58 protein-coding genes, 2 tRNA genes and 1 pseudogene (2 of these 61 only partly in view) are annotated in these 55,444 nt (G+C 59.6%); 28 read left to right on the top strand and 33 right to left on the bottom strand.

The window, feature by feature from the left end:
* Together HX783_RS08750 and HX783_RS08745 are read left to right on the top strand one after the other, a co-directional pair.
* On the top strand, positions 1-248 hold the end of the coding sequence (locus HX783_RS08750) for an efflux RND transporter periplasmic adaptor subunit (RefSeq protein ID WP_177016619.1). 859 nt of this gene lie to the left of the window's left edge; 248 of the gene's 1,107 nt are visible here — the last part of the coding sequence; its start codon lies off the left edge, out of view; it ends in the stop codon at positions 246-248.
* Between the two features lie 18 nt (positions 249-266).
* The gene (locus tag HX783_RS08745) at positions 267-3,401 is read left to right on the top strand and encodes a CusA/CzcA family heavy metal efflux RND transporter (protein WP_159954028.1); all 3,135 of its coding nucleotides are present in this window, start codon (positions 267-269) and stop codon (positions 3,399-3,401) included.
* A gap of 815 nt (positions 3,402-4,216) precedes the next feature.
* On the opposite strand, the gene HX783_RS08740 is transcribed toward HX783_RS08745, so the two are convergent.
* From HX783_RS08740 to HX783_RS08730, 3 genes are all read right to left on the bottom strand, one after another.
* Entirely contained in the window at positions 4,217-5,608 is a 1,392-nt protein-coding gene (locus HX783_RS08740; RefSeq protein ID WP_159954029.1) for a heavy metal sensor histidine kinase, read from the bottom strand.
* Entirely contained in the window at positions 5,605-6,279 is a 675-nt protein-coding gene (locus tag HX783_RS08735; RefSeq protein ID WP_159954030.1) for a heavy metal response regulator transcription factor, read from the bottom strand. Before HX783_RS08735 ends, HX783_RS08740 begins: the two co-directional genes overlap by 4 nt.
* Positions 6,280-6,637: 358 nt before the next feature.
* Positions 6,638-7,957: an OprD family porin gene (locus HX783_RS08730; protein WP_177016618.1), complete on the bottom strand. Its 1,320-nt coding sequence runs from the start codon at positions 7,955-7,957 to the stop codon at positions 6,638-6,640.
* Positions 7,958-8,182: 225 nt separating this feature from the next.
* Here HX783_RS08730 and HX783_RS08725 point away from each other — a divergent pair, with 225 nt between their 5' ends.
* The 4 genes and pseudogenes from HX783_RS08725 (at position 8,183) to HX783_RS08715 (ending at position 10,572) form a co-directional block, all read left to right on the top strand.
* Positions 8,183-8,515 carry a DUF2790 domain-containing protein gene (locus HX783_RS08725; RefSeq protein WP_159954032.1) on the top strand — a complete coding sequence of 111 codons (333 nt, stop codon included), beginning with the start codon at positions 8,183-8,185 and terminating at the stop codon, positions 8,513-8,515.
* Positions 8,515-9,396 (top strand): annotated as a pseudogene (locus tag HX783_RS30235) (PAS domain-containing protein); the annotation flags it as partial. The gene HX783_RS08725 and the pseudogene HX783_RS30235, both read left to right, overlap by 1 nt.
* A gap of 108 nt (positions 9,397-9,504) precedes the next feature.
* A complete protein-coding gene (locus HX783_RS30230; RefSeq protein ID WP_371317668.1) occupies positions 9,505-9,936 on the top strand; it encodes a methyl-accepting chemotaxis protein in 432 nt (143 codons plus the stop codon).
* Positions 9,937-9,996: 60 nt separating this feature from the next.
* Positions 9,997-10,572 (top strand): flavin reductase family protein, encoded by a 576-nt coding sequence (locus HX783_RS08715; RefSeq protein ID WP_177016616.1) that lies wholly within the window; start codon positions 9,997-9,999, stop codon positions 10,570-10,572.
* 3 nt (positions 10,573-10,575) lie between these two features.
* Here the strand turns inward: HX783_RS08715 and HX783_RS08710 are convergent, their stop codons facing one another.
* On the bottom strand, positions 10,576-11,460 hold the full coding sequence (locus tag HX783_RS08710) for a LysR family transcriptional regulator (RefSeq protein WP_177016615.1): 885 nt from the start codon (positions 11,458-11,460) through the stop codon (positions 10,576-10,578).
* Between the two features lie 123 nt (positions 11,461-11,583).
* Here HX783_RS08710 and HX783_RS08705 point away from each other — a divergent pair, with 123 nt between their 5' ends.
* The gene (locus HX783_RS08705) at positions 11,584-12,927 is read left to right on the top strand and encodes an MFS transporter (RefSeq protein ID WP_371317667.1); all 1,344 of its coding nucleotides are present in this window, start codon (positions 11,584-11,586) and stop codon (positions 12,925-12,927) included.
* A 122-nt stretch (positions 12,928-13,049) separates the two neighbouring features.
* On the opposite strand, the gene HX783_RS08700 is transcribed toward HX783_RS08705, so the two are convergent.
* Positions 13,050-13,859, bottom strand: a complete 810-nt coding sequence (locus tag HX783_RS08700) for an AraC family transcriptional regulator (protein ID WP_177016613.1) — start codon at positions 13,857-13,859, stop codon at positions 13,050-13,052.
* A gap of 194 nt (positions 13,860-14,053) precedes the next feature.
* On the opposite strand from HX783_RS08700, the gene HX783_RS08695 reads away from it, so the two are divergent.
* Genes HX783_RS08695 through ddlA form a run of 4 tightly spaced genes read left to right on the top strand, consistent with a single transcriptional unit; the run spans position 14,054 to position 16,651 of the window.
* The gene (locus tag HX783_RS08695; RefSeq protein ID WP_177016612.1) at positions 14,054-14,617 is read left to right on the top strand and encodes a DUF2975 domain-containing protein; all 564 of its coding nucleotides are present in this window, start codon (positions 14,054-14,056) and stop codon (positions 14,615-14,617) included.
* 7 nt (positions 14,618-14,624) lie between these two features.
* A complete protein-coding gene (locus HX783_RS08690; RefSeq protein WP_083360283.1) occupies positions 14,625-14,843 on the top strand; it encodes a helix-turn-helix transcriptional regulator in 219 nt (72 codons plus the stop codon).
* A 30-nt stretch (positions 14,844-14,873) separates the two neighbouring features.
* Entirely contained in the window at positions 14,874-15,512 is a 639-nt protein-coding gene (locus HX783_RS08685) for a LysE family transporter (RefSeq protein WP_177016611.1), read from the top strand.
* 44 nt (positions 15,513-15,556) lie between these two features.
* On the top strand, positions 15,557-16,651 hold the full coding sequence (ddlA, locus tag HX783_RS08680; protein WP_177016610.1) for a D-alanine--D-alanine ligase: 1,095 nt from the start codon (positions 15,557-15,559) through the stop codon (positions 16,649-16,651).
* Between the two features lie 191 nt (positions 16,652-16,842).
* On the opposite strand, the gene pgeF is transcribed toward ddlA, so the two are convergent.
* From pgeF to HX783_RS08650, 6 genes are all read right to left on the bottom strand, one after another.
* A complete protein-coding gene (gene pgeF, locus HX783_RS08675; protein ID WP_177016609.1) occupies positions 16,843-17,544 on the bottom strand; it encodes a peptidoglycan editing factor PgeF in 702 nt (233 codons plus the stop codon).
* 23 nt (positions 17,545-17,567) lie between these two features.
* Positions 17,568-19,397, bottom strand: a complete 1,830-nt coding sequence (gene ggt / locus HX783_RS08670; protein WP_177016608.1) for a gamma-glutamyltransferase — start codon at positions 19,395-19,397, stop codon at positions 17,568-17,570.
* 37 nt (positions 19,398-19,434) lie between these two features.
* Complete coding sequence (locus tag HX783_RS08665) at positions 19,435-20,214, bottom strand: PhzF family phenazine biosynthesis protein (RefSeq protein ID WP_177016607.1); 780 nt, start codon at positions 20,212-20,214, stop codon at positions 19,435-19,437.
* 101 nt (positions 20,215-20,315) lie between these two features.
* Entirely contained in the window at positions 20,316-21,149 is an 834-nt protein-coding gene (locus HX783_RS08660) for an EamA family transporter (protein WP_177016606.1), read from the bottom strand.
* Between the two features lie 111 nt (positions 21,150-21,260).
* Positions 21,261-21,337 (bottom strand) — tRNA-Met (locus HX783_RS08655).
* A gap of 374 nt (positions 21,338-21,711) precedes the next feature.
* Positions 21,712-22,263 carry an RNA polymerase sigma factor gene (locus tag HX783_RS08650; protein WP_159954057.1) on the bottom strand — a complete coding sequence of 184 codons (552 nt, stop codon included), beginning with the start codon at positions 22,261-22,263 and terminating at the stop codon, positions 21,712-21,714.
* Between the two features lie 261 nt (positions 22,264-22,524).
* Between HX783_RS08650 and HX783_RS08645 the strand changes: the two genes are divergently transcribed.
* From HX783_RS08645 to sctU, 11 genes are read left to right on the top strand one after another with little or no spacing between them, the layout of a single operon-like run.
* Positions 22,525-23,580, top strand: a complete 1,056-nt coding sequence (locus tag HX783_RS08645; protein WP_177016605.1) for a TyeA family type III secretion system gatekeeper subunit — start codon at positions 22,525-22,527, stop codon at positions 23,578-23,580.
* Complete coding sequence (gene sctV / locus HX783_RS08640; protein WP_177016604.1) at positions 23,577-25,670, top strand: type III secretion system export apparatus subunit SctV; 2,094 nt, start codon at positions 23,577-23,579, stop codon at positions 25,668-25,670. Before HX783_RS08645 ends, sctV begins: the two co-directional genes overlap by 4 nt.
* Positions 25,671-25,707: 37 nt before the next feature.
* On the top strand, positions 25,708-26,601 hold the full coding sequence (locus HX783_RS08635) for an FHA domain-containing protein (RefSeq protein ID WP_177016603.1): 894 nt from the start codon (positions 25,708-25,710) through the stop codon (positions 26,599-26,601).
* Positions 26,598-27,956, top strand: a complete 1,359-nt coding sequence (locus tag HX783_RS08630) for a FliI/YscN family ATPase (RefSeq protein ID WP_177016602.1) — start codon at positions 26,598-26,600, stop codon at positions 27,954-27,956. Before HX783_RS08635 ends, HX783_RS08630 begins: the two co-directional genes overlap by 4 nt.
* Positions 27,943-28,380 (top strand): YscO family type III secretion system apparatus protein, encoded by a 438-nt coding sequence (locus HX783_RS08625; protein WP_177016601.1) that lies wholly within the window; start codon positions 27,943-27,945, stop codon positions 28,378-28,380. The genes HX783_RS08630 and HX783_RS08625 overlap by 14 nt, the downstream gene beginning before the upstream one ends.
* Positions 28,352-28,810, top strand: coding sequence for a type III secretion system HrpP C-terminal domain-containing protein (locus HX783_RS08620; RefSeq protein ID WP_177016600.1), 459 nt, complete (start codon positions 28,352-28,354; stop codon positions 28,808-28,810). Before HX783_RS08625 ends, HX783_RS08620 begins: the two co-directional genes overlap by 29 nt.
* Complete coding sequence (locus tag HX783_RS08615; RefSeq protein WP_177016599.1) at positions 28,807-29,820, top strand: FliM/FliN family flagellar motor switch protein; 1,014 nt, start codon at positions 28,807-28,809, stop codon at positions 29,818-29,820. Before HX783_RS08620 ends, HX783_RS08615 begins: the two co-directional genes overlap by 4 nt.
* On the top strand, positions 29,817-30,470 hold the full coding sequence (sctR, locus tag HX783_RS08610; protein ID WP_177016598.1) for a type III secretion system export apparatus subunit SctR: 654 nt from the start codon (positions 29,817-29,819) through the stop codon (positions 30,468-30,470). The genes HX783_RS08615 and sctR overlap by 4 nt, the downstream gene beginning before the upstream one ends.
* 7 nt (positions 30,471-30,477) lie before the next feature.
* On the top strand, positions 30,478-30,741 hold the full coding sequence (gene sctS, locus HX783_RS08605; protein WP_177016597.1) for a type III secretion system export apparatus subunit SctS: 264 nt from the start codon (positions 30,478-30,480) through the stop codon (positions 30,739-30,741).
* Positions 30,742-30,751: 10 nt separating this feature from the next.
* Positions 30,752-31,540: a type III secretion system export apparatus subunit SctT gene (sctT, locus tag HX783_RS08600; protein WP_177016660.1), complete on the top strand. Its 789-nt coding sequence runs from the start codon at positions 30,752-30,754 to the stop codon at positions 31,538-31,540.
* Positions 31,537-32,634, top strand: a complete 1,098-nt coding sequence (gene sctU, locus HX783_RS08595) for a type III secretion system export apparatus subunit SctU (protein WP_177016596.1) — start codon at positions 31,537-31,539, stop codon at positions 32,632-32,634. Before sctT ends, sctU begins: the two co-directional genes overlap by 4 nt.
* A gap of 70 nt (positions 32,635-32,704) precedes the next feature.
* Here sctU and hrpT read toward each other — a convergent pair whose 3' ends face one another.
* The 17 genes from hrpT to HX783_RS08510 all read right to left on the bottom strand — a co-directional run bounded on the left by hrpT (position 32,705) and on the right by HX783_RS08510 (position 46,586).
* Positions 32,705-32,908: an HrpT family type III secretion system protein gene (gene hrpT, locus HX783_RS08590; RefSeq protein ID WP_177016595.1), complete on the bottom strand. Its 204-nt coding sequence runs from the start codon at positions 32,906-32,908 to the stop codon at positions 32,705-32,707.
* A complete protein-coding gene (gene sctC / locus HX783_RS08585; protein ID WP_177016594.1) occupies positions 32,905-35,040 on the bottom strand; it encodes a type III secretion system outer membrane ring subunit SctC in 2,136 nt (711 codons plus the stop codon). Before sctC ends, hrpT begins: the two co-directional genes overlap by 4 nt.
* A gap of 203 nt (positions 35,041-35,243) precedes the next feature.
* Positions 35,244-35,480, bottom strand: coding sequence for a hypothetical protein (locus HX783_RS08580; protein ID WP_177016593.1), 237 nt, complete (start codon positions 35,478-35,480; stop codon positions 35,244-35,246).
* A gap of 107 nt (positions 35,481-35,587) precedes the next feature.
* On the bottom strand, positions 35,588-36,172 hold the full coding sequence (gene sctL / locus HX783_RS08575) for a type III secretion system stator protein SctL (protein ID WP_177016592.1): 585 nt from the start codon (positions 36,170-36,172) through the stop codon (positions 35,588-35,590).
* Positions 36,150-36,731 carry a type III secretion protein gene (locus HX783_RS29930; RefSeq protein WP_256347122.1) on the bottom strand — a complete coding sequence of 194 codons (582 nt, stop codon included), beginning with the start codon at positions 36,729-36,731 and terminating at the stop codon, positions 36,150-36,152. Before HX783_RS29930 ends, sctL begins: the two co-directional genes overlap by 23 nt.
* Complete coding sequence (gene sctJ, locus HX783_RS08565; protein WP_177016591.1) at positions 36,724-37,509, bottom strand: type III secretion system inner membrane ring lipoprotein SctJ; 786 nt, start codon at positions 37,507-37,509, stop codon at positions 36,724-36,726. The genes HX783_RS29930 and sctJ overlap by 8 nt, the downstream gene beginning before the upstream one ends.
* Before the next feature lie 4 nt (positions 37,510-37,513).
* The gene (locus HX783_RS08560; protein ID WP_177016590.1) at positions 37,514-37,879 is read right to left on the bottom strand and encodes a hypothetical protein; all 366 of its coding nucleotides are present in this window, start codon (positions 37,877-37,879) and stop codon (positions 37,514-37,516) included.
* Positions 37,880-37,966: 87 nt separating this feature from the next.
* Positions 37,967-38,137 (bottom strand): hypothetical protein, encoded by a 171-nt coding sequence (locus HX783_RS08555; protein ID WP_177016589.1) that lies wholly within the window; start codon positions 38,135-38,137, stop codon positions 37,967-37,969.
* 320 nt (positions 38,138-38,457) lie between these two features.
* A complete protein-coding gene (locus HX783_RS08550; protein ID WP_177016588.1) occupies positions 38,458-39,372 on the bottom strand; it encodes a sigma 54-interacting transcriptional regulator in 915 nt (304 codons plus the stop codon).
* Positions 39,373-39,674: 302 nt separating this feature from the next.
* On the bottom strand, positions 39,675-40,775 hold the full coding sequence (gene ychF, locus HX783_RS08545) for a redox-regulated ATPase YchF (protein WP_159954064.1): 1,101 nt from the start codon (positions 40,773-40,775) through the stop codon (positions 39,675-39,677).
* 21 nt (positions 40,776-40,796) lie between these two features.
* Positions 40,797-41,381, bottom strand: coding sequence for an aminoacyl-tRNA hydrolase (gene pth, locus HX783_RS08540; RefSeq protein ID WP_159954065.1), 585 nt, complete (start codon positions 41,379-41,381; stop codon positions 40,797-40,799).
* Positions 41,382-41,549: 168 nt separating this feature from the next.
* The gene (locus HX783_RS08535; RefSeq protein ID WP_177016587.1) at positions 41,550-42,149 is read right to left on the bottom strand and encodes a 50S ribosomal protein L25/general stress protein Ctc; all 600 of its coding nucleotides are present in this window, start codon (positions 42,147-42,149) and stop codon (positions 41,550-41,552) included.
* A gap of 139 nt (positions 42,150-42,288) precedes the next feature.
* Entirely contained in the window at positions 42,289-43,230 is a 942-nt protein-coding gene (locus HX783_RS08530) for a ribose-phosphate pyrophosphokinase (protein WP_003208392.1), read from the bottom strand.
* Between the two features lie 46 nt (positions 43,231-43,276).
* Positions 43,277-43,351: transfer RNA gene (locus HX783_RS08525), tRNA-Gln, on the bottom strand.
* Positions 43,352-43,388: 37 nt separating this feature from the next.
* Positions 43,389-44,192 carry a 4-(cytidine 5'-diphospho)-2-C-methyl-D-erythritol kinase gene (gene ispE, locus HX783_RS08520; RefSeq protein WP_218175182.1) on the bottom strand — a complete coding sequence of 268 codons (804 nt, stop codon included), beginning with the start codon at positions 44,190-44,192 and terminating at the stop codon, positions 43,389-43,391.
* A gap of 47 nt (positions 44,193-44,239) precedes the next feature.
* A complete protein-coding gene (gene lolB, locus HX783_RS08515) occupies positions 44,240-44,857 on the bottom strand; it encodes a lipoprotein insertase outer membrane protein LolB (RefSeq protein ID WP_177016585.1) in 618 nt (205 codons plus the stop codon).
* A gap of 4 nt (positions 44,858-44,861) precedes the next feature.
* Entirely contained in the window at positions 44,862-46,586 is a 1,725-nt protein-coding gene (locus HX783_RS08510; protein WP_159954069.1) for a tetratricopeptide repeat protein, read from the bottom strand.
* Between the two features lie 182 nt (positions 46,587-46,768).
* On the opposite strand from HX783_RS08510, the gene hemA reads away from it, so the two are divergent.
* The 6 genes from hemA (at position 46,769) to HX783_RS08480 (ending at position 52,134) form a co-directional block, all read left to right on the top strand.
* Positions 46,769-48,058 carry a glutamyl-tRNA reductase gene (gene hemA, locus HX783_RS08505; protein ID WP_177016584.1) on the top strand — a complete coding sequence of 430 codons (1,290 nt, stop codon included), beginning with the start codon at positions 46,769-46,771 and terminating at the stop codon, positions 48,056-48,058.
* Positions 48,055-49,137: a peptide chain release factor 1 gene (prfA, locus tag HX783_RS08500; protein WP_159954071.1), complete on the top strand. Its 1,083-nt coding sequence runs from the start codon at positions 48,055-48,057 to the stop codon at positions 49,135-49,137. The genes hemA and prfA overlap by 4 nt, the downstream gene beginning before the upstream one ends.
* The gene (prmC, locus tag HX783_RS08495) at positions 49,138-49,968 is read left to right on the top strand and encodes a peptide chain release factor N(5)-glutamine methyltransferase (RefSeq protein ID WP_177016583.1); all 831 of its coding nucleotides are present in this window, start codon (positions 49,138-49,140) and stop codon (positions 49,966-49,968) included.
* Positions 49,962-50,717: a molybdopterin-synthase adenylyltransferase MoeB gene (gene moeB, locus HX783_RS08490; RefSeq protein WP_177016582.1), complete on the top strand. Its 756-nt coding sequence runs from the start codon at positions 49,962-49,964 to the stop codon at positions 50,715-50,717. The genes prmC and moeB overlap by 7 nt, the downstream gene beginning before the upstream one ends.
* A complete protein-coding gene (gene murI / locus HX783_RS08485; protein ID WP_177016581.1) occupies positions 50,710-51,504 on the top strand; it encodes a glutamate racemase in 795 nt (264 codons plus the stop codon). Before moeB ends, murI begins: the two co-directional genes overlap by 8 nt.
* 111 nt (positions 51,505-51,615) lie before the next feature.
* Positions 51,616-52,134: an acyloxyacyl hydrolase gene (locus HX783_RS08480; protein WP_159954075.1), complete on the top strand. Its 519-nt coding sequence runs from the start codon at positions 51,616-51,618 to the stop codon at positions 52,132-52,134.
* 153 nt (positions 52,135-52,287) lie between these two features.
* Here HX783_RS08480 and HX783_RS08475 read toward each other — a convergent pair whose 3' ends face one another.
* The 5 genes in view from HX783_RS08475 to HX783_RS08455 are tightly spaced (at most 54 nt apart) and all read right to left on the bottom strand, a layout consistent with a single transcriptional unit that may run on beyond the window.
* Positions 52,288-52,593: a YkgJ family cysteine cluster protein gene (locus HX783_RS08475; RefSeq protein WP_016977069.1), complete on the bottom strand. Its 306-nt coding sequence runs from the start codon at positions 52,591-52,593 to the stop codon at positions 52,288-52,290.
* A 54-nt stretch (positions 52,594-52,647) separates the two neighbouring features.
* Positions 52,648-53,139: a DUF2878 domain-containing protein gene (locus HX783_RS08470; protein WP_177016580.1), complete on the bottom strand. Its 492-nt coding sequence runs from the start codon at positions 53,137-53,139 to the stop codon at positions 52,648-52,650.
* Positions 53,132-54,403 (bottom strand): cyclopropane-fatty-acyl-phospholipid synthase family protein, encoded by a 1,272-nt coding sequence (locus HX783_RS08465; protein WP_177016579.1) that lies wholly within the window; start codon positions 54,401-54,403, stop codon positions 53,132-53,134. Before HX783_RS08465 ends, HX783_RS08470 begins: the two co-directional genes overlap by 8 nt.
* A complete protein-coding gene (locus HX783_RS08460; protein WP_177016578.1) occupies positions 54,390-55,199 on the bottom strand; it encodes a DUF1365 domain-containing protein in 810 nt (269 codons plus the stop codon). The genes HX783_RS08465 and HX783_RS08460 overlap by 14 nt, the downstream gene beginning before the upstream one ends.
* Positions 55,196-55,444 carry the end of an FAD-dependent oxidoreductase gene (locus tag HX783_RS08455; protein ID WP_177016577.1) on the bottom strand. Its footprint extends 999 nt past the window's final position, so the window shows 249 of its 1,248 coding nt (coding positions 1,000-1,248); the start codon falls outside the window, past its right edge; it ends in the stop codon at positions 55,196-55,198. The genes HX783_RS08460 and HX783_RS08455 overlap by 4 nt, the downstream gene beginning before the upstream one ends.

Here is a 55,444-nt window from a genome sequence, read left to right as displayed (position 1 = left end):
TGGCCACCGACACCTACCAGGCCAAGGTCACCGTCCCGCAAACCGCGATCCAGACCGTCGAGGACAAACCCTCGGTGTTCGTACGCACAGCGGACGGTTTCATCACCCGCCATCTCGAACTGGGTGTGAGTGAAAACGGCTACGTCGAGGTGCGCAAAGGTCTCGACGCCGGGGCACAAGTGGCGACCGAAGGCAGCTTCATCCTCAAGTCCGAACTGGGTAAAGGCTCGGCCGAGCACGCCCATTGATCCTGCGAGTGATTCCCCATGTTTGAGCGCCTTATCCAATTCGCCATCGAGCAGCGCATCATCGTGCTGCTGGCGGTGCTGTTGATGGCCGGTGTCGGCATCGCCAGCTATCAGAAGTTGCCCATCGACGCGGTGCCTGACATCACCAACGTGCAGGTGCAGATCAACTCGGCGGCGGCCGGGTTTTCGCCGCTGGAAACGGAACAGCGCATTACCTTTCCGATAGAAACGGCCATGGCTGGCTTGCCGGGTTTGCAGCAGACGCGTTCGTTGTCGCGCTCCGGTTTGTCCCAGGTGACGGTGATCTTCAAAGACGGCACCGACCTGTTCTTCGCCCGCCAGTTGGTCAACGAGCGCCTGCAAGTGGCCCGCGAGCAGTTGCCTACGGGTATCGAAACCGCGATGGGGCCGATTTCCACCGGCCTCGGGGAAATTTTCCTATGGACTGTCGAGGCGGAAGACGGCGCACTCAAGGACGACGGCACGCCTTACACACCGACGGACCTGCGCGTCATTCAGGATTGGATCATCAAGCCGCAACTGCGCAACGTGCCGGGCGTGGCCGAGATCAACACCATTGGCGGCTTTGCCAAGGAATACCAGATCGCCCCGGACCCAAAACGCCTGGCGGCCTACAACCTGACGTTGACCGATTTAGTCACGGCGCTTGAGCGCAACAACGCCAACGTCGGTGCCGGTTATATCGAGCGCAGCGGCGAGCAACTGTTGATTCGCGCACCAGGGCAAGTGGCATCGATAGATGACATCGCCAACATCGTAATCACCACCTCAGGCGGCACACCCATCCGCGTGCGCAACGTGGCGCAGGTCGAGATCGGCCGTGAGTTGCGCACCGGCGCCGCCACCGAAAATGGCCGCGAAGTGGTGCTGGGCACGGTGTTCATGTTGATTGGTGAAAACAGCCGAACTGTGTCCCTGGCGGTGGCGAAAAAACTTGAAGAGATCAACCGCTCGTTGCCTGAAGGCGTGGTGGCCGTCACCGTCTACGACCGCACCAACCTGGTGGAAAAAGCCATCGCCACGGTGAAGAAAAACCTCTTCGAAGGCGCGTTGCTGGTGGTCGCGGTGCTGTTCCTGTTCCTGGGCAATATCCGCGCGGCGTTGATCACGGCGATGGTGATTCCCCTGGCAATGTTGTTCACCTTCACCGGGATGTTCACCAACAAAGTCAGCGCCAACCTGATGAGCCTGGGCGCGTTGGACTTCGGGATTATTGTCGACGGCGCGGTGGTGATCGTCGAAAACGCCATTCGCCGCCTGGCCCATGCGCAGCAACGCCATGGCCGCCTGCTGACGCGCAGCGAGCGCCTGCACGAAGTGTTCGCCGCCGCCAAGGAAGCGCGGCGCGCGTTGATTTACGGGCAATTGATCATCATGGTGGTGTACCTGCCGATCTTCGCCCTCACCGGTGTGGCTGGGAAGATGTTCCACCCCATGGCGTTCACCGTGGTCATCGCCTTGCTCGGCGCGATGATTCTGTCGGTGACGTTCGTGCCGGCCGCGATCGCGCTGTTCGTCACCGGCAAGGTCAAGGAAGAAGAAAACCTGGTAATGCGCACCGCACGCCGCACCTATGCGCCGGTGCTGGATTGGGTGATGACGCGCCGTCCACTGGTGTTCGGCCTTGCGGTGCTGACCATTGTCGCTTCTGGGGCAGTGGCCAGTCGTATGGGCAGCGAATTTATCCCCAGCCTCAGCGAAGGTGACTTTGCCCAACAGGCCTTGCGAGTGCCCGGCACCAGCCTGACGCAATCGGTGCAGATGCAACAGCAGTTGGAAAAAACTTTGATGGCCCAGGTGCCGGAAATCGAGCGGGTCTTCGCACGGACCGGCACTGCGGAAATCGCTTCCGACCCGATGCCGCCGAATATTTCCGACAGCTATGTGATGCTTAAACCGAAGGACCAATGGCCGGATCCGAAAAAGTCCCGCGAGGCTTTGATCGAAGATATCCAGCGTGCCAGTGCGATTGTGCCGGGCAGTGCGTATGAACTGTCGCAACCGATCCAGCTGCGTTTCAACGAGCTGATTTCCGGGGTGCGCAGTGACGTGGCAGTGAAGGTATTTGGCGACGACATGGCGGTGCTCAACAAGACCGCCGGAGAAATCGCCGAGACCCTGCAAAAGCTTGAGGGCGCTTCGGAAGTGAAGGTCGAGCAGACCTCCGGGCTGCCGGTGCTGACCATCAATATCGACCGCGACAAGGCCGCGCGTTTTGGCCTGAATGTGGGCGATGTGCAAGACACCATTGCCGTCGCGGTCGGTGGGCGCCAGGCCGGTACGTTGTACGAAGGTGACCGGCGCTTTGATATGGTCGTGCGGTTGTCCGACGCGCTGCGCACTGATATTGACGGGTTGTCGCGGTTGTTGATTCCGGTGCCGGCGCTGGCCAGTAGCGCGTCGGGGCAGTTGGGCTTTATTGCCTTGTCCCAGGTCGCCAGTCTGGATCTGGTGCTTGGCCCCAACCAGATCAGCCGCGAGAACGGTAAGCGCTTGGTCATCGTCAGCGCCAACGTACGCGGGCGAGATATCGGTTCGTTCGTTGACGAAGCCGAGGCGGCCATCAGCACCCAGGTGAAGGTGCCGGCGGGTTATTGGACGACATGGGGCGGCCAGTTCGAACAGCTGAAGGAAGCCTCCGAGCGTTTGCGCATTGTGGTGCCGGTGGCGTTGCTGCTGGTGTTCGGGCTGCTGTTCATGATGTTCAACAACCTCAAGGACGGCCTGCTGGTGTTTACCGGGATTCCCTTCGCGTTGACCGGTGGGATCATGGCGCTGTGGCTGCGGGATATTCCGCTGTCGATCTCGGCGGGCGTGGGCTTTATCGCGCTGTCCGGCGTGGCGGTGCTGAACGGCCTGGTGATGATTGCCTTTATCCGCAACCTGCGTGAGGAAGGGCGCCTGTTGTCGGTGGCCGTCAACGAAGGCGCACTCACGCGTTTGCGCCCGGTATTGATGACCGCATTGGTGGCATCGCTGGGGTTTATCCCCATGGCGTTGGCCACCGGCACCGGTGCCGAGGTGCAGCGGCCGTTGGCGACGGTGGTGATCGGCGGGATTATTTCTTCTACGTTGCTCACGTTGCTGGTACTGCCGGCGCTGTATCAATGGGCGCATCGCAAGGAGGAATAAGGCGGGCGCGGTACTGAAATCCCAGAGATCAACTGTGGGAGCTGTCGAGCTTTAGCGAGGCTGCGAAAGCGGTGGTTCAGGCGACACTTCTATTGGCTGTGCCGCCGCCTTCGCGGCCTCGCTGAAGATCGACGGCTCCCACATGGATCTGCTTGAGTTTGAAGTACCTGGCAGGCTGCACACATCACACAGTGGGCGCATCGCAAGGAGGAATGAGGCGGGCGCGGTACTGAAATCCCAGGGATCAACTGTGGGAGCTGTCGAGCTATAGCGAGGCTGCGAAAGCGGTGGTTCAGGCGATACTTCTATTGGCTGTGCCGCCGCCTTCGCGGCCTCGCTGAAGCTCGACGGCTCCCACATTGATCTGCTTGAGTTTGAAGTACCTGGCAGGCTGCACACATCACACAGTGGGCGCATCGCAAGGAGGAATGAGGCGGGCGCGGTACTGAAATCCCAGAGATCAACTGTGGGAGCTGTCGAGCCTTAGCGAGGCTGCGAAAGCGGTGGTTCAGGCGATACTTCTATTGGCTGTGCCGCCGCCTTCGCGGCCTCGCTGAAGCTCGACGGCTCCCACATGGATCTGCTTGAGTTTGAAGTACCTGGCAGGCTGCGCACATCACACAGTGGGCGCATCGCAAGGAGGAATGAGGCGGGCGCTGTACTGAAATCCCAGGGATCAACTGTGGGAGCTGTCGAGCTATAGCGAGGCTGCGAAAGCGGGGGTTCAGGCGATACTTCTATTGGCTGTGCCACCGCCTTCGCGGCCTCGCTGAAGCTCGACGGCTCCCACATGGATCTGCTTGAGTTTGAAGTACCTAGGCAGCGACTTGAGGAAACACCAGGCGAAACAAGGTGAAACCACCTGGCAGGCTGCGCACATCGGCCTGCCCCTGGTGCAGGGTCATGATCGACCGCACGATGGCCAGGCCCAGCCCGGTGCCGCCCTCGGTGCGGGCGCGGCTGCTGTCTACGCGGTAGAAACGTTCGAACAGGTGCGGCAGGTGTTGCGCTTCGATTCCTGGCCCGGGGTTGCTGACGGACAACGACACGTGGTTGCCGTAGGCCTCTACCAACAGCGAAATATGCGAACCCGCAGGGCTATGGCGGATCGCGTTGGACAGCAGGTTCGACAGCGCACGTTGAATCATCAGGCGATCACCGTGCACCTGTGCATCGCCGCTGAGGGTCAGGGTCAGTTGTTTGTCTTCGGCGCTCAGTGCGAACAGGTCCATCACCCGGTTAGCTTCCTCCATTAACGACACGGCGACGAACGACGCCCGTGCTGCCGGGTGGCTGACCTGGGCCAGAAACAGCATGTCGGAAACGATGCGCGCCAGGCGCTCCAGCTCTTCGGTGTTGGATTCCAACACCGCTTTGTATGCTTCTGGCGGACGCTGGCGCGACAGCGTCACTTGGGCCTTGCCCATCAGGTTGGTCAGCGGCGCGCGCAGTTCGTGGGCGAGGTCGTCGGAAAATTGCGACAGCTGCTGTACGCCCGCATCCAGGCGGTCGAGCATCACGTTGAAGCCGTGCGCCAACTCGCCCAGTTCCTTGGGCAGGTTGTCGACGGACAAGCGATGGGTCAGGTCCTGGGTGGTGACTTTGGCCGCCACACCGCTGAACTGTTTCAACGGCGCCAGCCCGCGCTGCACCAGCCACCAGGCGCCCATGCCGATCAATATCAAGAGCATGGGCAACGCGATGACTGTGGCGCGAAGATAGGCACTGAGCAGTGCCTGGTCGTCCATCCGGTCCAGGGACAGCAGCACGCGTACGCGTTCGCCGCTGGCCAGGCGCATCAGGCTGGAAGCGCTGAGTACTTGGTTACCATTGCTGTCGGCCCAGTTGAGGTAACCGAGGGTTTCGCGCGGTGTGAAGTCTGTCAGCAGCGGTTCCTGCGGTTTGGCCCCGGCGCTGAGTAACACGCTGTCATCGGGGGCTGTGCCGACGATGGTCAGGTAGAAGTTGTCATGGCCGATCACCAAGTCCATCAGCGCGTGCGGGCGAGCTCGGATAGCGCTGGCATCCAAGCCCTGTGACAGGCTGTGCTGGATCTGTTCCATCTTGCTCTCCAGGCCCTTGCGCGCGAGTTTTTCCAGCTCGTGGGTCAGCGCCAGGTAGGCCAGGGTGGCCAGCAACAGCACCAGGCCTGCGCCCATCACGCTGACCGTCAGCCCCAGGCGCATCGACAAACTGCTGGCTTTCATTGACGCGCCTCCAGCACATATCCCACACCGCGAATGGTGTGGATCAGCTTGACCTCACTCTGGTCATCCACCTTGGCGCGCAGGCGGCTGATAGACACTTCCACCACGTTGGTGTCGCAGTCGAAATTCATGTCCCACACCAGCGAAATAATTTGCGTACGGGTCAGCACTTCACCGGTCTGGCGCATCAGCACCTGCAGCAGCGCGAATTCCTTGGTGGTCAGGTCGATACGCCGGGTACCGCGGTACGCGCGATGGCGGCGTGGGTCCAGCTCCAGGTCCTGCACGCGGAATACGTCCGGCTGTGGGATATGTTCGCTGCGACGCAACAGCGTGCGAACCCGCGCGAGCAGCTCGGGAAATTCGAAGGGTTTGACCAGGTAATCATCGGCGCCCATGTCCAGGCCCTTGATCTTGTCGGCCAGCCGGCCGCGGGCAGTCAGCATCATCACGCGTTGGCTGCCATTGCGGCGCAATTGCTCCAGCACTTCCCAGCCATCCTTGCCTGGCAGGTTGACGTCGAGGATGACCAGCTCATAGGCGTGCTGCCCGGCCAGGTGCAGGCCGTCGATACCGTTGGACGCACAGTCGACCACATAACCACTTTCATTCAGGCCTTGCTGCAGGTAGTCGGCGGTTTTTTGCTCGTCCTCAACTACAAGGATACGCATGGGGATTTACCTTTTTCGGGTGAGAGAAGGGCGCCATTTCCTTATGGAATAGGGTGTCTTGGGAGTAGGAAAAGTCTGAAGTGTGAAGTAGCTTCAGGGTCAACTGCGACCATTGGTCGCGATTAAGCCGGCGCGCAAAAAAAACGCCCCAGAGGGGCGTTAAAAAATCATCTCTTTCCAAAGGAGCTCCGAAAAAGCTTCAGAGATGAATGTTGCTCGGTGTAAAAAAGTTTGAGCGAGTATAGGAAGCTCAACTTAACGGGAAGCTGGGGCTAATATTACAGTTTTGATAGTTATCACTTTGTGAGCAAATGTTAGTTAAGGGCGAACGAATGTAAACGTTCCCGGCAATGATTATTCAGAGTGCCACCAGTGGGTATTCGGCAATCAGGCGAACTTCCTCCAGGTCCGATTCGAAAGCACTCGAGCGAACGGTTGCCTGGCGCAACCGCAACGACAAATCTTTCAGGTTGCCACTTTGCACCACGTACTTGGCCTCGAAGTTTCGCTCCCAGCGGCGTTGATCCGTCAGCGGGTTACCCGCCGAGTCGCGGCGCATGTACACAGCGTTCGCGTTGCTGTAGTCGGCGCCGGTGCCTTTTGCGTAACGGGTCATGAATGACAGGCCGGGAACACCGAAGGCTTGCATGTCCAAGTCATAGCGCGCCATCCACGAGCGTTCCTTGGGCGAGTTGAAGTCGCTGTACTGGATGGAGTTGTTGAGGAAAATCGAGTCCGATTGACGCAGGTAATCGAAGTCGTCATCGCCGTTGTTACGCTGGTGCGACACGGCCAGGCTGTGGGCGCCGACCTTGACCCCAAGCCGCGCGCTCCAGATGGTGTTATCGAATTGCCCCAGCAGCTTTTTGCCCTCGTCCACGGCCTTGTAATAGTTGAAGTCGCCGAACAACGACACGTCGTCATTCAGCGGGTAACTGGCGGCACTGCCGAAATAGTACTGGTCCCAGGCGTCCTTCAGGCGGCTGCTGTACAGGCTGACACTGAGGTGTTTATTGACGCTGTATTCACCGCCGAAATAGCCGGCCCAGGGCGAATCGACCTTGCCCGCATAGAAGGTCGCAAAGCCTTTGTTCATGCCGCTTTCGCTGGGCTGGCTCATGCCGCTCAGGCGTCCGCCCTGAAGGCGCAAGCGATCAATGCTGGTGTTCTGTGCGGTGACGCCGCGAAAACTTTCCGGCAATAAACGCGAGTCACCGGCGGCCACCACCGGCGTGGCCGGGAACACGTCGCCGGCCTTGATGACGGTGTCCAATACACGCAATTTCGCGGCGCCGCCGAACTTGCTGTAGCCACTTTCAGGGTTATTGTCGCTGTCTACCGGCAATACGCCAAACGAGCCCTTGCCGCCGCTGCGGCCGGTGCCCGAGTCGAGTTTGAGGCCGTACATGGCAAACGCATCCAGGCCAAATCCCACGGTGCCTTGAGTAAACCCGGATTCGAATTTACCGATCAAACCCTGCGCCCAGGCTTCCGAATAGCCATTGCCGGTAGGGCTGGACTGGCCCTTGCGGTCGTCGCGGTTGAAGTAAAAGTTGCGCGCCAGCACGTTCACGCTGCTGCCTTCGATAAAGCCTTCAGGTTTGTCTTCCACGGCGACGGCTGCCAGTGGCAGTGCGGCAATCAGTGAAAAGGGAAGGGTGTAGTAAACAATATTCATGTTTCGCTCCTGGGGGTTGGCAGTTTTCAGCTTCTTATAGGATGGGCGTTCTTATTGATCTGGCCCGGGCTGATAGTTGCAAACGGCGGATAACGGTTAGGTGGCGTCAACATTACAATTCTGGAAACTCACGCCCACCTAACAGATAAGTAATGTTTTAGTGAACATTGCGACAGGGTCGGTTGATTAGTCTCGTTACTGAACTTTTCAATCGAGGAAACTGTTATGAACGCTTTTAAAATCGGCTTGGGTGTATTAGCGGCAGTCTTGTCATTCGGTGCTTTGGCAGAAGGCGGCGGGGATCGCACCTTTGCCCTGATGATGGAGCGCAATGAAAAAGCCATGGCGGCCTACGCCGAAAGAAAGGGCAAACCGATGCCTGAGGTTCAGGCCTACCGCTACGGCATGAAGCTGGACATTGCCAAAGTCGTCAACGTGACGCCGCCGATCCGTTCGTGCAATCCGGTGCCGTCGCGCATGACTTATGAAGACTCCAGCGGCAAGCTCAATACCCTTGAGTATCAAGTGATGGGCGTGTGCAAAAATAACGGTGGTTAATGGATCCAAGAAAACAGTTGGCCCGGCGTGAAAAAACGCTTCAGAAAACGCCGACAGCGCCGATGCAGGTCAGATCCACCTCCCCAAATGACCATCGGTGCCCAATGTTCAACACCCGTTTGAAGCAGGAGCTGTCGGCTCTTCGCGAAGAGTTGTCCAGCTTGCAACAGGTCAAGGAGAGCCTGGAAAGCGAAATGCTGTGCCTGACGCTGGACGCCGATGGCCGGGTGGAGTGGGCGAACGCCAACTTCCTGCAAGAACTGTCGTACCAGGCCAGCAATATTCTGGGGCGTCACATTGATGACCTGGTGCCGGCACACCTGCGCCAGGACGCGTTTCAACTGCGCTTCAAGAATGCCCTGGTGCGCGGCGAACACTTCGCCGGCACCGTGCGGCTGATGCGCGGCAACGGCAAGGAGGCGTGGCTGCGCTCGATCCTGCAACCGGTGCGCACTTCGAATGGGCGCATCAAGCATTTTTCGATCTACTCCAGCGACCTCACTCGCACCATCGAGGCGTCGCGCGAGCATGAAAACCTGATCACCGCGCTGGTGCGTTCCACGGCGGTCATCGAGTTCGACCTTGGCGGGCATGTGTTGACCGCCAATGACCGCTTCCTCGGTGGCATGGGTTACAGCCTGGCGCAGATTCAGGGCAAACATCACCGCATGTTCTGCGAGCCGGAGGAATACAACAGCGCCGAGTACCAGCAGTTCTGGAAGCGTTTGAACGCCGGTGAATTTGTTGCGGCGCGCTTCAAGCGGGTCGATAGCCATGGCCGCGTGGTGTGGCTCGAGGCGACCTACAACCCGGTGCTGGATGCCAACGATCGGCTGTACAAAGTGGTCAAGTTCGCCACCGTGATCACCGACCAGGTCAATCAGGAACAGGCCGTGGCCGAAGCCGCCAACATCGCCTACAGCACCTCGCTGCACACCGACAACAGTGCCCAGCGCGGCACCACTGTGGTGACGCAGGCGGTGGATGTCATGCGTGACCTGGCCAAGCACATGCAGCAGGCCGGCGACGGCATCGAGGCGCTGAACGCCCAGTCTCAAGTGATTGGCACCATCGTCAAGACCATCAGCGGCATCGCCGAGCAGACCAACTTGCTGGCGCTTAACGCGGCCATTGAGGCCGCGCGTGCGGGTGAGCAAGGTCGTGGCTTTGCCGTGGTGGCCGATGAGGTGCGCCAGTTGGCATCGCGTACCAGCAAGGCCACCGAGGAAATTGTCGGTGTGGTGCGTCAGAACCAGGACATGGCCCGTGATGCGGTGAGCTTGATGACCGAGGGCCGCCTGCAAGCCGAGCATGGTTTGGCGCTGGCCGCCGAGGCGGGCACGGTGATCGTGGAGATCCAGGACGGTGCGCAAAAAGTGGTCAGCGCGGTCGGGCAGTTCGCCAATCAGCTGTCGAGCTGACCCGTCGGGCTTGTGCTTGAGGTATCGTAGGTTTTTTCTTGCTTGAAGAGCCGTCCCTCCATGAGCCCGACCCACCGTCGCCCCGTTCCGCTGTCCAAGGCCTACCGCTTGCTTAACCACGGGCCGACCGTGCTGGTGAGCGCGGCCTACGACGGCAAGCGCAATATCATGGCCGCTGCCTGGGCCATGCCGCTGGATTTCGAACCGCCGAAAGTCGCCGTGGTGCTGGACAAGGCCACCTGGACCCGCCAACTGCTGGAAGGCGCCGGCACCTTCGTGCTGCAAGTGCCTTGCGTGGCCCAGGCCGACCTGGTGCAGACGGTCGGCAACACCAGCGGCGCAGACACCGACAAGTTCGCCGCCTACGGCCTGCAGACATTTAACGGTGAACACACCGAAGCGCCGTTGCTGGAAGGTTGCGTGGCGTGGCTGGAATGCCGTCTGTTACCCGAACCTCATAACCAGCAGACCTACGATTTATTCCTCGGCGAAGTGGTCGCGGCCTATGCCGACGAACGCGTGTTCAGCGACGGGCACTGGCACTTCGAAGGCCACGATTCATTGCGCACCTTGCACCATATCGCCGGTGGGAATTTCCTCACCATCGGCGAGCCGGTGGTCGGGCGTCAGCTGTAGGTTTTACCAGCGTGCGTTTGCCAGCGCTTCGGCAAACGCCATCAGCTTCGGCGAATATTGTCGGGACGGCGGATAGACCAGCGAAATCGCCCGACTGCGCCCTGCAACGTCCTCCAGCAGCGGCACCAATCGGCCCGCAGCCAAGTCATCGCGCACGGCAAAATCCATCACTTGGGCGATGCCGAATCCCCCCACCGCGCCGTCTACCAGCGCATCGCCAATATCAAAAATCAGCCGCCCTTCGACGCTGACGTCCTGCACGTTGCCATCAATCATGAACTGCCAATCCACCATGCGCCCGCTGCGCAAATTGCGCACGGTAAGGCAGTTGTGGTCCTTGAGTTCATCGATACTGTGCGGCGTGCCGAAACGCGCCAGGTAGGCCGGGGAAGCCACCGTGACCCAGCGCAATGGCGGCAGGGCACGGGCGATCAAGCGTTGGTCCTGGATTTCGCCGGTGCGCAACAGCGCGTCGAAGCCTTCGTCGACGATATCCACCAGGCGGTCGGTCATCACCGCTTCGATACGCAAGTCGGGGTAGCGCAAGGTCAATTCGCCGATCACCGGCATCACCACCTTGCGCCCGAACAGCGACGGCGTGCTGATCTTCAACAGGCCGGACGGAGTGCTGCGGCGGTCGAGCATCAGTTTTTCGGTTTCGGCCAATTCCGCCAACAACGGCGCGCTGCGCTCATAGAGCATCTGCCCGTCGGGCGTGAGGCTGACGCTGCGGGTATTGCGTTGCAGCAGGCGCACGCCCAGCTCGTTTTCCAGGCGCGAGATGGCGCGCGACAGCCCGGACTGCGTCAGCCCCAAGTCACCGGCGGCGCGGGTGAAGCTGCGAGTTTCGGCCACGCGGACCAGCAGTCGAACAGCGTTCAGATCCATGATTAAAGTCATTACTGAAAGAGTGATAGCGCTATTTATCATCTGTTGCGCATGAAAGACACTGGCCGCCTCTCATTTTTCAGGCAGGACGCTGTGATGTCTTCCTCTCGACCTTCCGGCTGGATGCTCTTACTGCTGGCCACCGCGCAACTGATCATCGCCCTGGATGCAACCATTGTGTTTGTTGCGTTGCCGCAAATCGGCACGCATCTGGATTTTTCCGCCCAGCAGTTGCAGTGGGTGGTCAGCGCCTACAGTGTGGCCTTTGGCGGCTTCCTGTTGCTGGGCGGGCGGGCCACGGATTTGCTCGGCAAGCGCCGGTTGTATCGGGTGGGCCAGTCGCTGTATGCGCTGGCGTCCCTGGCCGCGGTGCTCGGCGGCAGCGCGATGTTGCTGGTGCTGGCGCGAGCGGTACAAGGCGTGGGTGGAGCGATGTTGTTCCCGGCCACGTTGGCGTTGATCAACACCCACTATGCCGAAGGGCCTGCGCGTAACCGGGCGTTTGCGGTGTGGAGTGCGGCGTCGGCAGCGGGCTTGGCGTTGGGCGCATTGCTCGGCGGTGTGCTGACGCAGGTGTGGGGCTGGGAGGCGGTGTTCCTGGTGAACGTGCCGCTGGCGGGCGGTTGCGCCTGGGCAGCGCGTTACTGGATTCCTGCTGATAGCGAACGAGTGCGCGGGCGCAAATTCGATATCAGCGGCGCCTTGACCGTGACGGTCGGTGGCACCTTGCTGGTGTTCTCGCTGGTGCAAGGCCCGGAGTGGGGCTGGGCGGCGCCGTCGACACTGGGTTGCATCGCCCTGGCGGTGTTGCTGCTCGGGTTGTTCGCCTGGATCGAACATCGCGGTCGCGATCCGCTGATGCCGCTGCGCCTGTTCGCCTACCGCGAGTTGCGCATGGCCATGGTGCTGACGGCGGTGTTCATGAGCAGCTTTGGCGTGCAGTACTACTTCCTGGCGCTGTATTACCAACAGGTCTATGGCTACAGCGTGTTGCAGGCCGGGCTGGCGTTTTTGCCGGCGACCCTGGTATGCACCTTCGGCATCTGGCTGGCGGAACGCTCGCTGCTCAAGTTGGGGTTGCGTAACACCTTGGTCAGCGGCCAACTGGCGGGCGCGGTGGGGATTGCGCTGGTGTGCTGGGCGCTGCCGACGGGTGTGGGGTTCTGGTCGTTGCTGCCGGGCATCTTCATCTTGAGCATTGGCCAGGGCATGACCTGGACGGCGATGTGGGTGGCGGCCGGGCTGGGGATTCGGCCGGGCGAGCAGGGCGTGGCGGCGGGCATGGCGTCGACCAGCCAGCAAATCGGCGGCGCATTGGGCCTGGCGGTGCTGGTGTCGGTGGCGAATGCCGGCGGGATTGAACTGGCGTTGTGGTGGAGCGCGGCGATTGCCTTGCTGGGTGCGGTGTTGGCGTTGCGGCTCAAAGCACAAGCGCCCGAGCCGAATGTGATATTGGAAACAACATAGAGCCAATGTGGGAGCGGGCTTGCTCGCGAAGGCGGTGGATCAGTCACTTATAAGTCGACTGACACTGCGCCTTCGCGAGCAAGCCCGCTCCCACATTTTGATCGTATTTCAAGTCAGGTATTTCAGCGTCCAAGCATCTTCACCCAACGCGACGGCGGCATGCCGTAGGTGCTGCGAAATTGCCGGGTCATATGGCTCTGGTCGGTGAAACCGGCAGTCAGCGCCGCATCGACCAGCGATTGGCCTTGGGCGAGCAAACCGCGCACCAAATCCAGCCGCCGCATGGTCAGGTAACGATAGGGGCTGGTGCCAAACAGCAACCGGAAATCCCGCGACAACGCCCAGCGATCACGACCGCAATGGTCGGCCATTTCATCCAGGGTAATGCTGCGGCCCAAGGCACTGTGGATAAATTCCCGGGCGCGTTCGGCGGCGACATAATCGAAGGATTTACGGCTGATGATCACCCCCGACGCAGCGCTCAACGCCTGCGCCAGGTCGTACAGCGCGTCCTGCTCCTGCATCGGGTCAACCGGGCAGTCCAGGTTTTGCAGCAATACTTCGCTGGCGCGAAACAGGCGTGGGTCCGTCGACAGGCCGTTGTGGATAAACGGCAACGGCCTGCCGCCGAGAATCTGCTGGATCAGCGCCGGCTCCACATAAATCATGCGGTACTTGAAGCCCTCAACACTGCTGGCGCGGCCGTCGTGGGATTCGTCCGGGTGAATCACCATGGTCGTGCCGGGCAGGCTGTGAGTCATGCAGCCGCGGTAGTGGTAACTCTGCACGCCAAACAGCGTGCGCCCGATGGCGTAGGTGTCGTGGCGATGCGGGTCGAACGCAAAGCCCGCAAAGTACGCTTCGATACGGTCCAGGCCGCTGGCGTGCGGGGCGCGGTGCAGCCAATCGAGGGTGGAAGTGGGTTGGCCCATGGTGACTTGTCACAAGTAGTGGTGGAAACACGTTAACCCAGTCTGGCGCGGGTTGTCTGCCGGGGTCTTGTACGATTGTGCACGCGTTGGAGGGGGGCTGGCTTCAAGATAAATACCACTTAGCATTAAAAAATGATTGTTTTACGATAATTTATCTATTATTTTGCGTCCTCATTCACTTACTGAGGTTGCTTATGAACACCCAACGTTTGGCTCAACTCAGCCAGCGCATGTCGCTGCTTACGCTCTTGCTGATTGTCGTTATGCTGGTGCTCAACACCGCTGTATGGCTGTACCCGGTATTGAGTTCTTCCACCGAAGGCCTGGGCTTTGGTTTTGCCTTGAGTGACCGCCTGATCCAAGAGCGTACCGCGCAAGTGGCGCTGTTTCCCTGGTGGCAGATTTTGGGTGGCATTGTGCTTTCCAGTATCCCTCTGATGGCGTTGGCTTTCGGCTTGAACCATCTGCGTCAACTGTTCCGCAATTACGCCCGTGGTGAGTATTTCTCCAGTGCGGCGGCGCAGCACTTGGGCAAGGTGGGGCGAGCGGTGGCGTTGTGGGTCTTGCTGGACTTTTTATGCGAGCCGCTGCTCAGTGTCTGGGTCACAATGAACGAGCCGGTCGGCCAGCGATTGATCACGTTGAGCCTGACCCCGCCAAGTTTTGTCGCGCTGTTTCTCGCTGCCTGTATCGCGGTAATCGCGCGTATCCTGTGGCAGGCCAGTGAAGTGGATTCTGAAAACCGCACTTTTGTTTGAGATCGAAATGCCCATTGTGATTGAACTCGACGTTATGCTTGCCCGGCGCAAGGTCAAATCCAAAGACCTGGCGGCCGCCATCGGGATTACCGAACAGAACCTGTCGTTGCTCAAACAAGGCAAGGTCAAGGGCATACGGCTGGGCACGTTGGATGCGATTTGCACCTACCTGGACTGCCAGCCTGGCGACTTGTTGGTGCACACGCCTGAGCCTGCGGCCGAATAGGTTTAACCATTTACCAAAAGGGATCGCCCCATGCTCTTCTCCGAACTGCCGTATGTCGCGCCGTTGTTGTCGCTGGGGCTGCTTTGGACCGTCGCGGTGGTGACGCCGGGCCCCAACTTTTTCAACACGGCGCAGCTGGCGGCGAGTTGTTCGCGCCGACATGGCGTGGTGGCCTCGGCCGGCGTGGCCTGCGGCACGATTATTTGGGGGCTGGCGGGTGGTCTGGGCATCAAGTCGCTGTTCACCGCTGCGCCCATGCTCTACCTGGCATTCAAGATCATCGGCGGCTGCTACCTGATCTATTTGGGGCTGAAACTGTTCAAGCGTTCGGCCCCTGCCAGCAACCAGGCGATGTTGCCAGACGAACCCCGGCGCTCGCTGTTCTCCGCCTGGCGCTTCGGTTTGCTGGGCAACCTGTCCAACCCCAAGGCCGCGCTGTTCGTCGCTACGGCCTTCGCCTCGACCATGCCGCCTTCGCCGTCGCCAACGTTGTTGGCCCTGGCGGTCATCACCATGGCCACCTTGTCATTCAGCTGGTACACCAGCGTAGCCCTGGTGTTTTCCAGCGAGCGCATGGCCAACCTTTACAGCCGTTCACGCAAGTGGCTCGACCGGTTTGCCGGTGGTTGCTACCTGTTGTTCGGTGCACATCTGGTGGCGAATCGCTGACCGCTCATGGTAAGAAGCCTTACTTTCAACAGTGAGGCCGAGTCATGAGCAAGGTGCGGGTAGGTATTATTTTTGGTGGCCGTTCGGCCGAGCACGAAGTCTCGCTGCAATCGGCGCGCAATATCGTCGACGCACTTGACCGTTCGCGTTTCGAGCCCGTGCTGATCGGCATCGACAAGGCCGGCCACTGGCACCTCAACGACACCTCGAACTTCCTGATCAACCAGGAAAACCCGGCCCTGATCGCCCTCAACCAATCCAACCGCGAATTGGCGGTGGTGCCGGGCAAGGCCAGCCAGCAAGTAGTGGAAACCTCGGGTCAGGGCCTGCTGCAACACATCGATGTGATCTTCCCTATTGTCCACGGCACTCTCGGTGAAGACGGCTGCCTGCAGGGGCTGCTGCGTATGGCTGACTTGCCTTTCGTCGGCTCCGACGTACTCGGCTCGGCCGTGTGCATGGACAAGGACATCAGCAAACGCCTGCTGCGCGATGCCGGTATTGCCGTCACCCCGTTCATCACCCTGAACCGTCGCAATGCGGCGCGCACCTCTTTTGCCACGGCAGTGAACACGCTGGGCTTGCCGATGTTCGTCAAACCCGCCAACCAGGGTTCCTCGGTGGGCGTGAGTAAAGTCGGCAACGAGGCCGAGTACCATGCCGCCGTCGAACTGGCCTTGGGTTTTGATGAAAAGGTGCTGGTGGAATCCGCCGTGCAAGGGCGCGAAATTGAATGTGCCGTGTTGGGCAACGACAACCCCATCGCCAGCGGTTGTGGCGAGATCGTCGTCGGCAGCGGCTTCTATTCCTACGACAGCAAATACATCGATGACCAGGCCGCCCAAGTGGTGGTGCCGGCCGATATCAGCGTCGAGGCCAGCGAGCGCATTCGCCACCTCGCCATCCAAGCGTTCGAGGTGTTGGGCTGTGCCGGGTTGGCGCGCGTCGACGTGTTCCTCACCGACGACGGTGAAGTGCTGATCAATGAAATCAATTCACTGCCTGGCTTCACCCGCATCAGCATGTACCCCAAGCTCTGGCAGGCGGCGGGGATGAGTTACAGCGAGTTGGTCAGCCGGTTGATTGAGCTGGCGCTGGAGCGGCATGCGGGGCGCAAGGGCTTGAAGATCAGTCGCTGAAGTTAGCAGGTGTGAGGGCGAACCCTGTGGCGAGGGAGCTTGCTCCCGTTGGGGCGCGAAGCGCCCCCAGTCGGTTTGACGGGGGCTGTCAGGAAGGACGCGGTGATTGTTTTGGGGCTGCTTCGCAGCCCAACGCGGGGCAAGCCCGCTCGCCACGACAAGCCCGCTCGTCAAAGAGTGGAGGGGCTTCTTTAGGTTTTTCGAGCAATCCACGAATAGATCAGCGTCTTCGGCTCCGCAGGGTTATGTGTCCGTCTGCGGTAGCTGGCAAAGGTCGGTGAGGTGCAATACGTGCACACCTCACTGACTTCGATCTGCTCACGGCCCAGCCCCGCCGCTTGCAGCAGCATCACCCCGTAACCACTCAAATCAAACCACGCGCTTCCCGTCTGTCTTGCATGGGGCGGCGCAATCTGCGGTGACAGTTGAGGGGCCGGTTGTTCGAGGTGCCACAAGTGCCTCTGGTCCGCCTGAAACTGCGCAATAAAGCTCTCGCTTACCTCGTAACAACAGGGTTTGATCGACGGCCCGATAGCGACGTGCAACTGGTCCACGGCGATGCCCTGGGCGGCAAATTGCTGCACGGCATTGGCGATAATCCCGGCTTGCAGCCCCTTCCAGCCGCCGTGCACTGCGGCAACCATTTCGCCGTTTTTTGCGGCGATAAGCATGGGCAGGCAATCGGCGGTAATCACCGCGATGGGCTGATGCTCGCCCGTAAACACACCATCCGCCTCAACGGTATTGGTCACCTGATCCGCCTGCCACTTGATCAGCGTGGCACTGTGCACCTGCTTGCAGATGAACACCTCGTCCGGTCGCAACGGGTCATTGATCGAACAAAAACCATGGTCGACGCCGGGGAGGGCGCCGAGATTGTTTGCCTGCTGCAAGGGACGCTCTCCGCTCAATAAACTCAATCGCCGACCGCTTCGCCTTCACGCCGAGGGTCGGCGCCTCCGCTCAGTGACACCTTGCCTTGGGCATCTTGCGTGCGAACGATGGCCTGGATGCCGCTGGTCATATCAATCTCGCTTAACGCGTGGCCCTTGTCCCTCAGCGCTTGCTTCACTGCGGGGCTGAACAAGCCGGCTTCCAGCTCGGTAGCACCGTTGCGGCTACCAAAGTTGGGCAGGCTGATGGCCGCTTGCGGGTCGAGGTTCCAATCAAGCATTGCCACCAAGGATTTGCTCACGTATTCGATGATCTGCGAACCGCCCGGTGAACCCACGGTTGCCAGCAACTCGCCGCTCTTGCGGTCGAACACCAGCGTCGGCGCCATGGCCGAGCGTGGGCGTTTGCCGGGCTCGACGCGGTTGGCCACCGGTTGGCCGTTTTCTTCAGGGATGAACGAGAAGTCGGTCATCTGATTGTTCAGCAAAAAGCCCTGAACCATCACGTGCGAACCGAACGCCGCTTCCACCGTGGTCGTCATCGACACGGCGCCGCCCAGGTCATCCACCGCCACCACTTGCGAGGTGGAAATGCGCAATGGCGAGCGGTCCGGAGCGTACGCTACCTGGATCCCCGCAGGTGTGCCCGGTTTGGCAATGCCCATGCTGCGCTCACCGATCAGCGCGGCGCGCTTGGCCAGGTAGTCCGGGGCGACAAGGCCGGCAGTCGGCACTGGCACGAAGTCGGCGTCGGCCACGTACAGCGCGCGGTCGGCGAACGCCAGCCGACCGGCTTCAGCGAGCAGGTGCACGGCTTGCGGTGTGGGCTCAAGGCCAGCGGGTGAGGTGCTTTTTACCGGCTTCATTGGCGCGATGGCCAGGCGCGAGTCGCGGGTTTCCAGGGCCTGCAACGTGCCCAGGATCTGTGCGACGGCAATCCCGCCCGACGACGGCGGTGGCATGCCACATAGTTGGTATTGCTTGTAGTCAGTGCACAGCGGCGTGCGTTCCTTGGCGGTGTAGCCCTTGAGGTCGGCCTGGGACAGGCTGCCCGCATTGCGGTTGCCCTGGACCTTGCGTGCGATCTCATCGGCAATCGGCCCTTGGTACAACGCGTCCGGCCCTTCCTTGGCGATGCGCTTGAACACGGCGGCCAGCGCCGGGTTTTTCAACAGGGTGCCGGTGGCTTTAGGCGTGCCGTCGGCATTCAGAAAATAGGCGGCCATGTCGGGTGATTGCGCGATGTACCGGTCGGCAGCAATCAGCGCGTGCAGGCGTGGGGAAATCGCAAAGCCTTGCTCCGACAAACGAATCGCCGGTTCAAACAACTTGGCCCATTGCAGGTGGCCGGTCTTCTTGTGCGCCATTTCCAACGCCCGCAAGACGCCCGGCGTGCCCACCGAACGCCCGCCAATCTGCGCTTCGGGAAACGCCATCGGCGTGCCGTCGGCTTTAAGGAACAAGCGTTCAGTCGCCCCGGCCGGTGCGGTTTCGCGGCCGTCATACGCGTGCACGTTTTTGCCATCCCAGAGCATGATGAACGCGCCGCCGCCGATGCCGGAAGACTGCGGCTCCACCAGGGTCAGCACGGCCTGCATGGCAATCGCCGCGTCAATGGCCGAGCCGCCCTGGCGCAGCATTTCGCGCCCGGCTTCGGCGGCCAGCGGGTTGGCGGCGGCGGCCATATGGCGCTCGGCGTGGCGGGTGCTGAGGTCGGTGCGATAACCCGACCCCAACTCTGGCGCTGGCGGTTGTTCCGTGACGGGGGCGTGACAGCCGGCCAGGGCGAGGGCTGCGGCAATCACCGACAGTTGACGGCGGGAAATCGAAAACACGCGCTGAACTCCGTTCATTTTGAGAATGATCTGTTGTCCTTGGGGTACTGCTTTTTTACAGGTAAATCACGCCTTGCAGGTAGAGCACCGCATGGCCCGAGATGATCACGCGGTCGCCCTTCAGTTCACAACGCAGTTGCCCACGGCGCTTGCCACCCTGTTCGGCGGTCAATATTGACTTGCCCAAACGCTCGGCCCAGAACGGTGCCAGCGAAGTGTGGGCGGAGCCGGTGACCGGGTCTTCATTGACGCCCACGTTGGGGCCGAACCAGCGCGAAACAAAATCAAACCGGGTGCTTTTGGCCGTCACCGCAATCCCGCGTTTGGGCAAGCCCTTGAGGCGTGCGAAGTCCGGCGTCAGCGCGGCGATCTGAGCTTCGTCGTCTACCAATACAATGTAGTCATCAGCGGCAAACACCTCGGCATGTTCAATCCCCAATGCGTTCAACAGGCCACTTGGCGGCTCGCAGGGCTGGGGCTGTTTGGCCGGAAAATCCATCGCCAGTTCGTCGCCATTGCGCGTCACGCGAAGTTCGCCGCTGCGGGTGGCAAAACGCAACACTTCAGGCGCATCCGCCAGCTGGTGGATCAACACCCACGCCGCGGCCAGCGTGGCATGGCCGCACAGGTCCACTTCGACTTCGGGGGTGAACCAGCGCAACTCATAAAAATCGCCACGGGGCACGAAATAGGCGGTTTCGGAGAGGTTGTTTTCAGCGGCGATATTTTGCAGTTGTTCGTCTGGCAGCCACTCGGTGAGCGGGCAGACGGCAGCCGGGTTGCCGCCGAAAGGCTGTTGGCTGAAAGCGTCGACTTGGTAGATATCCAATTTCATCCGGGGCACTCCGTGTAGGGGAGGCTGGACACTAACAGTGGCTCGGGGAGGCGTCAAAATACAGATACGCAGTTTTTTTGCGCGCGAACACCAAGGCCTGCTCAGCCCAGGCGCAGCAGCATCGCCCCGGCAGCAATGACACACGCGGCAATGATGCGCACCCGCGTGAGGTGTTCTTTCAGCACCCATGCCGAGATCACCACGCCGAACAAAATCGAGGTTTCGCGCAAGGCTGAAACGGTAGCGATGGGGGCGGCGGTCATGGCCCAAAGCGCCAGGCCATAGGAGGCTATCGTGCCCACGCCGCCGACGATGCCCAGGTGCCAGTTACCGGCTACATAATCAACGAACACCCTGCGCCGGGCTGCTATAGCCCACGCTGCAAGTGGAATGCCGGTCAGCAGGAAGATCCACAGCGTGTAAGCCACCGGCGCGCCGGACTTGCGCACGCCCAGGCCATCGATAAGGGTATAACCCGCGATCACTCCTGCGTTGATCAATGCCAGGGCCAAGCCTTTGCGCGGCCCTGTTGATGGGGCTATGGCAATGCTCAAGATGCCCAGAGAAATCACCGCAATGCCGAGCCAGGCGAACGTCGACAATGACTCGGACAACACAAGCACACTCACCGTCGCCACCAGCAGCGGCGCGGTGCCGCGCATGATCGGGTAGGTCTGGCTCATGTCAGCAAGCCGATAAGTCGAGGCCACCAGCACGAAATACAGCACTTGGAGAATCACCGAGGCACCGATGAACGGCCAGCTCTCTTTTGCCGGCAACGCCAGAAACGGGGTGGCGGCCAACGCGATCAACGAGGCGACGGCGGCGATCATGCAGGTGGTCAACAGCTTGTCGGCGCCACCTTTGACCACGGCATTCCAAGTGGCGTGCAGAGCAGCGCCGAGCAGGATGATGGCGAATACGTCGAAGCTCATGGATGGCACTCAAAGCAGCGTTGTGGTGTGTGGGCCGCTGCGAGTATGCCTGAGCACTTTTCTGCAGGCATAAAAAAACGGCCTACCTTTCGGTAAGCCGTTTTTAGTACTTGGTGGCTACACAGGGACTTGAACCCCGGACCCCAGCATTATGAATGCTATGCTCTAACCAACTGAGCTATGTAGCCAAGTGGCGCGCATTATTCGCGTAGAACGGGAATGCGTCAAGCGTTTATTTTCAATTTTTATCTACGCTTTCAACCGTTTAACCGAAAATGCCGGTTCGGGCGACGAGTGGCGTGGGGGTTTCTCCTACTCAGGACGCCACGCAAATCCCTGTGAGAGCTGGCTTGGCTGCGATGACGGCGGCATATTCAGCCTCATCATCGGCTGACCCACTGCAATCGCAGGCAAGCCAGCTCCCACAGTGGATTGGTGTTAGCCGTTAGCGTGTACAGAGCAGAGTATCGAGCGAGTGGCGGCGATTCAGCTGCTGCGTATGAAAAGCGTAATTCGGTTGGGCAGATATCCCTGCCGCCCAACGATTACCCTTTAAAGGGCCTTACGGTTGCGACGGGGTGTGCGTGACACGCTTCAGGTGTTCACGCGCGCGTGACAAGCGTGAGCGAACGGTGCCGATCGGGATGTCCAATACGTCGGCCGTGTCCTGGTAGCTACCGTCAGTCTCCAGCGAGGCGTACAGCGTCTTGCGCATTTCTACTGGCAGGTGGTCGATCGCCGTCAGGGTTTTTTCCAGTCGGCGGTTGATCTCGAACTCCCAATCCAGATTGTTGTTTTCCTCTTGGCCATGCCACAGCGATTCATCGAATTCGCAATGCACCGGCTTGGCATACAGGCGTCGGAAATGATTGCGGACCAGGTTCTGCGCAATGCCGCACATCCAGGTACTGAGGCTTGCCTGGCCGCTGAAACGCTCCCTGTTGCGCCACGCCTCCAGGTACGTCAGTTGCAGAATGTCGTCGGCATCTTCGGGGTTGAGTACGCGCTTGTGAATGAAGCGCCGAAGTTTTTTTTGTTGATCGTCCGTCAGGTGATGCATGAATTGAGGCGAGCTGCCAACCAGGTGCGCTAAAGCTTCAATAGGGATATTCATGATTTTTTCCTCAGGGTAGACGCTATCGAAATGTTTTCGATGCGAACCCCTTTGCACTGGCTATGCCAATGGAAAAATCTTCTCAACCTATTGATTTATATAAATAAATATATTGAATTCATTATTTTTTACGCCGTAATTTGCAAAAGGCGCCGATGGTTTGTGCGGGTCTTTGCAAGTGTGTCTAAAGTCGAGTTTTGATGGAACCGTATCGGCAGGCCTCGCCACATAGGGACACACTCTTCCCTTCTTGGCATGCTTATGAAAGTCGAATCCCCCAAAGATGCGCCCTCTACCCAGCGCCTGGATCAACATTCCACTGCGCCTGTCTCCACGCCCGCTTCAGGGAAGGTCGATGAGCTTGCCCCGCTATTCGACCAGGACTTGATCGCCAATAACCGGAATCTGCGGTTGGCGCCGATACGCGTTCCCCCCGTCGAGCAGCTTGCACAACTTTATGACCAATTGGGCCATCCGGCTCAGGAGTCGTTGGCGGCTATTTCCCTGCGGTTCAGGCAGCAATTGCAGCAGCACTCCAGTGTCGACAAGCTGCTGCAGCTTGCCGAGGGCGACCCCGCACGTGCGTTCGTGGTGCTCAAGCATCTGGAAAACCAGGCGGCCAATGACGCACGCCCGTCTGACGCGGCCTTGGCGCGGGATGCCATCGCCGCGCTGACGGTCGGCTTCAAAGGGGAAATCCAGGCGGGCCTTAAGTTCGCCACGGCGTTGACGCAGGCCGGAGGTGATGCGCAGGAACGCCAAGCGCTGCGCGCGCTTTATTACTCCAGTGTGGCCACGCGCCAGTCTCTGGCTACGATGATGCAGGCCCTGCTGGGTGTATATGGTGGCGATACGTTTTCCGCCAGGCTCGGCAGCATGCGCAAAGCCTTGGCTGACGACATCGCGACGCTGGTGTCATCAACGTCCACGCCGCGGTTGCGCACCTTGTTGCTGGCTCTGCAAAGCTGCGGGAAGCTGGGCACAGTATTGGCCGCTGGCCAGGCGTTGATCGAGCGCCTGGGCCTGAACCATGACGCCGTGAGCCTTTTGCAGCGCCAGCTGGGGTATGCCGACAGCGGTATCGATGAGGCTGAAATCCTGCGGTTTGGGCAGGATCTGGGGAATGGCACGAGTACCCGACAAGTGGTACTCCTCAACGCGCTTTACCCTATGACTCGCGATTTGCCTTTGGACTTGTGGTCTGACAGCCGGGTACGCGATAAGGCGTTGGGTAGCTTTTTGGCGGTGTTGGACGAACTGCGCCGCGGCGAGCAAGGCCCTGGAAAGTTTTCCGGTGACTTGGGGGCGTCTGCGTGAATGCACTCTCGGCCATCAACCGCGTCTTGCTCAAAGTGGCACAGCGTGCCGAAGTGCTGGGCGCGGTGGTGGTCCTGGGCATCGTGTTTATCTTTATCGTGCCGCTGCCGACCTGGCTCGTGGACATCCTGATTGCGATCAACATTTGCATCTCGTGCCTGTTGATTGTGCTGGCGCTGTATTTGCCGGGGCCTTTGGCGTTTTCATCGTTTCCTTCGATTCTGCTGCTGACCACCATGTTTCGTCTGGCGCTGTCGATCGCCACCACGCGCCTGATTCTGTTGGAGCAGGACGCTGGCGACATCGTTGAGGCTTTCGGTAATTTCGTGGTGGGTGGCAACCTGGCGGTGGGCATGGTGATCTTTTTGATCCTGACCCTGGTCAACTTCCTGGTCATCACCAAGGGCTCGGAACGGGTCGCCGAGGTTGCGGCGCGGTTCAGCCTGGACGCGATGCCGGGTAAACAGATGTCTATCGACAGTGACCTGCGTGCCGGCCTGATCGACGGCACACAAGCGCGGGACAAGCGTGAGCAGTTATCCCGCGAGAGCCAATTGTTCGGCGCCATGGACGGGGCCATGAAGTTCGTCAAAGGCGACGCCGTCGCCGGTTTGATTATCGTCGTGGTCAACCTGTTGGGTGGTTTCACCACGGGCATGTTTCAACATAACTTGAGCGCTGGCGAGTCGATCCAGCTGTATTCGGTACTGACCATCGGCGATGGCCTGATTGCACAGATTCCTGCGCTGCTGATCTCCCTGACGGCGGGCATGATTATCACCCGTGTGGCGCCGGACGGGCGCAAGGGCATCAGTAACATGGGCGCCGAAATCGCCCGCCAAATGACCAGCGAACCCAAGAGCTGGATGATCGCGTCGGTGGGGATGCTCGCGTTTGCGATAGTGCCCGGCATGCCCACCCTGGTGTTTATCCTGATTTCCATGGCAACTGGCGGCCTGGGTTATTACTTGATGCGCCAGCGTCAACGCGCAGAGGCGCCCGCCGATGAAGCCGTCGACGCCGTACGCCCCGAACAGAACGGTGATGAAGACTTGCGCGGGTTCGATCCGTCGCGGCCTTACTTGCTGCAGTTTCCCCCGAGCCTGCGAGGCACCCCTGAGGTTACGGATCTTATTCACGGGATTCGCCTGGCTCGAAACACGTTGGTCGCCAATATTGGTCTGACACTGCCGCCGTTTGAAGTCGAACTCGATGACTCGCTGGCCAATGATGAAATGCGTTTTTGCGTACATGAAGTGCCGATGGTCAAGGCCTCGGTCGTTAACCATGTGGCCGTGGATCGCAAGGCACTGACAGTCGTACCTGAGCACGCTATACCGGGGCTTGCCGAGCGTGATGAGCAGGATTGGGTCTGGTTGGCTCCTGATGATCCGCTGCTGGATGACCCGCAGTTGGAGCGCTTTACCGCGACGAGTTTGATCATCGAACGCATGAGGCAGGCGATGATGCTCAGCGGGCCGCAGTTCCTGGGTATCCAGGAGAGTAAGTCGATCCTCAGTTGGCTTGAACACAACCAGCCGGAATTGGTGCAGGAGTTGCAACGCATCATGCCGCTCTCGCGGTTTTCGGCGGTGTTGCAACGCCTGGCCAGTGAAGGGGTGCCGTTGCGTGCCGTGCGGCTGATTGTCGAGTCGCTGATCGAGTACGGCCAGCATGAGCGTGAGCCTGATGCGTTAGCTGACTATGCGCGCATTGCCCTCAAGGCACAGATCTTCCATCAGTACAGCGAGGAGGACGGCCTGCATGCCTGGCTGCTCTCGCCGCGCACCGAGAACATTTTGCGCGAGGCGCTGCGCCAGACTCAGACCGGGGTGTTTTTTGCGCTCGACAACGAAAACAGCGCCGCGTTGATCAACCTTCTTAACCAGGCCTTTACCGCACGTCCCAAGAGCAAAAGTGTGATGTTGGTGGCGCAAGACCTGCGTAGCCCACTGCGCACCCTGCTCCTGGAAGAGTTCAACCATGTGCCGGTGCTGTCCTTTGCCGAGTTGGGGAGCGCTTCGAAGGTGAAAGTGCTTGGGCGTTTTGACCTGGCTCAGGATGAGCTGATGCGCGGTGCGGTGGCATGAATCTGCAGCTGGCTGCAACGCACGGGAGGGCTCGATAATGTTTGAGTTGCGGGTACTCAATGGCTTGCGCCAGGGCGCCGCGTTGCCGCTTTTTGGTGAGCAGTGGAGCATTGGCGCGCACCCCGACGCTGACCTGATGCTCAATGATCCGGGGATCGCCGAGCAGCACGCGCGGTTGCGACTGATCGGCTCAAACTGGTCGGTGCAGGCCGAGGCCGGGCTGCTGCACGACCATGAGGGGCAAGTGCTGGCACAGATCGCGAGTCTGGTGCTGAACCTGCCGTTTTCAGTGGGGGCTATCCGGCTGTGTGTCACCTTGGCGGATCAACCATGGCCTGAAGCGCCCGCCCCTGCGTCACCGTCGCGGCCCACGCAAGCGCCGCGAGTACTGCAATTATCATCCATCTCGCAAGCGCAGCAAAAACGTCTGATCAGCGCAGTGCTGGTGGTTGCGATAGTCCTCGTAGTGGTGGGGTTGGCGTCCACGGGGGAGCGTCAGGCCCAGGCCTCGTTGATGCCTCCCGCGGTGGTAAAACACGAACTGGCCTCACCGTTTGAAGTGCGCCAGCAGCTGTTGAAGATGCTCAGTGAGCGTGAGTTGAGCAAACGGGTCAGCTTGCAAGTGATCAATGGCCAAGTCGCGCTCAGCGGCGAGGTTTCCCAGGACGATGTGGAGTTGGTATCGCGCATGCTCAACCGTTTTGGTGAGCTGTTTGACAGCGCGGTCCCGGTGATCAGCCGCGTGCGTGTACGCGACGGGACACTGCCGTTCAAGATTGTGCAGATTGTTGGCGGGCCGAACGGCCATGTCGTGCTGGAAGAGGGCAGCCGGTTGTTTGTCGGTGATGAAGTGGACGGTTTGCGTCTGGTGCTGATCGACAACAGCAAGGTGGTCTTCGACGGCGCACAGCGTTTTGAGGTGCGCTGGTGAGCGAGGAACTGCAAACGCGTCTGGATGCCTGGCGAGAGCGCCAGGCCCAGTCGCTGGCCAACCTGATGCCGGTGACCATGCGCGGCCGGGTCCAGCGCGTCAACGGCATGCTGTTGCAGTGCCGATTGCCCGACGCGCGTATCGGTGACTTATGCCAGGTTGAAAAGTCTGCCGACGAGTACATGCTCGCCGAGATCATCGGTTTCGATCAGCAGGATGCCGTACTCAGTGCCCTGGGCAATCTTGAAGGCATACGCGTGGGTGCCAGCGTGGAGCGCCTGGGTGTGTCGCATCAGGTACGGGTCAGTGATGAGCTGTTGGGCCAGGTGCTCGATGGTTTCGGTCGGCCGATTACCGGCGTTGGCCCCAGTGCGTTCGTCGAGGCCGACGGCCCGGATGCAAGCATGGTGTTGTGTGAGGCGCCGTTGCCGACCGAGCGACCGAGGATCAATCGAGCCTTGGCCACCGGCGTGCGCTCGATCGATGGTTTGCTGACGCTCGGCGAAGGCCAGCGTGTGGGCCTGTTTGCCGGTGCCGGCTGTGGCAAGACCACCTTGCTGGCGGAGATTGCCCGTAACGTCGAGTGCGATGTGATCGTGTTTGGCCTGATCGGCGAGCGTGGTCGGGAGCTGCGGGAGTTTCTCGATCATGAACTGGACGATCAGTTGCGGGCCAAAGCCGTGCTGGTGTGCGCCACGTCCGACCGTTCAAGCATGGAGCGTGCCCGTGCAGCGTTCACCGCCACCGCGTTGGCTGAAGGCTATCGACGCAAGGGCAAACGTGTGCTGCTGCTGATTGACTCCTTGACGCGTTTTGCCCGCGCCCAGCGGGAAATCGGCCTGGCGGCCGGTGAGCCCTTGGGCCGCGGTGGTTTACCGCCCTCGGTGTACAGCTTGTTGCCGCGTCTGGTGGAGCGCGCCGGGTTGACCCGCGACGGCGTTATCACCGCGATCTACACGGTACTGATCGAGCAGGATTCCATGAGCGATCCGGTGGCGGACGAGGTTCGCTCGTTGCTCGATGGCCATATTGTTTTGTCCCGCAAGCTGGCGGAGCGCGGTCACTACCCGGCGGTTGATGTGCTGGCCAGCCTTTCGCGGATTTTGAGCAACGTCGCCACGCCTGAGCATATCCAGGCGGGTACCGGGCTGCGCCGCCTGTTGTCGGCGTACCAGCAGATCGAACTGATGCTCAAGCTGGGCGAGTACCAGGCGGGCAACGACGCCCTGACGGACTTGGCAGTAGAAAGCCGGTCGGCGGTGGATGACTTTTTGCGCCAGGACCTGCGTGAGCCTTCCCCCATGGAGGCGACCCTCGATCAACTGACGGAGCTGACTGGCGATGTTCCTTTCTGAGTTGGAAACCCTCAGGCGCCTGCGCAAACATCGGGCAGACCGTGCCGAGCGCGCCTTGGGTGAGGCTAAAAGGCATCAACGGGCGCTGCAGTTGCAAGTCGAGCAGGCGCAGCAGGTCCTTGAGCAAACACGCCTGCAGGAGGCCCAGGAGGCCGCGCAACTATTGAGCAAACATCAGGGGCAAGTGCTGTCGTTTCAGGAACTCAAGTCGTGGAGTAACCAGGAGCGCTCGTTATCCGCCAGTACGCACCGCGAAGAGGCGCAGTTACGTGAGTTACACGGGCAGCAGGAGCAGCAAGTGGTGCACATCGACAGTATGCAGAAGCAGGCGACCCGATGCTTGCGCGAGGTCGAAAAACTCGTGGAGTTAAACCAGTTATTGGTACAGGAGAGCCATGAAACGATTACCTCTGAGCAGGTCTAACCGGCCCCGTGTACGCGAGCCGAGCGAAGACCGTGAGAAAAGGGTTGAGGGCGTGGTGCCCTGGCTCCATGTGCACATGTTCGCCCAACTGTTTGCCAAAGATGATGGTCATGGCGGTTACGCTTCCCGCATGCCGGCGCAGAGTGCGGCGGCCGATAAATTAATGATCGAGGCATTGACTACGCAGTTGGCACTGCGCGTTCAAGGCGTCCCGCAATGGCCGTTGCAGGCGGTGCTTTACCTGCCACGGCTGGGGCGAATCAACGCCAGTGTCGAGCGCCAGCCGGGCGCTTGGCACATCGAGCTGCACGCCGAAGAACAGGGCGCGGCGCAATGGCTCGGCACGGTGCAAAAACGCTATCAGGACAAGCTGGTTGAGGCGTTGGGGCAGCCCGTGGATCTCCATATCAAAAACGTGGGCCCCGCATGATTACCTCCATTTTTGCACCGCCATTGGTTGAGGGGGGAAGGGTTGCGGCGTTGCATCGATTGGGGCGTGGGTTACGCATGCCGTTTCAGGTTGGCGACCAGCAGGGCGCTTTTGTGCTCGAGCCTGGCCGCGCGCCCGGACGGGGAAAGCCTTTGTTTTTCGAGAGTGCCCTCGGTGTACTGGCGTTCTCGGAACCTGAGGCAATGTTCAGCCTGATGGGCGAATGCCCGGTAACCCTGGCAGAGACGGGTAACGACCCGAAGTCCTGGTTCTGGGAATTGTTCCAGCATCACCTCAGCCCGCAGGTGTCGGCGTTGTTCGGTTATCTGCGCTTGCTGCCAGGCCCTGAAAAGTTGGGATTTGGTTGCCGTTTCACCGTGATGCTGGGGCCCTCCAAAGTCGCAGGTTACTGGTGGCTGACTCCAGAGAGCTTCCTGGCGGTGTGTGCGGCCGGCCCTTGGCGGTCAACGGCCGGCCCATTACCCGCATCGTTTCCATTGGCAGTCGCCGTAACCGTGGGCCGCTTGAACTTGGCCAGTGCGCAATTGCGCGGTGTTCGTGCCGGTGACGTGCTGATGCTTGAACAGGCCTTTTTCGATGTACAGGGCCACGGCCACTTGAATATAGGACGTCATCGTCTGCAAGGGCGTATTGACGATGAGTCCGGTCCGTTGTGCCTGAACCTTATTGCGATAGAGGAAGCGTCGATGGACGAAGAATTTGTAATAGAAGAATACCCGGGGCCTGAACTTGATGAACCGGTGGAGGATGTCTTCGGCCGGGAGCCCTTTGATGAATTGAGTATGGCGTTGACGGTGCGCTGTGGTGTCCTGAGCCTGACCCTGGGCGAACTGCGCAATCTTGCTCCCGGTGCGGTGCTGGGCATTACCGGGTATGCCCCGGGCATGGCCGGCCTGTATTACGGTGAGCGGCCCATTGGCCAGGGGCAGTTGGTGGAAGTGGATGGGCGACTCGGCTTGCAATTGTCGCGTGTGGTGTTTTCCCGATGATATTCCAGAGCGTTGACCCCGTTGTTCTGGCGTTATTTTTCGGCGCGTTGTCATTACTGCCGATGCTGTTGATCATCTGCACGGCGTTCTTGAAGATCGTTATTGTGCTGATGATCACCCGCAACGCCATCGGCGTTCAGCAGGTGCCTCCAAGCATGGCGATCAATGGAATAGCGCTGGCCGCTACGCTGTTTATCATGGCCCCCGTGGGGTACCAGGTCGCCGAAAACCTCAAGAATGCGCCCTTGGACATGAGCAATGTTCAGACGCTTCAACAGACAGGCCTTGTGGCCATAGAGCCGCTGCGCGCGTTTATGAAACGCAACATCGATCCGGATGTGTTGACCCACATGCACGAAAACAGCGCGCGCATGTGGCCCCCCGAAATGGCGCAAAGCACCGAACGCGAAGACCTGATCCTGTTAATCCCCTCCTTCGTGCTGTCGCAGTTGCAGGCGGGGTTCGAGATCGGATTCCTGATCTACATTCCGTTCATCGTCATCGATTTGATTGTGTCCAACCTACTCTTGGCGCTGGGTATGCAAATGGTCTCGCCCATGACCATTTCCCTGCCGCTCAAACTGCTGTTGTTCGTGATGGTCTCCGGATGGTCGCGGTTGCTGGACAGTCTTTTCCTTTCTTACCTTTGAGTGCCCTATGGAACCGATCGTGCTGTTCAAGCAGGGCATGCTGCTGGTGGTGGTGTTGTCGGCACCGCCGCTGATCGTGGCAGTGATCGTCGGCGTGCTGACGTCCCTGGTCCAAGCCCTGATGCAGATACAGGACCAGACGCTGCCCTTTGGCATCAAGCTGGTTGCGGTAGGTATCACATTGATATTGACGGGACGTTGGATCGGCGTGGAGCTGATCCAACTGACCAACCTGATGTTCGACATGATCGCCCGCTCGGCACTGAACTGAGGGCATGCACGTGCTGCTTTATCTTGAATATCTACCCAGCCTGTTGGTGGGCATGGCGCGGATCTACCCCTGTGCCATTCTCGTGCCTGCGTTCTGTTTCCAGCATATACGCGGCATGCCCAGGCACGTCATCGTGATGGTCATGGCCTTCATTCCGGCGCCAGGTATCCATGCGGTACTGGTGAGCCAGGACTACTCCGCGCTGATGATCGTCGGACTGATGTGCAAGGAGGCCGCCCTGGGCATTTTGCTGGGCGTCCTGTTGGCCATGCCTTTCTGGATGTTCGAGTCAGTCGGCGCGCTGTTGGATAACCAACGTGGTGCCCTGGCGGGCGGCCAACTCAATCCTTCACTCGGGCCGGACGCGACGCCTATCGGCCACCTGTTCAAACAGGTGGTGATTTACCTGCTGATCGTTGTCCTGGGCTTGAGCGTCCTTACCCAGGTGATCTGGGACAGCTATCTGATCTGGCCGGCCACGGCCTGGGTGCCGCTGCCGGCAGTCAATGGCTTCAGTACGTTCATTGGCCTGCTCGGCGACACCTTTACCCACATGATGCTCTACGTTGCGCCGTTTATTGCCGTGCTGTTGTTCCTGGAATTCGGGATCGCGCTGCTGGGGGTCTACAGTCAGCAATTGCAGGTGAGTACGCTGGCACCACCGGTCAAATGCCTGGCGGGTATCGGGATTCTGTTGTTGTACTTTCCGTTGCTGCAGGACCTGATCGTAGGGCGCTTGAACTTGTTGGGTGATCTCAAGCACTCACTCGGGCTGATGTTCCAGGTCTCGGCGCCATGAGTGACTCAGGCGAAAAGAAGCACCCGGCCTCCGCCAAGAAACTGCGCGATCAACGCAAGAAAGGTCAGGTTTCCCAAAGCCAGGATGTCAGCAAGCTGCTGGCGCTGACGGCCATCAGCGAGGTGGCATTGTTCACCGCCGAAACGAGTATGCAACGCTTTCAGCAACTGATGGTGTTGCCGATGTCGAGTATGGCCCAGCCCTTTGTACGGGCGTTGGAAGAAGTGTTGTTTGAAGGGCTGATGATGTTTTTCTCGTTTGCCCTGTTGATGGCTGGGCTGGCCATTGCCGCGAAGCTGATCAGCAGTTGGATGCAGTTCGGGTTCCTGTTTGCGCCGGAGACCTTGAAGCTCGATTTCAATCGTCTCAACCCCCTCAAGCAGCTCAAGCAGATGTTCTCCGCTCAATCGGTCATGAATCTGTTGATGAGCATCACCAAGGCGGTGCTGTTGGGGGTGATTCTGTACGTGGTCATCAAGCCCTCGTTGGGCGCATTGATTAACCTGGCCAACAGTGACCTGCCAACCTACATCCTGGCGCTGATCACCCTGTTCCGGCACTTGTTGCATGCCTGCCTGGGGCTTTTGCTGGTGTTGGCGCTGATTGACCTGGCGATGCAAAAGCACTTCTTTGCCAAGCGCATGCGCATGACGCAGGTAGAGGTCGTCAAAGAGTACAAGGACATGGAGGGTGACCCGCATGTGAAGGGGCAGCGCCGATCGCTGGCACAGCAATTGGCCCAGGAGGAGCCGAAGGTCAAACTGCCCAAGCTGGAGGAGGCCGACATGCTGGTGGTCAACCCGACGCACTTTGCCGTGGCCCTGTATTACCGCCCCGGTAATACGCCACTGCCGATGTTGGTCAACAAGGGCACGGACGACGATGCACGCGAATTGATTCGGCAGGCGAAGGCCGCCGAGGTTCCAGTGATTCAGTGTGTATGGCTGGCCCGCACGCTCTACACCAACAAGGTGGGAGCAAGCATCCCCCGCGAGACCTTGCAGGCCGTGGCGCTGATCTATCGCACATTGCGTGAGCTTGATGATGAGGCCAAGCGCGAAACCCTGGAATTGCCGGAGCTTGAAGTGCGCTGATCAGTACCGGGTGCCTGGCGCAAGCAGGTCTGGTGAGCGGCAGCGCTGCTCACCAGAAGTCACCGAAAACTTATCGCTCCAGCGATATCGTCTGGTAGTCCGAGCGTTCCCCGGAGGGCCCAGGCTCGACGCGCATCTGCGGCGGCCACCAGATCACCATCTTGTCCTTGGTCGCTTGCGGGCGTGAGCAGGAATCGCCTCTGCACGTGGGGCTGCAGCCGGCGATGAACAGCACTGTGCTGATCAGGGTGATGCACAACAAGCGGTGTTTCATGGGGTGACCTTCTTCTGAACGGGAGTGAGCAAGGAGGGACGGGGTACGCCGATGTGTTCATCCTTCACCACCGGACGCATGGCGATAAACACCTCGGCTTCTTCACCCGGTTTGAGCCAGGCACGCGGCCACACGGTGACAGCCAGGGTTTGTGAATTGCTGCACTCGTTTTCGTCGATACGCACGGTGCGCTTGAACTGATTACGCAGCACTATCACGGCCACATTGAACTGAGGGCCGGCATACCACTGGCTGCGTTCGGTATTCATTGCCAGCAGATCGCGGGTGTTGCACAAGGTGCCCAGGCCCAGTGGCATGGGCGCCGCGTTGAAGGCCACGGGCACCTGCCCAGTGACGAGATGCGCCAGGGCGCTGGTGATGTCACTGCGTTTGATGACAGGGTCGTGTGCGGCATAGCGCCTGGCCAGTGGCTTGAGCGCGGCCTGCAGCTCCACCTGATCGTCCTGCGGCAGATAACGTGAAGGGTCAGCCTGGTCACCGATGACGCGCGGGGTCAGGATAAACAGGCGTTCACGGCGATTGTTCTGGCGTTCGCTGGAAGAAAACAACGCCCTGCCCAACAGCGGAATATCGCCCAGCAGGGGAATCTTGTTGCGCCTGTCGGCGCTTTCGGTGACATGGAACCCACCGATCACCAGCGAGCGCTGTTCCGCCATGACCGCCTGGGTACTGACATTGCCCCGGCGCACATCGGGACCTAAGCGATCGGGGTTGGACTCGTCGAAGTTGCCGTCTTCGATATTCACCGCGAGGTGAACCTGATGAGTGCCGCGGGTGGTAATCACCCTCGGCACCACTTGCAGGCTGGTGCCGACAGTGATGGGCAGGACGGTCGCGACTTCTGTGCCTGCCGTCAGGTATTGGGTGCGGTTGAAATCAATCACCGACGGCTGGTTTTCCAGGGTGAGGACCGACGGGTTGGACACCATGGTTGCCAGGCCACGTTGCTCCAATGCGCGAATCCTGGCAAAGAAATGGTCACGGTTTCGGATCGACAGCTGCGAGGAACTGCCTGGCGCTATTCTCGCGTCGCTGCTGAAGTGACTGTTGCCCCAGCTGACCCCGAATTCGCGCAATTGAGTGCGCTCTATATCGAGGATGATGGCGTCGATCTCCACCATTTTGCGCGCCACGTCGAGCTGGCTGATCAGCTCGCGGTACATCGTCTGACGTTCCGGGAGGTCATAGATCAGTACGGCGTTGTTGCGCACATCGGCTTCGACGCGAATCCTGCCGGCAGACACGGGTGCCCGCGGGGTGAGCGTCGCACCAGTGGCCAACTGGCCCGAGTCCGCTGCCTGGCCGAACATTTGCCCCAGCATTGGGTTGCTCAACCGGGGAAAGTTCGGCGTGATGGGCGAGGGCTGTGAGGCGGAGGGACGTGAACCCATGGTGGCAAGATCGGAAGTTGACCGCGGTTCCAACAACCCACGCAGCATGCTGGCAACGCCTGGGATGGTGATTTTTTCGCTGCGATAATCTATCTGGCGATCACCCGCGTTGGCGAATTTCAGTGGGTAGCTGAGCACGCTCTGTTTTTCGTCGGGTGACTTACGCTGGCTGCTGAATTGCTTGATTTGCTCGATGTAGCGCTTGGGGCCGGAGACCAGCACCACTCCATCATCAGGCAGTTCACCCCAGCCGAAACGGCTGTCGAGCAGGCCGATATCCGTCAGCGCCCGCTTGAGGTCGGCGACGGTCTCGGAGGCGACTTCCAGGCGCGCGGACTCTTGCAGGTCCAGGGTGCTGATATAAAGGGTGTTGTTATACAAGTACCACTGGAAGCGGTGTTCTACCGCCAACCTGTCCAGCATCGACTGCGGGGTATTGGCGCGTATCTTGCCATTGACGGTGCCGTCCAGCAGGCCGTCAACTTGCAGTTGTGTGCCAAACGTCTGAGCGAAGTCCTCCAGCACCTCGCGCAGTGGCTTATGCTCGGCCTCGTAGGCGTAGGCGGTGTTTTTCCAGTCGGAGGGAATAGCGGCAAGGGGGCTGTGCAGCGGCGCCAACAACAAGGGCAGGGCGAGCAGACAACGCCAGTGAGCGCGTTTTACCAGAACAGCGGGCGAGTTTAAACGCAAGCCGGTGTGCTTGTTGATTTTGCTATACATGACAGGTTCTCTGTTTCAGTGCGGTCGCTTACGTAGTGAAGTGGGCCGGAAGGTGCGCCCAGCCTTTGTCAGGCGTGCAGTAACGCTGCGCCAGGTGTCACGTTGCTTGAGAGGTACTTCAAGGGTTTTGAACCGGTGTTTCTGGGCAATCCCTGGGTCGGCATTGCACCCACCAGAGATCGCCCGTGGCTGTAGCCCTGTCACTAGACGACATTGATCGCTGACTTGATCGTTTCGTGCTTGTAACTGAGGTAGGTCGTGCTCACGGCAAAGTTGTTAACTAGCTTGGACTTTTCCCCAATGAGCTGTTCGAAGAGCCGCGAGGCGTCGCCCATCCCTTGCATGTTTTCAGCGTCGACGCCGATTTGTTCGAGGCTTTTTTCGGAGCGGGTTTGCTCCCTGTAGAGACTGTTGAGTATGCGTAAGTCACCGTTCATCATTTTATCTCCGATGGGGTTCTACCCCTGTGTGGCACCGGATTGATGGCCAGTTCCATCAACCGACTTAATTTGTTTAAAAAGAAAGGCGTTTCTAGCTGGAAAAGTTGTCACTTGGTTTTGGCCTGCGGTGGGGTAACCACCAGGTTATCGAGGGCATCGGTCCAATTGATGTGAAACCCGCCATCCTCCGTTTCGAGCAGCAGCGACTGGGCGGCGAGCCTGTCTTCGACTCGAAGCGTCCATGGCACGCCACAGTGCAGACTGAGCCATTGCTCGACGGGTTCGCGGTCCTGCGGGTTGCACACCAGTTCCGCCTGGACCGTCGGTAACTGAGCCGTCAGCAGTTTATTAAGCAGGGCAGTGAGGCGCTGAGCGGGCACGGTCTCGTCCAGAATGCTGAGAATGGCCGCGTTGATGACTGAGGTGGCGGCCTGTTCCAGATGGTCGAGCATCGCTTGGCGCTCTGAGTCCCAACGGTACAGCTGGGTATTGGCGCGCTCCCAGAATTCATCACTGGCACTTTCAAGAATTTTCTCGCACTGAGCATGGGCCTCAAGTAGGAGCGCCTGCGCTTTTGCCTCGGCCTGTTCCAGGATTCGACGGGCCTGGGTGTAGTCGGCAAGCCGTTCCCGAGGGATCAGGAGGGTCGACGGTTCGTCGGTGTTCAGCTCAATCTTGTGGGCGCAAAACATGCTCGGATTTCTCGCGGGGGGCGCGCTGAACATCATCGATGCTGGTTGCGGTTGCGCGCCAAATAGTGGCTTTCCACAGCGTATCCAGCCGGCTGTGAGTATCGGCAAGCCTGGGATGCTGCTCCAACTCAAGCACCCTTTGGCGAGCAAAGCGCAAACGCAGCCGCTGCCAGAGAATGGGGCCGACCCACGCGCGCAGATAGTGCAGTGGGTCGTCGATGCTTACCGGGATGGGGTCGGGTGGCAGTGCCTTGCTCAAGCGCTGGCACCAAAGAATCTGATCCTGATTTAACCGGCTGTCGCGGGGCGCGTTGTACACCTCATTGACGAGTGCCAGTGCAAGGTCCCGTTGTTGCGCGCTGCTCAGCACCAGCTGTAACAAGGGCGCAGACGTAGGCGGGGGAAGCGCAGGTTCGATGCCGAACAGGCTGCTCACCCGACCATGGTGGCTGCGTGAAAGCGCTGGCGTTTCCACAAAGCCGGTTTTTGTGAGCCAGTCGATGTGAGCATCCTCCCAGGGGAAGGCCCACCATCTAACCCAACTGAGCGCTTCACTCATGAGCGGGTGCCACGGCAGGCGCCACCGCCGGAATGAGCCCTTTGCGACGACGCCAGACCAGCCAGCCAATGCCGCCCAGCAGAATAACGATCACAGGCGCCACAAGGCTGGTGCGCCAAAATCCAAGCTCTTGTACCGGCACCAGAAAGGGCCCGAAATGAGTGAGTTGCTGCTGCTCTGTGTAGGCCGTGGCCGGTACAAAAATGACGGTCAGTTTTGTGGTGTTGTCGATGGCTGAGGCCATGCCCGGAATGCTGCTGGCAACCATCCTGCGGACACGCGGATTGATATTGTCGGGGTCCAGTCGCGGATTGTGCTTGATGAATACCGAGGCAGAGGCCGGCTGTACCGGCTCGCCTGGCGCTACCCGTTCAGGCAGCACCACATGGACTCGCGCGACGATCACGCCGTCTATGTTCGACAAGGTCGATTCCAGTTCCTGCGACAGCGCATAGATGTAGCGTGCGCGCTCTTCCAGCGGGGTGGAGATGACGCCTTCTTTGCGAAAGATATCCCCCAGCGTCGAGCGCGCCGTCCGGGACAGCCCGGCGGCGTCCAGCGTACGAACAGCTCGACTGATGTCATTTGCCTTGACGCGAACAGCGACGCCGTCTTTCCCTGGAATCTTCTGCGCCCGGATCTGCTTGTCTGCCAGTTCCGCAATGACTTCGTTGGCTTCCTGTTCAGAAATATTGCGATGAAGCTCTACGCTTTCACCGCAGCCGGAAAGCATCAACACCGTTGACAAAAGCACGAGGGTGGTCAGGCGACGGAACATGCATCTAGCCCATGCTTGAAATTTTATCGACGCCTTTTGTGATCGCGCTGATCACCTTGACCCGTGACATCACGTCGATATGCGCTTCGGCGAGCGATTGGGGGAATTCATTCGCATCCTTGGACTTCTTGTTCTGGCTGGCATCCCGGAACCCCTTGGATACGCGCCTCGATAACGAATCCGACTCTTCCGAGCCCCAGGAAGGAACGGGTGATGCCATGACGGGGCCAACTGCTTTGCCGGACGGTTCGTTGGCGTTGAGTTGAGCGTTGAAAAAATTGACGTCGGAGGCTCGGTTGAGCGTGCCAGGCGCATCGGCCTGAGTCGTGAAATTACCGTTTTCCGGGAACCCTGGGGTGATGATGTTCATCTGAATCTCCATCGAACGTATCTAATGTTGTGCCCGTCGTAACGGTGAAACCTCCCCAACTTGAAGGGCTGGGGAGGTCGGTGTGGCTTAGGCAAAGCGCAAAGATTTGATACGGCCGGCTTTGGCTGTAGTCAGTTCTTGCTGAGCAGTCCTCTCAGCCTCTCTGACTAACTCATCTCCCTTTTTGTCGCCGATTTCATCCAGTTTTTGTTGGTGGGCTGCGCTCAAAGGAGGGGAAGAGTTTTGGATTACAGACATAGATCACCTTCTGTTTTCTAACCAAAGATGGATAGCGAATGTTAGCTATCGTTGCGTGTTGAATGATTTGGACATCACTCATGTTTTACGTGGTGGGTAGAAGGTAAAGTGTTCCAATTTTAGAGTGGCTATTTATTTAAAAATGTTTCGCTAATGGGCTTTTATCCGGCTGTCTGCGCCTTCTCAAATTTTGTAATGATGCTGGGATGATGCGAGCGGCGTACTGTTTTCTGTTTTGTTTGCTAACTTAATACTCGAGAGAATGTCGGGCTCATCATCGGAAAACTCCGCTTGTTATGCTCTGGCGCAGCCTGCGCCCGTTATATCTCAAGTTGTTTCATTCGATAGTAAAGTGTGCGCTTGGCGAGCCCTAGCTCAACCGACACGTTATCGACACAGTGGTCGTTGCGGTGCAGCGACTCTTCTATCAGCGCTTTCTCAATTTGTTGCAGGCGGGCCTTCAGGCTCATTTCACTGTCCTGCGGTTTGCTCATGGGCATCGAGAGCGCTGGCAGACCTAGCACAAACCGCTTTGCCGCCGAGCGCAATTCGCGAATATTGCCAAGCCAGGTGTGGCACAGCAATTGTTGCAGCAGCTCCGCTGGCGGGGGCGGGGCCGGGCATTTGAACTGTTCGGCTTCTTCCTGGAGCATCTTCAGGAACAACGGAATGATCCGTTCTCGCTGGTGCCGCAGGGCCGGAAGTTCGAGGCTGACGACATTCAGGCGAAAGTACAGGTCACGCCTGAAGGTGCCCAGCTCGACCATTTGGTGCAGCGACTGCTGAGCTGACGCGATAACACGCATATCGACCGGAATGAAGCGGGTCGAGCCCAGGCGCTCTACGCCACGCGACTCCAGCACCCGCAGCAATTTGGCTTGCAGGTTCAGGGGCATACTGTCGATTTCGTCGAGGTACAAAGTGCCTAGATGAGCGGCTTCGACAAAGCCGGCTCGCGACTGTATCGCCCCGGTAAAGGCGCCGCTGTTAACGCCGAACAATTGGCTTTCTGCGAGGCTTTCCGGGATGGCCGCGCAGTTCACTGCAACAAAGTTGCCTTTTCGCCCCGACAACCGATGGACCCGTTGGGCCAAGGTATCTTTCCCGGTACCCGTCTCTCCGAGTAACAGGATGTCAATGTTCAGTGACGCTGTGCTGTTAAGTGTGTTTTCAATGTCTGATCCTGCAATGATTGAACGATCCGTTTCAACTTCCCCAAGGTTGGAGTCCGACATCGAGTAGGTGCTCCATTATTACTGTGCGTTATTCAAAGGCGGTCGGCAGTGTGGGGATTATAAATTTTATGTGCTTATCTTGAAGTAGGAACTTACGCAGATGGTGTAGGAGAAATTAGAGATGTTAGGGCGCTAATTTACTCAGTCGTTTAGCCGAGGAGGTGCCGAGTAGTAATAGGAGAAGTCTTAAAACGTTAGGTAGTTTGACGTAATAAGACTACCTCGCACGTGAAACCGTTGCCCACAAAAAAGCCGATGCAGGGCATCGGCTTTTTATTTGCGGTGGGCGCCGCAGGTATTATTTACACGTTGAAACGGAAGTGCATCACGTCGCCATCTTTGACGATATATTCCTTGCCTTCCAGGCGCCATTTACCGGCTTCCTTGGTGCCGGCTTCACCCTTGTACTGGATGAAGTCGTTGTAGGCGATGACTTCGGCGCGGATAAAGCCTTTTTCGAAGTCGGTGTGGATCACACCGGCGGCCTGTGGCGCTGTGGCGCCGACTTTGACGGTCCAGGCACGGACTTCTTCGACACCGGCGGTGAAGTAAGTCTGCAGGTGCAGCATTTCGTAGCCGGCACGGATCACACGGTTCAAGCCAGGCTCTTCCAGGCCCAGGGCCTCGAGAAACATGTCTTTCTCTTCGCCGTCATCCAGCTCGGCAATTTCTGCTTCGATCTTGTTGCACACCGGCACCACGATCGCGCCTTCTTCCTCGGCGATGGCCTTGACCACGTCGAGCAGCGGGTTGTTCTCGAAGCCGTCTTCAGCGACGTTGGCGATGTACATGACCGGCTTGGTGGTCAGCAGGTGGAAGCCTTTGATGACGATTTTTTCGTCGGCGCTCATGCTCTTCATCAGGCTGCGCGCGGGCTTGCCCAAGGTGAAGTGAGCGATCAACTGCTCCAGCAGGCCTTTCTGGACCACTGCGTCCTTGTCGCCGCCTTTGGCGTTACGGGCGACTTTCTGCAGTTGTTTTTCGCAGCTGTCGAGGTCGGCGAAGATCAGCTCCAGGTCGATGATCTCGATGTCGCGTTTCGGGTCGACGCTGTTGGAGACGTGAATCACGTTTTCGTCTTCAAAGCAGCGGACCACATGAGCGATGGCATCGGTCTCACGGATGTTGGCCAGAAACTTGTTGCCCAGGCCTTCACCTTTCGACGCGCCGGCCACCAGGCCTGCGATGTCGACGAATTCCATGGTGGTCGGCAGGATGCGCTTGGGGTTAACGATCGCCGCCAATTCCTGCAGGCGCGGGTCAGGCATGGCCACGATGCCGCTGTTGGGTTCGATGGTGCAGAAGGGGAAGTTCTCCGCCGCAATACCGGATTTGGTCAAGGCGTTGAACAGGGTGGATTTGCCGACGTTGGGCAGGCCGACGATGCCGCAATTGAATCCCATGGTGTTTCCCCTCGGTAAGAGTCAGGCCTTCTGGCTGTGCAGGTTTTTCATCGCGCGGTTCCATTCACCGGCGAAGATATCCGGCAGCACGCCGAGGGCAAAGTCGATGCTGGCATCGAGTTTTTCCTGTTCGGCGCGTGGCGCACGACCCAGGACGAAATTTGAAACCATACTGGCAACGCCTGGGTGGCCAATGCCGAGCCGCAGACGGTAAAAATTATTCTGATTGCCCAACTGCGCGATGATGTCGCGCAGGCCATTGTGCCCGCCATGCCCGCCGCCCAACTTGAGTTTGGCAACGCCGGGTGGCAGGTCCAGTTCGTCATGGGCCACCAGGATTTCTTCGGGTTTGATCCGAAAGAAGCCCGCGAGCGCCGCGACAGCCTGGCCGCTGCGGTTCATGTAGGTGGTGGGAATCAGCAGACGAACATCCTGACCCTGATGCGAGAAGCGCCCGGTCAGGCCAAAATATTTGCGATCGGCCGTAAGGTTTACACCTTGGGCGTGCGCGATACGCTCAACAAAAAGGGCCCCCGCGTTATGCCGGGTCTGTTCGTATTCGGCGCCTGGATTTCCCAGGCCAACGATCAGTTTAATGGCAGTCACGACAGGGGCCCTTCCTTTGGAGTTGTGGATAACATCACCGACACTTGCGTGCGGCGAAAGTGGACAACAAAAGATCATTTACTCAAGAGTAAACGCCGCGTTATCGCCCGCTTTCTCGCTACGTTTCGGTCCGCGATGTTTCCTCAAGCTCCGGCAATACAGAGTGAATTACTCTGCAGCGCCTTCTTCAGCTTCTGGTGCAACGCGTGGAGCGTGAACGTTTGCAACAGCTTTGTCATCACCGTGAGCCAGTGCAACAAACTCAACGCCTTTAGGGGCTTTGAGGTCGGACAGGTGGATGATGGCGCCGATTTCCAGAGCCGACAGGTCGACTTCGATGAACTCAGGCAGGTCTTTCGGCAGGCAGGTCACTTCGATTTCGTTCAGGACGTGCGAGATTTCGCCGCCTTTCTTGACCGGAGCTTCTTCGCCGACGAAGTGTACTGGAACGATGGCGGTCAGTTTCTGACCGGCAACAACGCGTACAAAGTCAGCGTGCAGCACGTGGCCTTTGGCCGGGTGACGTTGCAGCGCCTTGATGATTACGTTTTGCTTTTTGCCGCCAACGTTCAGTTCGATAACGTGGCTGTAAGCAGCATCGTTTTCGAGCAGTTTGGCGATTTCTTTAGCCAGCATGCTGATGGATTCAGGGGCTTTTTCGCCACCGTAAACTACAGCTGGAACCAGGCTTGCGAGACGACGCAGGCGGCGGCTCGCACCTTTCCCCAGGTCGGAACGCAGTTCAGCATTCAAAGTAAAATCGTTCATGTTGTATCTCCAAAATAACCACATTCGCCCCAGCGTTTGCGACCAGCGCTAAAGGCGATATGGGCAAAAAAGCCCCGCCCCAACAGTAGGTTGGGGCGGGGCGCTTTTCGTCAGTGGGGTGCTTCGTAAGGTTTGACCCTTAACGGAACATCGCGCTGATCGATTCTTCGTTGCTGATGCGGCGAACCGCTTCGGCAACTACCGGTGCGATATCCAGTTGACGGATACGCGAACAGGCTTGAGCTGCAGCGGACAACGGGATGGTGTTAGTCACCACCAGTTCGTCCAGCATGGAATTCTCGATGTTCTCGATCGCTCGGCCCGACAGCACAGGGTGTGTGCAGTAGGCGAAGACTTTTGCTGCACCGTGCTCTTTCAAGGCTTTCGCCGCGTGGCACAGGGTGCCGGCGGTGTCGACCATGTCATCAACCAGAATACAGGTACGCCCTTCGACATCACCGATGATATGCATCACTTCAGAGTGATTGGCTTTTTCACGGCGTTTGTCGATGATCCCGAGGTCCACGCCCAGGGATTTGGCAACAGCCCGTGCACGCACGACGCCACCAATGTCCGGGGACACGATCATCAGGTTTTCAAAGCGCTGGTCTTCGATGTCATCCACCAATACGGGGGAGCCGTAGATGTTATCTACTGGAATATCGAAGAACCCCTGGATTTGGTCAGCGTGCAGGTCAACCGTGAGAACACGGTCGATGCCTACCACGGTCAGCATGTCAGCCACGACTTTCGCGCTGATAGCCACACGTGCGGAACGCGGACGGCGATCCTGACGGGCATAACCAAAGTAAGGGATTACAGCTGTGATTCGAGTCGCTGAGGAGCGGCGGAAGGCATCAGCCATCACGACGAGTTCCATCAGGTTATCGTTGGTCGGAGCGCAAGTCGGCTGAATAATGAAGACATCTTTACCGCGGACGTTTTCATTGATCTCGGCTGTAATTTCGCCGTCGGAGAATTTACCGACAGAGATGTCACCGAGAGGGATATGCAGCTGACGTACGACACGTCGAGCCAGATCGGGGTTAGCGTTCCCCGTAAAGACCATCATCTTGGACACGCGCAGTACCTAGAGGCTGAGGGTAACCTGGATGAGTATTAGAAAATGGCAGGGGCGGCTGGATTCGAACCAACGCATGGCAGGATCAAAACCTGCTGCCTTACCGCTTGGCGACGCCCCTGTATCTGTTGCAACGAGTACCCAGTACTCGGTTCCTTTTAGAGCAGACTTTGCAGCTTGCGATGCAACATCGAAACGTTGCTTCCCTTTGCTACAAACCCTGTAAGGGTCTCTGTAAGAAGGGCCGAGACTTTATCAGCTTCAGCTTTGCTTGGGAAGCCCCCAAACACACAACTTCCAGTTCCGGTTAATTTTGCTTCGGTAAATTTACCTAACAAATTCAAAGCGTTACGTACCTCTGGATAACGCCTTGCTACAACCGGTAAGCAGTCATTTCGACTGTTTCCCTTGGGAACGGGGCGCACTTTAATGGGAGGAGAGTTACGTGTCAACAGTGGATCTGAAAAAATTTCTGCTGTACTTACAGATACTTGCGGAACAAGCACGACATACCACGGCTCTTCGGGGTATTCCGGGGTGAGTTTCTCCCCCACGCCCTCGGCGAAAGCCGCGTGCCCACGCACGAAAACCGGGACGTCGGCGCCCAGCGTCAGGCCCAGCGTGGCCAGGCGATCGTGGTCCCAACCCAGTTGCCACAAGTGATTCAGGCCGAGCAGCGTCGTCGCCGCATTTGAGCTGCCGCCACCGATGCCACCGCCCATGGGCAAGATTTTATCGATCCAGATGTCGATGCCGAGCGAGCAACCGGATTGCTCTTGAAGTTTTTTCGCGGCCTTCACGATCAGATTGCTGTCGTGGGGCACGCCTTCGAATTCGGTATGCAGCTGGATCACGCCATCGTCGCGCACAGCGAAGGTCAGTTCATCGCCGTAGTCGAGAAACTGAAACAGCGTCTGCAGCTCGTGGTAGCCGTCTTCACGGCGACCCAGAATGTGCAGCATCAAATTGAGTTTGGCCGGGGAGGGCAACGTCAGCTTTGCGGTCACGTTTATTGCCCCAGCTTGCGCGGTTGCCAGTCCTTGATCACCAGCGTGACGTCAAGGTCGGTGCCATGCAGCTTGATGCGCTCGGGCAACCAATAACCACTTTGCTGCACGTAGCTGAGGTACTCGACCTGCCAGCCATCCTGCTCCAGCGTGGCCAGGCGGCTATCGCCATTGAGGCTCAGGCGACTTTTGCTGTCTGGCGCGGGCAAACCGCGTACCCACCACACCAGGTGTGATACCGGCAGCTTCCAGCCCATTTGCTGTTCCAGCAATTCTTCCGGCGAGGCCGCTTCGTAGCGGCCCTGGTTGGCCACTTCGAGGCTGACTTGCCCTGGGCGACCGGTCAGGCGTGCAGCGCCTCGGCCAAGCGGGCCGGAGAGGCGAATGTCGTAATAGTCCTGGCGTTGCAGCCAGAACAAGGTGCCGCTGCCGGAATCTTTTGGCGCGCGAACCCCGACCTTGCCTTCGATCTGCCAGCCATCGATGCTGCTGAGCTGGTCTTTGTGCTGTTTCCATTGCGCCGGGTTGCCCTGGCCTTCAACGGATTCGCGGGCGCCGAAACCCGCGCAACCGGCGAGCAAGGCGATGAAGCTGAAAACAATAACGTGGCGCAAGAACATAAGCTTAAAGGGTCTCGGATCCGGTCAGGCGCTTGATGGTGCCGCGCAGGATTGGGCTTTCGGGTTGTTCCTTGAGGAATTTTTCCCAGATTTGTCGCGCTTCGCGCTGTTTGCCATTGGCCCAGAGCACTTCGCCCAGGTGAGCGGCCACTTCCTGATCGGGGAAGCGCTCCAGTGCCTGGCGCAGCAAGCGCTCGGCTTCGTCGAGATTGCCCAGGCGGTAATTCACCCAGCCCAGGCTATCGAGTACGGCCGGGTCTTCCGGGTTCAGCTTGTGGGCTTGCTCGATCAACACCTTGGCTTCGGCGTAGCGCGTCGTACGGTCGGACAAGGTGTAACCCAAGGCGTTCAGCGCCATGGCGTTGTCCGGGTCGCGCTTGATGATCAGGCGCAGGTCTTTTTCCATCTGCGCCAAGTCATTGCGTTTTTCCGCCTGCATGGCGCGGGTGTACAGCAGGTTCAAGTCGTCGGGGTATTGCAGCAACGCTTGTTGCAGCAACTTCCAGGCGCGCTCGCCCTGCTTGTTGGCGGACAAGGTCTCGGCCTGGATCAGGTAAAGCTGGATCGCGTAATCCGGCTCGGCATCACGCGCCGCAGCCAGGCGTTTTTCCGCCTCGTCGGTGCGGCCATTGCTCATCAGGATATCGGCCTGGCGCAACTGGGCCGGCAGATAGTCATTGCCGGGGCCGACCTGGGCGTATTCCAGCAGTGCAGCCTGCGGGTCGTTGCGCTCTTCAGCGATACGGCCCAGGTTCAGGTGTGCCGAGTCCACGTGGCTTTCGCGCTGGATCAGCTCTTCCAGGTAACCCTTGGCCTCGTCCCAGGCCTTGGCTTCCAGGCACACCAGCGCCAGGGAGTAACGCAATTCGTCATCGTCCGGGTATTGCTGGACCAGGTTGGCGAACTGCACTTTGGCGTCCTCCATGCGGTCCTGCTCAACCAGCGTGCGGGCATAAGTCAGGCGCAGGCGCTTGTCATCCGGATATTTCTTGATGCTTTTTTCCAGCAGCGGAATCGCTTCCTTGCCGCGATTGAGGTTCTGCAGCAGGCGTGCGCGCAGCAGAATCGGCGCGATCTCGCCGTCGTCCGGCGGGTTCTGCTCCAGCAACTTCAGGGCAGCGTCGGCTTCATCATCCTGTTGCAGCAGCAACGCCTTGCCGAAAATCAGCTGGCTGTTCTTCGGGTGCTTTTGCAGCAGGCGGTCGAAACTCTTCATCAGGCCATTGCGCGTGTCCTGGTCGGTGTCGGCAGCCGACAGCGCGAGGAAGTCGAAATGGGTGTCGCCCTTGCCCTGCAGGACTTTCTCCATATAGACCATGGAGTCGTCATAGCGCCCCGCGCGCGCCAGTTGGATGGCCGCTGCACGCTGCGCTTCCAGGTCATCCGGCGCGTTTTTCGCCCAGATCAGCGAGGTGTCCAGCGCGGCCTGATCGGCGCCCAGGTATTCGGCGATGCGAAATGCACGCTCGGAAATGCCCGGGTCCTGGGTATTGATGGCCTGGGTCACGTAGTTATCCAGGGCAATATCGAAGCGATTGCGCTGGCCGGCGAGTTCCGCGGTCAGCAGGCTGTAGATCGTTTCTTCATTGAACGAAGAATAAACCTTGGGCTTTTCAGGGGCGGGGGTGCTGTCTTCTACCGGCGGCGTACCGTCCGGCGACACGGGGGCCAAGGCCTGGCAGCCGCTGAGGAAGACAAAAGCAAGGAGCAACGCGGAAGATCTATTCATATAGGAAGAGGACGACTAACCTGCGGTCGGATCATCATGACACAAGCCTTCGGCCAAACATAACCGAGTCTCAGTTGGTGCCTTTATAGGCATAAGCTACTAGGACAATAGACGACGGTGGTTGTTCTGGGTCTTTCGAAGTAGGACAATTGTCGGCTTCCCGACATCATCAGCGATATTGAATGGCCTTCCTCGCACTCGGTATTAACCACAAGACTGCTTCCGTAGACGTGCGCGAGCGCGTGGCGTTCACGCCAGAGCAGTTGGTTGAGGCCTTGCAGCAGCTCTGCCGGATCACCGACAGCCGCGAAGCTGCGATCCTTTCGACCTGCAATCGCAGTGAGCTTTATATAGAGCAGGAACATCTTTCAGCGGATGTGGTGCTGCGCTGGCTGGCCGATTATCACCATTTGAGCCTCGATGACCTGCGCGCCAGTGCCTATGTGCACGAAGAGGATGCGGCAGTTCGTCACATGATGCGCGTCGCCGCAGGGCTCGACTCGCTGGTGTTGGGCGAGCCGCAAATCCTCGGCCAGATGAAGTCCGCCTACGCCGTGGCCCGCGAGGCCGGCACTGTGGGCCCGTTGCTGGGCCGCTTGTTCCAGGCCACCTTCAACTCCGCCAAGCAGGTGCGCACCGACACGGCCATCGGTGAAAACCCGGTGTCCGTGGCATTTGCCGCCGTCAGCCTGGCCAAACAGATTTTCAGCGACTTGCAGCGCAGCCAGGCCCTGCTGATCGGCGCCGGTGAAACCATCACCCTGGTCGCCCGCCATCTGCACGAGCTGGGTGTGAAGCGAATTGTGGTCGCCAACCGTACGCTGGAACGCGCCAGCATCCTGGCTGAGCAGTTCGGCGCCCACGCGGTGTTGCTGTCGGACATTCCGGCCGAACTGGTGCGCAGCGATATTGTGATCAGCTCCACTGCCAGCCAACTGCCGATCCTCGGCAAAGGCGCGGTCGAGAGCGCGCTGAAGCTGCGCAAGCACAAACCGATCTTTATGGTGGATATCGCCGTTCCCCGCGATATCGAGCCGGAAGTCGGCGAGTTGGACGACGTTTACCTCTATAGCGTCGACGATCTGCACGAAGTGGTCGCCGAAAACCTCAAGAGTCGCCAGGGAGCTGCCCAGGCCGCCGAGGAAATGGTCAGCACCGGCGCCGAAGACTTTATGGTGCGGCTGCGTGAACTGGCGGCGGTCGACGTGCTCAAGGCCTATCGTCAGCAGGGCGAACGCCTGCGCGACGAAGAGTTGATCAAGGCCCAGCGGATGCTGGCCAACGGCAGCGGCGCCGAAGAGGTGCTGATGCAACTGGCCCGTGGCCTGACCAACAAATTGCTCCACGCCCCCAGCGTTCAGTTGAAAAAGCTTACTGCCGAAGGCCGCCTCGATGCGCTGGCCATGGCCCAGGAACTCTTTGCCCTCGGTGAGGGCGCGTCAGATAGCTCTTCGGATAAAAAACCGCAATGAAAGCGTCACTGCTCAATAAACTGGACGTGCTCCAGGACCGTTTCGAAGAACTGACCGCCTTGCTCGGCGATGGCGAGGTCATCTCCGATCAGACCAAATTCCGCGCCTATTCCAAGGAATACGCCGAAGTTGAGCCGATTGTGGCCACCTACAAGCACCTGACCAAAGTGCAAGCCGACCTCGAAGGCGCCCAGGCGCTGCTCAAGGACAGCGACCCGGACATGCGCGAAATGGCCGTGGAAGAAGTTCGCGAAGCCAAGGAAAAACTCGCCGAGCTGGAAGGCGATCTGCAGCGCATGTTGCTGCCCAAAGACCCTAACGACGGGCGCAACGTGTTCCTCGAAATCCGCGCCGGCACCGGTGGCGACGAGGCGGCGATTTTCTCCGGCGACCTGTTCCGCATGTATTCGCGCTACGCCGAGCGTCGCGGCTGGCGTGTCGAGATTCTGTCCGAGAACGAAGGCGAACACGGCGGCTATAAAGAAGTCATCGCCCGGGTTGAAGGCGACAACGTCTACGGCAAGCTCAAATTCGAATCCGGCGCACACCGCGTGCAGCGGGTTCCGGCGACGGAATCCCAGGGCCGTATCCACACCTCGGCGTGCACCGTGGCCGTGTTGCCTGAGCCGGACGAGCAGGAAGCCATTGAGATCAACCCGGCGGACTTGCGTGTCGACACCTATCGTTCGTCGGGCGCCGGTGGCCAGCACGTCAACAAGACCGACTCGGCGATCCGCATCACGCACTTGCCGTCGGGCATTGTGGTGGAGTGCCAGGAAGAACGTTCCCAGCACAAGAACCGTGCGCGGGCCATGTCCTGGCTGTCGGCCAAACTCAACGACCAGCAGACCAGCGCCGCCGCCAACGCGATTGCCAGCGAGCGCAAGCTGCTGGTGGGTTCGGGCGACCGCTCCGAACGCATTCGTACTTACAATTTTGCCCAGGGCCGGGTGACCGACCACCGGGTCAACCTCACGCTGTATTCCCTCGACGAGATTCTCGCCGGTGGCGTGGATGCGGTGATCGAGCCCTTGCTTGCCGAGTACCAGGCCGATCAATTGGCGGCGATAGGTGAATAAATGACCATCATTGCCAGCTTGCTGCGCGCCGCGGACTTGCCCGACTCGCCCACCGCGCGCCTGGATGTGGAACTGTTGCTGGCCGCTGCCTTGGGCAAATCGCGCAGCTATCTGCACACCTGGCCGGAAAAGATCGTCAGCAGCGAAGCCGCACTGACCTTTGCCAACTACCTGCAGCGCCGCCGTGGCGGTGAGCCGGTCGCGTATATCCTCGGCCAGCAAGGCTTCTGGAAGCTGGACCTGGAGGTCGCGCCGCACACGCTGATCCCGCGTCCCGAAACCGAATTGCTGGTGGAAGCCGCGTTGGAACTGCTGCCTGCCACGCCTGCCAAGGTTCTCGACCTGGGCACCGGCAGCGGTGCCATCGCCCTGGCCCTGGCCAGCGAGCGCCCGGTTTGGCAGGTCACCGCGGTTGACCGCGTGCTGGAAGCCGTGGCCCTGGCGGAGCGCAACCGCCAGCGCCTGCACCTGAAAAACGCCACGGTGCTGAACAGCCATTGGTTCAGCGCCCTGCAAGGCCAGACGTTCGACCTGATCATCAGCAACCCACCTTACATTGCCGACAACGACCCGCATCTGGTCGCAGGCGATGTGCGCTTTGAGCCGGCCAGCGCCTTGGTGGCCGGCCATGACGGCCTGGACGACCTGCGGCTGATCAGCGCCCAGTCCCCGGCCCACTTGAACGCCAGCGGTTGGCTGTTGCTTGAGCATGGCTACGATCAGGCGGCGGCCGTGCGTGACCTGTTGCTGGGCGAGGGTTTTGAAGACGTACACAGCCGCGTCGACCTCGGTGGCCACGAGCGCATCACCCTGGGACGCCGGCCGTGCTGACCGATCAGGAGCTGTTGCGCTATAGCCGACAGATTCTGTTGCAGCATGTCGACATCGAAGGCCAGTTGCGCCTGAAAAACGCGCGTGCATTGATCGTCGGCCTCGGTGGCCTGGGCGCGCCTGTCGCGCTTTACTTGGCCGCAGCGGGTGTGGGCGAGTTGCATTTGGCCGACTTCGACACCGTCGACCTGACCAACCTGCAACGCCAGATCATCCACGACACTGACAGCGTCGGGCAGACCAAGGTCGATTCGGCCATGCGCCGCCTGAGCGCCATCAACCCCGAAGTCACTCTGCTCGCCCATCGCACCGCGCTGGACGCGGACTCTCTGGCAGCGGCGGTGGCAGCGGTGGACGTGGTGCTCGATTGCAGCGACAACTTCTCCACCCGTGAAGCCGTCAACGCCGCCTGCGTCGCTGCCGCCAAGCCACTGATCAGTGGTGCTGCGATTCGCCTTGAAGGGCAATTGTCGGTGTTTGACCCGCGCCGCGCCGACAGCCCGTGCTACCACTGTTTATACGGGCACGGCAGCGACACCGAACTGACCTGCAGCGAAGCCGGCGTTGTCGGCCCGCTGGTGGGCGTGGTCGGCAGCCTGCAAGCGCTGGAAGCCTTGAAACTGCTGGCCGGTTTCGGTGAGCCGCTGGTGGGTCGCTTGTTGCTGATCGATGCCTTGACCACACGCTTTCGCGAATTACGCGTCAAGCGCGACCCGGGTTGCAGCGTGTGTGGAGTTGAGCGTGGTTAAGGACGCGCCCATCGGTGTGTTCGATTCCGGCGTCGGCGGCCTGTCGGTGCTGGATGAAATCCAACAGTTACTGCCCCATGAGTCACTGCTGTACGTGGCTGACGGCGGTAACATTCCCTACGGCGAGAAAACTCCGGCGTTCATTCTCGAGCGCTCCCGGCACGTCGCCGAGTTTTTCCGCAAGCAAGGCGCCAAGGCGTTTGTGATTGCCTGTAACACGGCGACTGTCGCCGCTGTTGCCGATTTGCGTCAGGACTACCCCGACTGGCCATTGGTGGGCATGGAGCCCGCCGTCAAACCGGCGGCTGCCGCCACTCGCAGTGGCGTGGTCGGTGTACTCGCCACCACCGGCACCCTGCAAAGCGCCAAGTTCGCGGCGTTGCTCGACCGTTTTGCCACCGACGTGCGTGTCATCACTCAGCCCTGCCCGGGTTTGGTTGAGTTGATCGAAACCGGCGACCTTGGCAGCGCCGCGTTGCGCCAGATGTTGCAAGGTTATGTCGACCCGCTGCTCAGTGCGGGTTGCGACACGATTATTCTCGGCTGCACCCACTATCCCTTCCTCAAGCCACTCCTGGCACAGATGCTTCCCCCAAGCATCATCCTGATCGACACCGGTGCCGCCGTGGCGCGTCAGCTCAAGCGATTGTTGAGCGAGCGCGACCTGTTGGCCGTCGGCAATCCTGAACCTACGCAGTTCTGGACCAGTGGTGATGTCGATCACCTAAGAAATATCCTACCGACTCTATGGGAATATCCCGGAGTTGTGCGAAGCTTCGACGCGTGAAAATTTTGTGAAATAACGCGATCAGACGCTGAACTTCTGGCTCTGCGTTGGCTTCTATAGCGAGTTAGCCTGTACCAAAACATACAACTTCGTCTCAAAGGACTGTTTCTTATGAAGCGCTTGTTCTGTTTGGCTGCGTTTGCGGCCGTCGTAGTAGGGCACTCTGTTTCGGCTCAAGCTGCCGGTCTGGAGTTCGGTGTGGGGAGCACCAGCGATTCGACCATGACCTATCGGCTCGGGTTGACGTCGGATTGGGATAAAAGCTGGTGGCAGAGCGATACCGGTCGATTGACTGGCTATTGGAGTGGCGCTTACACCTATTGGGATGGCGACAAGCGCGCGGGCGCGAGTAGCCTGTCGTTCTCGCCAGTGTTTGTGTACGAGTTTGCCGGGGAAAAGGTCAAGCCCTACATCGAAGCCGGGATCGGCGTGGCCGTGTTCTCGCGCACGCGTCTGGAAGACAACAACATCGGCCAGGCCTTCCAGTTCGAAGACCGTCTGGGCTTTGGTTTGCGCTTTGCCGGTGGGCATGAGGTAGGCATTCGCGCCACGCACTATTCCAACGCCGGCATCAGCAGCAACAACGATGGGGTAGAGAGCTACTCGTTGCACTACACCTTGCCGTTGTAATCACCAGCACACGATTTTCCAGAACACTGCAAAACCAAATGTGGGAGCGGGCTTGCTCGCGAAAGCGGAGTGTCAGTTACCGAATAATTGACTGATACACCGCTTTCGCGAGCAAGCCCGCTCCCACATTTTTGATCTCTATCGACCCTGGTGTCAGCGGTAGGCCGTCGCAATCCCTTCTCGCTCGGTCAGGCACTCCGGTGCACCCATCTCGAACTCCCGGCAAATCAGCGGCCGGCGCTCGTAGATCGTGCACATCATCGTGTCCCGGTCCAGCGCCGCGCACCAGCCGTCATCCAGGCGCAGCATCACTTCGCCGCCCCAATCATCCGTATCGATGTAGCGTTCCGGCACGCCGGTGTCGGTGATCAGCATCACTTCCAGCTGGCAGCAGCAGGCCGCGCACGTTGAGCAGGTCACGGCGGGTTCGGTGATTTGAGTGTGGGGAATGTTGGTCATAGACGCGCAGTGTAAGCCAAGCGGGTCAGGTAGGTGTGAATGCTCTGACGGGCGTCAGTGCCCCAATTGCCGCGCGATCCAGTGCAGCACCGGGAACAGCAGCCCCCACAGCAGCGCCAGGGCGATCAGGGTAGGCGCCGTGCCATAGCCGAAACTCACACCGGCCAATTGGCTGCCGGCGTAATACGACAGCGGCCCGCCGACGGCGCCCAACAGGCTGGCACGCCACCAGGGCTGTGCGCTCCAGGCCAGGCAATGGCGCAGCGTGGTGGCAAGCAACGCCCACAGCAGTACCAGCCAGAACGGAATCAGCGGCCCCGGAAAACTGAAATGAAACACGCCAAAGGTGCGCAACGAGGTGTCGATAACGGTGCCCAGCAAGGTCACGGCGAGGATGACTTGCCCCTCCGCAGACCATGAACTTACCCACAACAGGTGGATGGCCAGCACGGCGGCGACCACCCACAGCCAGCGGCTGTCACCGCCCAGCACGCAGGCAAACCAGCCGCACTGAAACAGCACGGCATTCGCCAGCCGTTTAAGCACTGAAACGCCCGAGCAACGGTGGGTTGATTGCTGCCGGCTTGGCCAGCAGCAGTTGCGCAGTACCAATCGTACGTTCCATAAAGCCACCTTCGCAGTAGCACAAGTAGAATTCCCACAAGCGCAGGAAGTACTCATCGTAGCCCAACTCGGTGAGACGGCCATGGGCGCGGCGAAAGTTCTCATGCCACAGGCGCAGGGTTTTCGCGTAGTGCAGGCCGAAGTCTTCCATGTGCAGCAGGTTCATGTCAGTGTCGCGGCTGACGATGTGCAGCATGTTCTGCACGCAGGGCAGGGCGCCACCGGGGAAAATGTAGCGCTGAATGAAGTCGACGCTGTTCTTGGCCTGCTCAAAGCGCTGCTCACGAATGGTGATGGCTTGCAGCAGCATCAGGCCGTCGCTTTTGAGCAGGTGCGCGCACTGCTTGAAGTAGGTCGGCAGGAAGCGATGCCCCACCGCTTCGATCATCTCGATGGACACCAGCTTGTCGTACTGGCCGGTCAGGTCGCGATAGTCCTGCAGCAGCAGGGTTACCTGGCCCTGCAAACCCAAGGCCTCGATGCGTTTTTCGGTGTAGGCAAACTGCTCTTTGGACAAGGTCGTGGTGGTGACTTTGCAGCCGTAATGCTGCGCCGCATACAGCGCCATGCTGCCCCAGCCGGTGCCGATTTCCAGCAAGTGATCAGTGGGCTTGAGCGCGAGTTTCTGGCAGATGCGTTCCAGCTTGTTCAACTGCGCCTGTTCCAGGGTGTCCTCGGGCGTCAGGAATTGCGCCGCCGAGTACATCATGGTCGGGTCGAGGAATTCTTCGAACAGGTCATTGCCGAGGTCGTAGTGGGCGGCGATGTTTTTCTGCGAGCCCTTGCGCGTGTTGCGGTTGAGCCAGTGCAGGCCTTGGGTGAACGGGCGGGCCAGGCGCGCCAGGCCACCTTCCATGGCGTCGAGCACGTCCAGGTTGCTGACCATCACGCGCACCACGGCGGTCAGGTCCGGGGTGGTCCAGTAACCGTGAATAAAGGCCTCGCCGGCGCCGATCGAACCGTTGGCGGCCACCAGCCCCCAGACGGCCGAATCAACAATCTGGATTTCCCCCAGCAGGTGCGCTTCGCGTGCGCCGAACACCTGGCGCTCACCGTCTTCGATCACCACCAACTGGCCGTGGCGCAGTTGGCTGAGTTGGCGCAGCACGGCCTTGCGCAGCAGTGCGCTGGTCAGGCCGTTGACGTTCAGACGGTTGGTCTTGACCGATAAGCTAGGGGATTTCATGGCGGCGATCCTTGGTATACCCGACTGCGGTGCGAGAGGCGCCATCGGCGGCCTGATGGGAAAAAAACGGTGTGCGTTTAAGCAACAGGCGCATGGCCTGCCAGTAAATCGCCAGGCAGGTCTTGGCGGTCATCCACGGGAAGCGCCACAGGTAGCGATGCAGGCTGGCGCGGCTCAGCGCTTCTTTGTGCAGGCTCAAGGTGGCGTCGAAGACTTTCAGGTCGCCCTGCCAGTCGGCCATGTGCACGCCGAGCTTGGCGGCGGGCGGGCTGAAGCTCATGCGGTATTCCAGGTCACGCGGTAAAAATGGCGACACATGGAAAGCCTTGGCCACGGCAAAGTGCTGATGCTCATCCGCGCCGAGGGCCTGGGCCGGCAGCACGTAGTGATAACGCTCGCGCCACGGGGTGTTGGTCACTTCACACAGGATCGCGGCCAGTTGCCCATCGGCCTCGAAGCAGTAGAAGAAACTCACCGGGTTAAAAGCCAGGCCCCAACTGCGGGCCTGGGTCAGTAGGCAGATAACGCCCTGAGGCTCACGCCCCAGCGCCTTGCCGACTTCCTGGCGCACGGCATCGCTCAAGCTCATGCCGTGGCGCGTGAATTCACGCAGGTAATCCTGCTGGCGAAAACCGAAGGGTGCCAGGCGACCCGCGCCAGCCAACGGCGACAGCCCAAGCACTTGGTCTTCTTCGCTTAAATCCAGGTACAGCAAGCCGATGCGGTAGCGAAAGGCGTGGGCCTTGGGCGCAAACCGGCGATGGGCGATCCAGCCGCTGTACAGGGCGCTGTTCATAGGGTTTCGCCAAAGGCCTGGGCCACGCGCAATGCGCTGACCACGCCGTCTTCATGGAAGCCGTTGGCCCAGTAGGCGCCGCAATAAAAGGTGTTGCGCGCGCCCGCCAATTCTTCCCAGCGCGCTTGCGCGGCAACCGCCGCCAGGCTGTATTGCGGATGCGCATAGGTGTAGCGCGCGAGGATCTTCAGCGGGTTGATCATCGGCGTCTGGTTGAGGCTGACGCAAAAGGTGGTGGCGCTGTC

Origin of the sequence: Pseudomonas sp. D2002, from assembly GCF_013385735.1 — a bacterium.
Lineage (GTDB): Bacteria > Pseudomonadota > Gammaproteobacteria > Pseudomonadales > Pseudomonadaceae > Aquipseudomonas.
The sequence above is the reverse complement of the archived record's forward strand: the minus strand, read 5'-3'. Positions and strand labels throughout refer to the sequence as shown.

What these genes read in the sequence shown, in the direction of transcription:
- HX783_RS08745 (WP_159954028.1), top strand. Translation starts at nt 267, where the DNA reads ATGTTTGAGCGCCTTATCCAATTCGCCATCGAGCAGCGCATCATCGTG.
- HX783_RS08740 (WP_159954029.1), bottom strand. Translation starts at nt 5,608, where the DNA reads ATGAAAGCCAGCAGTTTGTCGATGCGCCTGGGGCTGACGGTCAGCGTG.
- HX783_RS08735 (WP_159954030.1), bottom strand. Translation starts at nt 6,279, where the DNA reads ATGCGTATCCTTGTAGTTGAGGACGAGCAAAAAACCGCCGACTACCTG.
- HX783_RS08730 (WP_177016618.1), bottom strand. Translation starts at nt 7,957, where the DNA reads ATGAATATTGTTTACTACACCCTTCCCTTTTCACTGATTGCCGCACTG.
- HX783_RS08725 (WP_159954032.1), top strand. Translation starts at nt 8,183, where the DNA reads ATGAACGCTTTTAAAATCGGCTTGGGTGTATTAGCGGCAGTCTTGTCA.
- HX783_RS30230 (WP_371317668.1), top strand. Translation starts at nt 9,505, where the DNA reads ATGCGTGACCTGGCCAAGCACATGCAGCAGGCCGGCGACGGCATCGAG.
- HX783_RS08715 (WP_177016616.1), top strand. Translation starts at nt 9,997, where the DNA reads ATGAGCCCGACCCACCGTCGCCCCGTTCCGCTGTCCAAGGCCTACCGC.
- HX783_RS08710 (WP_177016615.1), bottom strand. Translation starts at nt 11,460, where the DNA reads ATGGATCTGAACGCTGTTCGACTGCTGGTCCGCGTGGCCGAAACTCGC.
- HX783_RS08705 (WP_371317667.1), top strand. Translation starts at nt 11,584, where the DNA reads ATGCTCTTACTGCTGGCCACCGCGCAACTGATCATCGCCCTGGATGCA.
- HX783_RS08700 (WP_177016613.1), bottom strand. Translation starts at nt 13,859, where the DNA reads ATGGGCCAACCCACTTCCACCCTCGATTGGCTGCACCGCGCCCCGCAC.
- HX783_RS08695 (WP_177016612.1), top strand. Translation starts at nt 14,054, where the DNA reads ATGAACACCCAACGTTTGGCTCAACTCAGCCAGCGCATGTCGCTGCTT.
- HX783_RS08690 (WP_083360283.1), top strand. Translation starts at nt 14,625, where the DNA reads ATGCCCATTGTGATTGAACTCGACGTTATGCTTGCCCGGCGCAAGGTC.
- HX783_RS08685 (WP_177016611.1), top strand. Translation starts at nt 14,874, where the DNA reads ATGCTCTTCTCCGAACTGCCGTATGTCGCGCCGTTGTTGTCGCTGGGG.
- ddlA (WP_177016610.1), top strand. Translation starts at nt 15,557, where the DNA reads ATGAGCAAGGTGCGGGTAGGTATTATTTTTGGTGGCCGTTCGGCCGAG.
- ggt (WP_177016608.1), bottom strand. Translation starts at nt 19,397, where the DNA reads ATGAACGGAGTTCAGCGCGTGTTTTCGATTTCCCGCCGTCAACTGTCG.
- HX783_RS08665 (WP_177016607.1), bottom strand. Translation starts at nt 20,214, where the DNA reads ATGAAATTGGATATCTACCAAGTCGACGCTTTCAGCCAACAGCCTTTC.
- HX783_RS08660 (WP_177016606.1), bottom strand. Translation starts at nt 21,149, where the DNA reads ATGAGCTTCGACGTATTCGCCATCATCCTGCTCGGCGCTGCTCTGCAC.
- HX783_RS08650 (WP_159954057.1), bottom strand. Translation starts at nt 22,263, where the DNA reads ATGAATATCCCTATTGAAGCTTTAGCGCACCTGGTTGGCAGCTCGCCT.
- HX783_RS08645 (WP_177016605.1), top strand. Translation starts at nt 22,525, where the DNA reads ATGAAAGTCGAATCCCCCAAAGATGCGCCCTCTACCCAGCGCCTGGAT.
- HX783_RS08635 (WP_177016603.1), top strand. Translation starts at nt 25,708, where the DNA reads ATGTTTGAGTTGCGGGTACTCAATGGCTTGCGCCAGGGCGCCGCGTTG.
- HX783_RS08625 (WP_177016601.1), top strand. Translation starts at nt 27,943, where the DNA reads ATGTTCCTTTCTGAGTTGGAAACCCTCAGGCGCCTGCGCAAACATCGG.
- HX783_RS08620 (WP_177016600.1), top strand. Translation starts at nt 28,352, where the DNA reads ATGAAACGATTACCTCTGAGCAGGTCTAACCGGCCCCGTGTACGCGAG.
- HX783_RS08615 (WP_177016599.1), top strand. Translation starts at nt 28,807, where the DNA reads ATGATTACCTCCATTTTTGCACCGCCATTGGTTGAGGGGGGAAGGGTT.
- sctR (WP_177016598.1), top strand. Translation starts at nt 29,817, where the DNA reads ATGATATTCCAGAGCGTTGACCCCGTTGTTCTGGCGTTATTTTTCGGC.
- sctS (WP_177016597.1), top strand. Translation starts at nt 30,478, where the DNA reads ATGGAACCGATCGTGCTGTTCAAGCAGGGCATGCTGCTGGTGGTGGTG.
- sctU (WP_177016596.1), top strand. Translation starts at nt 31,537, where the DNA reads ATGAGTGACTCAGGCGAAAAGAAGCACCCGGCCTCCGCCAAGAAACTG.
- hrpT (WP_177016595.1), bottom strand. Translation starts at nt 32,908, where the DNA reads ATGAAACACCGCTTGTTGTGCATCACCCTGATCAGCACAGTGCTGTTC.
- sctC (WP_177016594.1), bottom strand. Translation starts at nt 35,040, where the DNA reads ATGTATAGCAAAATCAACAAGCACACCGGCTTGCGTTTAAACTCGCCC.
- HX783_RS08580 (WP_177016593.1), bottom strand. Translation starts at nt 35,480, where the DNA reads ATGATGAACGGTGACTTACGCATACTCAACAGTCTCTACAGGGAGCAA.
- sctL (WP_177016592.1), bottom strand. Translation starts at nt 36,172, where the DNA reads ATGTTTTGCGCCCACAAGATTGAGCTGAACACCGACGAACCGTCGACC.
- HX783_RS29930 (WP_256347122.1), bottom strand. Translation starts at nt 36,731, where the DNA reads ATGAGTGAAGCGCTCAGTTGGGTTAGATGGTGGGCCTTCCCCTGGGAG.
- sctJ (WP_177016591.1), bottom strand. Translation starts at nt 37,509, where the DNA reads ATGTTCCGTCGCCTGACCACCCTCGTGCTTTTGTCAACGGTGTTGATG.
- HX783_RS08560 (WP_177016590.1), bottom strand. Translation starts at nt 37,879, where the DNA reads ATGAACATCATCACCCCAGGGTTCCCGGAAAACGGTAATTTCACGACT.
- HX783_RS08555 (WP_177016589.1), bottom strand. Translation starts at nt 38,137, where the DNA reads ATGTCTGTAATCCAAAACTCTTCCCCTCCTTTGAGCGCAGCCCACCAA.
- HX783_RS08550 (WP_177016588.1), bottom strand. Translation starts at nt 39,372, where the DNA reads ATGTCGGACTCCAACCTTGGGGAAGTTGAAACGGATCGTTCAATCATT.
- ychF (WP_159954064.1), bottom strand. Translation starts at nt 40,775, where the DNA reads ATGGGATTCAATTGCGGCATCGTCGGCCTGCCCAACGTCGGCAAATCC.
- HX783_RS08535 (WP_177016587.1), bottom strand. Translation starts at nt 42,149, where the DNA reads ATGAACGATTTTACTTTGAATGCTGAACTGCGTTCCGACCTGGGGAAA.
- ispE (WP_218175182.1), bottom strand. Translation starts at nt 44,192, where the DNA reads ATGCTGCACATTCTGGGTCGCCGTGAAGACGGCTACCACGAGCTGCAG.
- lolB (WP_177016585.1), bottom strand. Translation starts at nt 44,857, where the DNA reads ATGTTCTTGCGCCACGTTATTGTTTTCAGCTTCATCGCCTTGCTCGCC.
- HX783_RS08510 (WP_159954069.1), bottom strand. Translation starts at nt 46,586, where the DNA reads ATGAATAGATCTTCCGCGTTGCTCCTTGCTTTTGTCTTCCTCAGCGGC.
- hemA (WP_177016584.1), top strand. Translation starts at nt 46,769, where the DNA reads ATGGCCTTCCTCGCACTCGGTATTAACCACAAGACTGCTTCCGTAGAC.
- prfA (WP_159954071.1), top strand. Translation starts at nt 48,055, where the DNA reads ATGAAAGCGTCACTGCTCAATAAACTGGACGTGCTCCAGGACCGTTTC.
- prmC (WP_177016583.1), top strand. Translation starts at nt 49,138, where the DNA reads ATGACCATCATTGCCAGCTTGCTGCGCGCCGCGGACTTGCCCGACTCG.
- HX783_RS08480 (WP_159954075.1), top strand. Translation starts at nt 51,616, where the DNA reads ATGAAGCGCTTGTTCTGTTTGGCTGCGTTTGCGGCCGTCGTAGTAGGG.
- HX783_RS08475 (WP_016977069.1), bottom strand. Translation starts at nt 52,593, where the DNA reads ATGACCAACATTCCCCACACTCAAATCACCGAACCCGCCGTGACCTGC.
- HX783_RS08465 (WP_177016579.1), bottom strand. Translation starts at nt 54,403, where the DNA reads ATGAAATCCCCTAGCTTATCGGTCAAGACCAACCGTCTGAACGTCAAC.
- HX783_RS08460 (WP_177016578.1), bottom strand. Translation starts at nt 55,199, where the DNA reads ATGAACAGCGCCCTGTACAGCGGCTGGATCGCCCATCGCCGGTTTGCG.